Annotated in this window: 41 protein-coding genes; 26 read left to right on the top strand and 15 right to left on the bottom strand. The window is 58.4% G+C overall.

The genetic code is table 11. The features are described 5' to 3' along the window. Positions 1-361: 361 nt before the first annotated feature. Both ACOTYN_RS21150 and ACOTYN_RS21145 read left to right on the top strand, forming a co-directional pair. Positions 362-1,063, top strand: coding sequence for a hypothetical protein (locus ACOTYN_RS21150; protein WP_332958976.1), 702 nt, complete (start codon positions 362-364; stop codon positions 1,061-1,063). Further along, entirely contained in the window at positions 1,060-1,494 is a 435-nt protein-coding gene (locus ACOTYN_RS21145) for a hypothetical protein (RefSeq protein WP_332958974.1), read from the top strand. Before ACOTYN_RS21150 ends, ACOTYN_RS21145 begins: the two co-directional genes overlap by 4 nt. Positions 1,495-1,531: 37 nt before the next feature. Here ACOTYN_RS21145 and ACOTYN_RS21140 read toward each other — a convergent pair whose 3' ends face one another. Beyond that, complete coding sequence (locus ACOTYN_RS21140; RefSeq protein ID WP_248178576.1) at positions 1,532-2,116, bottom strand: class I SAM-dependent methyltransferase; 585 nt, start codon at positions 2,114-2,116, stop codon at positions 1,532-1,534. After that, the gene (locus tag ACOTYN_RS21135; RefSeq protein WP_332958970.1) at positions 2,116-3,129 is read right to left on the bottom strand and encodes an HNH endonuclease; all 1,014 of its coding nucleotides are present in this window, start codon (positions 3,127-3,129) and stop codon (positions 2,116-2,118) included. Before ACOTYN_RS21135 ends, ACOTYN_RS21140 begins: the two co-directional genes overlap by 1 nt. A 638-nt stretch (positions 3,130-3,767) precedes the next feature. Between ACOTYN_RS21135 and ACOTYN_RS21130 the strand changes: the two genes are divergently transcribed. The 4 genes from ACOTYN_RS21130 to ACOTYN_RS21115 all read left to right on the top strand — a co-directional run bounded on the left by ACOTYN_RS21130 (position 3,768) and on the right by ACOTYN_RS21115 (position 6,167). Beyond that, a complete protein-coding gene (locus tag ACOTYN_RS21130) occupies positions 3,768-4,283 on the top strand; it encodes a DUF2778 domain-containing protein (protein ID WP_201404734.1) in 516 nt (171 codons plus the stop codon). Continuing rightward, complete coding sequence (locus ACOTYN_RS21125; RefSeq protein ID WP_332958965.1) at positions 4,264-4,782, top strand: hypothetical protein; 519 nt, start codon at positions 4,264-4,266, stop codon at positions 4,780-4,782. Before ACOTYN_RS21130 ends, ACOTYN_RS21125 begins: the two co-directional genes overlap by 20 nt. A gap of 1 nt (position 4,783) precedes the next feature. Then, positions 4,784-5,269 (top strand): Hcp family type VI secretion system effector, encoded by a 486-nt coding sequence (locus tag ACOTYN_RS21120; RefSeq protein WP_201404732.1) that lies wholly within the window; start codon positions 4,784-4,786, stop codon positions 5,267-5,269. A gap of 442 nt (positions 5,270-5,711) precedes the next feature. Next, positions 5,712-6,167: a SymE family type I addiction module toxin gene (locus ACOTYN_RS21115; RefSeq protein WP_198886550.1), complete on the top strand. Its 456-nt coding sequence runs from the start codon at positions 5,712-5,714 to the stop codon at positions 6,165-6,167. 43 nt (positions 6,168-6,210) lie between these two features. Here the strand turns inward: ACOTYN_RS21115 and trpS are convergent, their stop codons facing one another. Further along, positions 6,211-7,212 (bottom strand): tryptophan--tRNA ligase, encoded by a 1,002-nt coding sequence (gene trpS / locus ACOTYN_RS21110; protein ID WP_332958962.1) that lies wholly within the window; start codon positions 7,210-7,212, stop codon positions 6,211-6,213. A gap of 199 nt (positions 7,213-7,411) precedes the next feature. On the opposite strand from trpS, the gene fosA reads away from it, so the two are divergent. Continuing rightward, a complete protein-coding gene (gene fosA, locus ACOTYN_RS21105; protein ID WP_047343940.1) occupies positions 7,412-7,837 on the top strand; it encodes a FosA/FosA2 family fosfomycin resistance glutathione transferase in 426 nt (141 codons plus the stop codon). On the opposite strand, the gene ACOTYN_RS21100 is transcribed toward fosA, so the two are convergent. Next, the gene (locus ACOTYN_RS21100) at positions 7,823-8,830 is read right to left on the bottom strand and encodes a LacI family DNA-binding transcriptional regulator (protein ID WP_045134373.1); all 1,008 of its coding nucleotides are present in this window, start codon (positions 8,828-8,830) and stop codon (positions 7,823-7,825) included. The genes fosA and ACOTYN_RS21100 overlap by 15 nt on opposite strands. A gap of 185 nt (positions 8,831-9,015) precedes the next feature. On the opposite strand from ACOTYN_RS21100, the gene ACOTYN_RS21095 reads away from it, so the two are divergent. Next, entirely contained in the window at positions 9,016-10,104 is a 1,089-nt protein-coding gene (locus ACOTYN_RS21095; RefSeq protein WP_332958959.1) for a cellulase family glycosylhydrolase, read from the top strand. A 50-nt stretch (positions 10,105-10,154) separates the two neighbouring features. Then, positions 10,155-11,576 carry an MFS transporter gene (locus ACOTYN_RS21090; protein ID WP_332958957.1) on the top strand — a complete coding sequence of 474 codons (1,422 nt, stop codon included), beginning with the start codon at positions 10,155-10,157 and terminating at the stop codon, positions 11,574-11,576. Here the strand turns inward: ACOTYN_RS21090 and ACOTYN_RS21085 are convergent. The 4 genes from ACOTYN_RS21085 to ACOTYN_RS21070 are packed head-to-tail and all read right to left on the bottom strand — an operon-like array spanning position 11,539 to position 16,285. Beyond that, the gene (locus ACOTYN_RS21085; protein ID WP_332958955.1) at positions 11,539-12,360 is read right to left on the bottom strand and encodes an alpha/beta hydrolase; all 822 of its coding nucleotides are present in this window, start codon (positions 12,358-12,360) and stop codon (positions 11,539-11,541) included. The genes ACOTYN_RS21090 and ACOTYN_RS21085 overlap by 38 nt on opposite strands. A 30-nt stretch (positions 12,361-12,390) precedes the next feature. Continuing rightward, the gene (locus tag ACOTYN_RS21080; protein WP_023331926.1) at positions 12,391-14,010 is read right to left on the bottom strand and encodes an MFS transporter; all 1,620 of its coding nucleotides are present in this window, start codon (positions 14,008-14,010) and stop codon (positions 12,391-12,393) included. Beyond that, a complete protein-coding gene (locus ACOTYN_RS21075) occupies positions 14,007-14,414 on the bottom strand; it encodes a DoxX family protein (RefSeq protein ID WP_332958953.1) in 408 nt (135 codons plus the stop codon). The genes ACOTYN_RS21080 and ACOTYN_RS21075 overlap by 4 nt, the downstream gene beginning before the upstream one ends. Next, positions 14,414-16,285 carry an amidohydrolase gene (locus tag ACOTYN_RS21070; protein ID WP_332958951.1) on the bottom strand — a complete coding sequence of 624 codons (1,872 nt, stop codon included), beginning with the start codon at positions 16,283-16,285 and terminating at the stop codon, positions 14,414-14,416. The genes ACOTYN_RS21075 and ACOTYN_RS21070 overlap by 1 nt, the downstream gene beginning before the upstream one ends. A 216-nt stretch (positions 16,286-16,501) precedes the next feature. Here ACOTYN_RS21070 and ACOTYN_RS21065 point away from each other — a divergent pair, with 216 nt between their 5' ends. The 5 genes from ACOTYN_RS21065 (at position 16,502) to ACOTYN_RS21045 (ending at position 23,721) form a co-directional block, all read left to right on the top strand. Next, positions 16,502-17,188, top strand: a complete 687-nt coding sequence (locus ACOTYN_RS21065; protein WP_023331928.1) for a hydrolase — start codon at positions 16,502-16,504, stop codon at positions 17,186-17,188. A 61-nt stretch (positions 17,189-17,249) separates the two neighbouring features. Next, the gene (locus ACOTYN_RS21060) at positions 17,250-17,465 is read left to right on the top strand and encodes a DUF1427 family protein (RefSeq protein ID WP_014882382.1); all 216 of its coding nucleotides are present in this window, start codon (positions 17,250-17,252) and stop codon (positions 17,463-17,465) included. Beyond that, positions 17,462-17,722, top strand: coding sequence for a XapX domain-containing protein (locus tag ACOTYN_RS21055; protein WP_014882383.1), 261 nt, complete (start codon positions 17,462-17,464; stop codon positions 17,720-17,722). Before ACOTYN_RS21060 ends, ACOTYN_RS21055 begins: the two co-directional genes overlap by 4 nt. Positions 17,723-17,745: 23 nt before the next feature. Next, positions 17,746-18,126: a response regulator transcription factor gene (locus tag ACOTYN_RS21050; RefSeq protein ID WP_014882384.1), complete on the top strand. Its 381-nt coding sequence runs from the start codon at positions 17,746-17,748 to the stop codon at positions 18,124-18,126. A gap of 9 nt (positions 18,127-18,135) precedes the next feature. Then, entirely contained in the window at positions 18,136-23,721 is a 5,586-nt protein-coding gene (locus ACOTYN_RS21045) for a trifunctional serine/threonine-protein kinase/ATP-binding protein/sensor histidine kinase (protein ID WP_332958949.1), read from the top strand. On the opposite strand, the gene ACOTYN_RS21040 is transcribed toward ACOTYN_RS21045, so the two are convergent. Next, on the bottom strand, positions 23,722-24,339 hold the full coding sequence (locus tag ACOTYN_RS21040; protein WP_023338979.1) for a response regulator transcription factor: 618 nt from the start codon (positions 24,337-24,339) through the stop codon (positions 23,722-23,724). Between the two features lie 275 nt (positions 24,340-24,614). Here ACOTYN_RS21040 and ACOTYN_RS21035 point away from each other — a divergent pair, with 275 nt between their 5' ends. Then, entirely contained in the window at positions 24,615-25,217 is a 603-nt protein-coding gene (locus ACOTYN_RS21035; protein WP_014882387.1) for an ATP-dependent Clp protease proteolytic subunit, read from the top strand. A 134-nt stretch (positions 25,218-25,351) separates the two neighbouring features. After that, positions 25,352-26,473 carry a cupin domain-containing protein gene (locus ACOTYN_RS21030; RefSeq protein WP_014882388.1) on the top strand — a complete coding sequence of 374 codons (1,122 nt, stop codon included), beginning with the start codon at positions 25,352-25,354 and terminating at the stop codon, positions 26,471-26,473. Positions 26,474-26,534: 61 nt separating this feature from the next. Here the strand turns inward: ACOTYN_RS21030 and ACOTYN_RS21025 are convergent, their stop codons facing one another. Beyond that, positions 26,535-27,953, bottom strand: coding sequence for a PLP-dependent aminotransferase family protein (locus tag ACOTYN_RS21025; protein WP_014882389.1), 1,419 nt, complete (start codon positions 27,951-27,953; stop codon positions 26,535-26,537). Positions 27,954-28,129: 176 nt separating this feature from the next. Between ACOTYN_RS21025 and ACOTYN_RS21020 the strand changes: the two genes are divergently transcribed. Then, a complete protein-coding gene (locus ACOTYN_RS21020; protein WP_049010213.1) occupies positions 28,130-28,291 on the top strand; it encodes a DUF1127 domain-containing protein in 162 nt (53 codons plus the stop codon). Positions 28,292-28,331: 40 nt separating this feature from the next. On the opposite strand, the gene ACOTYN_RS21015 is transcribed toward ACOTYN_RS21020, so the two are convergent. Further along, entirely contained in the window at positions 28,332-29,720 is a 1,389-nt protein-coding gene (locus ACOTYN_RS21015) for a PLP-dependent aminotransferase family protein (protein ID WP_023331931.1), read from the bottom strand. Positions 29,721-29,823: 103 nt separating this feature from the next. Between ACOTYN_RS21015 and ACOTYN_RS21010 the strand changes: the two genes are divergently transcribed. Continuing rightward, positions 29,824-30,303, top strand: a complete 480-nt coding sequence (locus tag ACOTYN_RS21010) for a carboxymuconolactone decarboxylase family protein (protein WP_014882392.1) — start codon at positions 29,824-29,826, stop codon at positions 30,301-30,303. On the opposite strand, the gene ACOTYN_RS21005 is transcribed toward ACOTYN_RS21010, so the two are convergent. Further along, a complete protein-coding gene (locus ACOTYN_RS21005; RefSeq protein WP_332958946.1) occupies positions 30,290-31,192 on the bottom strand; it encodes a LysR family transcriptional regulator in 903 nt (300 codons plus the stop codon). The two genes, ACOTYN_RS21010 and ACOTYN_RS21005, sit on opposite strands and share 14 nt — an antisense overlap. A 100-nt stretch (positions 31,193-31,292) precedes the next feature. Here ACOTYN_RS21005 and ACOTYN_RS21000 point away from each other — a divergent pair, with 100 nt between their 5' ends. From ACOTYN_RS21000 to ACOTYN_RS20970, 7 genes are all read left to right on the top strand, one after another. Then, positions 31,293-32,708, top strand: a complete 1,416-nt coding sequence (locus ACOTYN_RS21000) for an aldehyde dehydrogenase family protein (protein ID WP_332958944.1) — start codon at positions 31,293-31,295, stop codon at positions 32,706-32,708. A gap of 153 nt (positions 32,709-32,861) precedes the next feature. Beyond that, positions 32,862-33,185 (top strand): antibiotic biosynthesis monooxygenase family protein, encoded by a 324-nt coding sequence (locus ACOTYN_RS20995; RefSeq protein ID WP_014882395.1) that lies wholly within the window; start codon positions 32,862-32,864, stop codon positions 33,183-33,185. Continuing rightward, entirely contained in the window at positions 33,178-33,573 is a 396-nt protein-coding gene (locus tag ACOTYN_RS20990) for an amino acid-binding protein (RefSeq protein ID WP_332958942.1), read from the top strand. Before ACOTYN_RS20995 ends, ACOTYN_RS20990 begins: the two co-directional genes overlap by 8 nt. Then, the gene (locus ACOTYN_RS20985) at positions 33,548-34,243 is read left to right on the top strand and encodes a winged helix-turn-helix domain-containing protein (protein ID WP_332958939.1); all 696 of its coding nucleotides are present in this window, start codon (positions 33,548-33,550) and stop codon (positions 34,241-34,243) included. Before ACOTYN_RS20990 ends, ACOTYN_RS20985 begins: the two co-directional genes overlap by 26 nt. 546 nt (positions 34,244-34,789) lie before the next feature. Further along, positions 34,790-35,260, top strand: a complete 471-nt coding sequence (locus tag ACOTYN_RS20980; RefSeq protein ID WP_014882398.1) for a MarR family winged helix-turn-helix transcriptional regulator — start codon at positions 34,790-34,792, stop codon at positions 35,258-35,260. Then, positions 35,257-36,324, top strand: a complete 1,068-nt coding sequence (locus tag ACOTYN_RS20975) for an HlyD family secretion protein (protein WP_087529102.1) — start codon at positions 35,257-35,259, stop codon at positions 36,322-36,324. The genes ACOTYN_RS20980 and ACOTYN_RS20975 overlap by 4 nt, the downstream gene beginning before the upstream one ends. Then, positions 36,314-37,390 carry a DUF2955 domain-containing protein gene (locus ACOTYN_RS20970; protein WP_014882400.1) on the top strand — a complete coding sequence of 359 codons (1,077 nt, stop codon included), beginning with the start codon at positions 36,314-36,316 and terminating at the stop codon, positions 37,388-37,390. The genes ACOTYN_RS20975 and ACOTYN_RS20970 overlap by 11 nt, the downstream gene beginning before the upstream one ends. On the opposite strand, the gene ACOTYN_RS20965 is transcribed toward ACOTYN_RS20970, so the two are convergent. Genes ACOTYN_RS20965 through ACOTYN_RS20955 form a run of 3 tightly spaced genes read right to left on the bottom strand, consistent with a single transcriptional unit; the run spans position 37,387 to position 40,106 of the window. After that, on the bottom strand, positions 37,387-38,658 hold the full coding sequence (locus tag ACOTYN_RS20965) for a DUF445 domain-containing protein (RefSeq protein ID WP_032637585.1): 1,272 nt from the start codon (positions 38,656-38,658) through the stop codon (positions 37,387-37,389). The two genes, ACOTYN_RS20970 and ACOTYN_RS20965, sit on opposite strands and share 4 nt — an antisense overlap. Positions 38,659-38,661: 3 nt before the next feature. Then, a complete protein-coding gene (locus ACOTYN_RS20960; protein ID WP_047343951.1) occupies positions 38,662-39,315 on the bottom strand; it encodes a LysE family translocator in 654 nt (217 codons plus the stop codon). A 38-nt stretch (positions 39,316-39,353) separates the two neighbouring features. After that, on the bottom strand, positions 39,354-40,106 hold the full coding sequence (locus ACOTYN_RS20955) for an AraC family transcriptional regulator (RefSeq protein WP_332958936.1): 753 nt from the start codon (positions 40,104-40,106) through the stop codon (positions 39,354-39,356). 151 nt (positions 40,107-40,257) lie between these two features. Between ACOTYN_RS20955 and ACOTYN_RS20950 the strand changes: the two genes are divergently transcribed. Then, complete coding sequence (locus ACOTYN_RS20950; protein ID WP_047361590.1) at positions 40,258-41,628, top strand: NAD-dependent succinate-semialdehyde dehydrogenase; 1,371 nt, start codon at positions 40,258-40,260, stop codon at positions 41,626-41,628. The last annotated feature ends 73 nt before the right edge of the window (positions 41,629-41,701 follow it).

Raw genomic sequence — 41,701 nt, 5'->3', positions numbered from 1 at the left:
GGCTTATGAAGACATTACTAACATCGGGGTGTACTAATCAACGGGGAGCAGGTCAGAGTTTTCGCGTCGCATACAGTACCTACAGAAGGCACATGAACACACTAGTGAAAAAGCTGCTTAAGAACCTTACGGAGCTGTGCATGCCAAAACTCGTCTCCTCAGTGAATTATCCCTGCATACTTCCCTGAAAATGTGCTTTAAGGATCTGCAACTCCAGTGAGCCGTTACTCCCCCCCAATGCATAGTTTTCTTCATCAAACCTGCATGCAACTCTGGCTCTAAAAATCCTTAAATAGTTGTCTGGACTGCCAAAAAAATCGTCTATAACATAGCCAGTTAGACTACATATGGAGATGTAAGCATGAGCACCAGAAGAGAGATAAAGGATGGGGCACTCTTTGACGTTCTTGACAGAGGGATAGTCTACACTGAGGCGTTGGGCTGGCTTGATATGGGGCATGCCCGCGGCAACGACGTGGCGGCGCTCAAACGTCAATTCGTTGAGGGAGAGCGTAGCGGTAAGCCATCTTATTTTGTCATGTATCGGCAAGATATGGGCCTCTTAAAATTCAAATCACGGCTTGGCGTCGGGAAGTTCTCTCACTGGGAAATTAAGCGTGGCCGGAGTACCGAAGACATTAACAGAATCATGCTGGCGATGATGATGAACACCGCATCCAGATTCGAAGGTCTGCAAAGCCTGCGATCGTTCTCCTGGTATACGGACAGCGGCTTTAGCGGTGAGGATTTGGTGTCTGACCTGTTCGGGTTATATTGCGCAATTATTCCTGGCCGGTACGGCTATCGTCTCAAGCCTGTGAGCTATGAATCAGCCGTTCGTCGGTGGGATTACTATGGCGCTATCGGTTCCCATAAAAACCATGGCTTTCGTCCGATTCTCTTTCCTGATCCTGAGGATCAGTGTGTGCGGCATCAGCCTTATACGGTCAATCTTCCGCATTTTATGACCTGGCTTCGGCCGTGGGAAGATTTCACATCCGGAGTGGTTAAGGTCATTACAAACGATGGGACATCGCTCTCATTCATGGGGGCTAAACGATGAAAATCCTTTTAAAAGTCCTGAAGTGGTGTGCACTCTCGGTTGCCACCGTCTTTATCCTAAGATGGCTGTTTGTCTGGTTCGTGGCATCGGGCTCGGATGAAACGACGGTTTACACCGAAAATGACTTTTTCAACTACCACACGCTGACTGACAATGATATTGAAAACGCCCCGCGTATCACGGACGACTACTATTTCGAGGCGCATCCCGGCGATGGTTATGCCCCTTCAAATAGCATCTTCTTTAAAGGGACTACCGATGCGGCACCCTTGCGCGCGTATCTCGAAACGCTGGGATACACCAAGGAAAAGCGCCGCCTGGGAGATAAGGAAATCTTGTCAAAACCCGATCAGGTAAAAGGGGATATTTTCTATCTGTACTTTAATGCCGCCACGGGTGAAGTTGAGCTGACCAAGGTGATAAATGACTGAGCTAACCTACTCCCTGTTGATTAGCTCAACGAATTGATTAAGCAGCGTTTTTTCTTAATATCCCATTCAGCCATGTCTCATCCCTGTCTGGGCGGTTATCCTGAGTCGCCCACAGCGAAGCTATCTCAATTCCCGGAACCGCGCTCAGCAACTCCCGCAACCCCTCTTCATCCTGGTCCGTAAACCGTCTTTCACCCTGCACACGCTCACCATTCCCATACTTAAAGGACACATACCAGACGCCGCCAGGTTTAAGCGCATCCGCAAGCTTCTGCATTACAGCAGGTAACCCAGAAGAGGGGACATGCAGCAAAGATGCACAACACCAGATCCCATCGTACTGCGCTTTATCGTCTATCTCTGAAAACGTCATTAACCGCACGGGTAACCCGGAATGTTGCCTTGCCAGCCCCACCATCGCGGAAGATGCATCAAAAGCAACCACCTGATAACCCATGTCATGAAAGGCTTTTGCGTCTCGTCCTGAACCGCAGCCCGCATCCAGAACTCGGGCACCGTGAGGCAGATGTTGGGTAAAGGCCTCGTAAAGCGGGGTCATATCGACATTGACCGTGCCATCGAAGAAATCCTGTGCGTGATTCTGATAGTAGTGAAGTGTCATTAAAACGTTGCCTCGCCTTCCGCGTTGGGTTTCCAGGTATGGATAAGTTTGTCCAGCGCGGCCTGCCAGTTACGCTGAAGAAAGCTTTTCCGTGCTTCAGGACGTTGCCCTGTCTGTAGAACAATCGTCTCATGTAACGGCAGTTTGCTCTGAATAAAATACTCATTGCGAGTGTGTAACCGCTGCAGGAGCCTGAGGTCGGGAATGCGTGCAGATTTGCCTTCAACGCCACGGTTACAACACCGGCAGGCCAGCACTAAGTTCCATACGCCGTTAATATTGATCACTTCTTTGCGGGCAGCCCAGGGAATAAAGTGGTCGACGTCCGCCAGTTCTGCGTCTCCCGTTACCAGACTGATGGGTTTAAAGCAGTAAAAACATCGTCCTTTCTGGTAACCATTCAGGCTGTCGCGGCAGCTGGTGATGTCTACGCGACGCGCGTTTACCCTCGTGAACAGCAGCTGATTATCTTCGTCGAACTCCACGCCCACAAGGTTACGTGAAATCCCCATCGACCATGCCTGTTCCACCAGGTTCCAGCGGGCATTGGTTTCAAAGGCGAGGTTTTTATACTGCAGGCGTTCACCCAGTAAAAAGAAGTTATCCGTCAGGCGGATCCCGTTGTGGGTTTTACGTTCATCAAGGAAAAAACGTTTATCGATCTCGCCCTGGTTCACGTAGTGAAAGGCATCGATCACGTTGTTAAAGCCAAGGCGCACCGTCGCTTCAATGAGTTGGGCATGCGAGATTTCACCTCGGTTGAACTTCAGGCAGGTTTCCAGAAATTGACTGCTGCGTGAGGTGATCTGTTTTGGCGCATGCCTCAGGTGATCGCAAAGATAGCGGCTGAACGGCACGGCAAGCTGGTCTAGCGTTATCAAATCGCTACCCGTCTTATCCGCTTCATACAAGGCAGACGCCAGTGCAAATTTGTAAGATGCGACGTTCCTTCCAAAGAGGATCACACCACGCCAGTAGTTCTCAAGCGTCGGATCGGCCTGATAAAATTCCATCGATGAAGTCCTGTTACGGTTGGCTGGGCAGGGCGTTACTAAAGCCTGTAACAGGATCACATAACAAAATCAGGGTGATGTAAATCGTTAATCTATAGGTTTGATGAATTTTGAGAGATCTGAGAACAAGGGCTGGATGCGACGGATTTGTCGTCTAAGGCAATTTAGCGAATGAATAGATTTTTGGATGAGGAAAATAAGACTGATTTTCAAGCCAGCGATTTACCAGTATCCCCCAAATCCATTCCCTGAATCCTCCTCGTATTTCTCAATTTTACCTGTCGCAAAACCGCTGCATTTATATTCATCTCTGTATAATAGGCAGCAGTAATTACGCCAGTCGGAAAAACGCCTCTTCATGGGGATGTCCTCATGTGGCTTATGAAGACATTACTAACATCGGGGAGCAGGTCACTCTGCCAGTGGTTCGGTCTCGCCCCTTAGGGAACATGGTCAACTTGATAAACTTCGCTTCCTGACACACCTCTGATGTTACCGCCTAACAGGCCTTACACGTTGTCTTAACACCAACGGGCTATTGTCTGAAAATCAGAGGTCTTTCAGAAGAAAACCTTCTTATGTCCGATTGCGTAGGAGTACGATAATCCAAAAAATCATTATAGATAAAAGGGTTATCTATGGCTCTACATGGAAAGTTCGTAATTAATGATGCGTACTACTCCCCGTTATCGTTTCCTGGTATAGGCACGTTTTTAGCTTTCTCTGGTAATGGTGCTTACCGTAATCGTGGGGCATGTGGAATGATCCCCAAAGAGGGGCCAGTACCAGCGGGTAAATACTGGATTGTTGACCGCCCTCAAGGTGGACTGAAGTCACAGCTAAACGCAGGGGGAAGAGACATTTATAATCACTTCGCCAATGGTGCAACATTTAAACATTCTGAATGGTTCGCATTATGGCGTGATGATTGGGGGATCGACGATTACACATGGATTGAGAGCGTTCAGCGTGGCAATTTCCGTTTGCATCCAGGCGTACTATCAGAAGGTTGTATCACTCTCCCACATGATTCTGATTTTGCCATGTTGCGTAATGCTCTGTTGAGAAGCCAAAGAATAGATGTTCCTTGCATGAGGAAGCTACAGGCATACGGCACGATTGAGGTGATCTCCAATGGCAAAACATGCCCTTAGTTTATTTATCAAGATAGTGCTGTTCGCTGTTGTTATGCTGATCGTTGCTGAAATAGTTCCGTATGAAGGATTAGTTAATTCTATTACGGGGCTTTTTGATTTCCAGAGCGCCGACAAGTTTACCCGCTTCATTTTGGGTGAACCTGATTTAGAAGTTTGGGAATCGTTAGACGCCTATTTTAGCATCTTAATCAATACATTAATCAGTGTACCTGTCATGAGCGCCATTACCACGGCGTACAGTGGCGCGACACATAAAGTTAGTCCAGCAGGCATCCCCAGAGAGTGGTTCAGTTCCACATTGCGACGGTTAGCTAAAATCTTCGGGTTTACCTTCCTGTTTTGGGCGTTGTTTCGCTTGCTGCCTTATCAGTCTTTATTCCCGGATCAAACGTATTCAAATTTCACAATGGCGGCGATTGTGGGCTTTCAGTTGCTCTTAACGATTGTTTGCTACTGGTTCATCACGAAGAAAATCACAACTAAAAGGAGTTTGTAAAATGCCTATTCCGGCTTACATGTGGCTTAAGGACGATGGCGGCGCAGACATTAAAGGAGCTGTAGACGTTCAGGATCGTGAGGGGAGTATAGAGATTGTTGGCTTTAGTCATGGTCTGAACATTCCAGTAGACGGTGCCAACGGGAAGATTACTGGCAAGCGTTCACATTCTCCGATGATGATTGAAAAGGAGTTTGATAGCTCCAGCCCGTATCTATACAAAGCTGTTGCCACCGGTCAAACGTTGAAAAGTGCGGAGATTCGCTGGTATCGCATTAACCATGCAGGACAAGAAGAGTGCTACTTCGTCATGACCATTGAGGGCGTGAAAGTGACGGGCATTAACCCAGGGATGCCAAACGCTAAAATGGCAGGAAACTCGCAGATCAACCACATGGAATCTGTTTCCCTGATGTATGACAAAATCACCTGGCGTTATGTTGATGGTAATGTCCAGTATACGGACGATTGGAACGTAAGAGCGTAACAAATCGAAAGGAGGCATTGAGTGCCTCCTTTTTATTAACGCTTATCCTCTCAAGGGAGCCTGTCCGTAATTCTGTGTAACTGCCATCGTATTAAAGGTTATCGCTCAGTCGGTCACCGAACTTGATAATAAAACAACTCATTGCCAGCCCGCAGATCGGCGAATGGTTGCTCTGAGGTTCATGCGGGCGCTCACCTTATATTCTGATAGTCCTCGCTGCGTAATTTCCCTGACCCAACCCTATTTCCTGAATCCCCCTCGCAAATTCCAAATTTCCCCTACACCAAGCCGCTGTATTTATATTCAGCCTTGTATAATGAGCACCAGAAATTACGCCGAACGGCAAAGGAAGTATCAAAGATAGTTTAACCGAGAATTCGCGATATGAAGGTGCTGCAACACCCCCATACCGCTAACCACAACAACTAGTAAGGAGTTGAAAATGGCTGCGACGAATTTTAAGCCAGAGTTTACTGTTTGCAAAACAGAATCAGACGCTTTCACCGGCATGATTGAAAACCGCGAGCTGGTACGCAAAAACAGCGCCCGTCGACTTCACGGCAACCAGCCCAACGCGGCGCCCGTCCATCCACGCGCGGAGACGCCGCAGGACAGTGCCGCCTGCTGCGAACTGTATGCGCGTATAGACATGAAATACCTTCTTCTGGGCGGTGACTGGCTAACCCGTGCGGGCTTTATCAACGGTATGCCCGTAAAAATCCGCGCCATGAAAGACTGCATTGTGATTACGCCCCAGCATACAAGAGAACTATGGGGATGCCTGGAGGGTATGAGTGTGGTGAATATTAATAAGCAGAAAGTCGCGCAGTGGCTGAAGACCTTTCCGGGAGCATTAAATGACACCGGCGATATTCCGGTGATTAAGCGCAACGCCTGATAAATATCCCGGCCCTGCGCCGGGGTTATTATTTATATCGCCCTCAAAACACCGGCACCCCCAACCCAACCTTCACCTCCCTCAACGTCCCTTGCGTCACCCCCTGCGCCCGTTCGGTCCCGCGCTTCAGCATCGCCATCAGCTCGCCTTTATCCTGCATATACATCGCCCTCCGCTCCCGCATCGGCGCAATCAGCTCCTGCAAACACGCCTCCAGCTCGTTCTTACACGCCCGGTCACCCAGCCCGCCCGCCTGATAGTGCGCCTTAATCGCCGCCACTTTGTCCTTGTCCGGATGAAACGCGTCGAGGTAGGTAAACACCACGTTCCCCTCAATTTGCCCCGGGTCGCTCACCTTCAGGTGGTTCGGGTCGGTGTACATCGCGCTGACCGCACGATGAATGGTCTCTTCGCTGGCCGAAAGGTGCAGCGTGTTGCCCAGCGATTTCGACATCTTGGCGCTGCCGTCGATGCCTGGCAGGCGGCTGGTGTCGCTCAGCATCGCCTTGCAGTGGCGCAGCACCGGGGCGGGCAGCAGGCTGTTCATCTTGTGCACAATCTCGTTGGTCTGCTCAATCATCGGCAGCTGGTCGTCGCCGACGGGCACGCACTCGGCCTTAAACGCCGTGATGTCCGCCGCCTGGCTGATGGGGTAGGCCATAAACCCGACCGGCAGCGAGCGGGCAAAGCCCTTCTGCACAATCTCGTTTTTCACCGTCGGATTACGCTCAACGCGGGCGACGGTGACGATGTTCATATACAGCATCGTCAGCTCGGCGAGGGCGGGCAGGGCGGACTGCAGGCAGATCGTGGTCAGGTTCGGGTCGATGCCCGCGGCGAGGTAGTCGGCCAGCACTTCGGGGATGTTGTCGCGGATTTTTTGCGGGTTGCTGCCGTTGTCGGTCAGCCCCTGGAGGTCGGCAATCAGCACAAACTGGCTGTGCGTCTGCTGGAGCGCCACGCGCTGGCGCAGCGATCCGACAAAGTGGCCGAGGTGCAGCGGGCCGGTTGGGCGGTCGCCGGTGAGGATGGTTGGTGCGTTCATAAAGACTCCTTAATGTGCAGTTGCCGAAAGGGGTCTTAGATGTGAGAAAGCCGCCTTTCGGCGGCTATCTGAAAATGGGGAAAACAACTCCGAGCCGCCTTTAAGAAGGCAGCCACCAGCGGTTTACGGTGAGCACGGCGTGGTTTATGTTCATCTCTTTACCGTATCACGTCCGGCGCGAAAAACAAAAGGGCTCATTATGCTGCAATCACTCAACCATCTGACCCTCGCGGTCAGCGACCTGCAAAAAAGCGTCACCTTCTGGCACGAGCTGCTGGGGCTGACGCTCCACGCCCGCTGGAATACCGGGGCCTATCTCACCTGCGGCGATCTGTGGGTCTGCCTGTCGTACGACGAGGCGCGCCAGTATGTGCCGCCGCAGGAGAGCGACTACACCCACTACGCGTTTACCGTGGCGGAGGCGGATTTTGAACCGTTCTCAAACAAGCTGGAGCAGGCGGGCGTCACCGTCTGGAAGCAGAACAAAAGCGAGGGGGCGTCGTTCTATTTTCTCGACCCGGACGGGCACAAGCTGGAGCTGCACGTGGGCAGCCTCGCCGCGCGGCTGGCGGCGTGTCGCGAGAAGCCCTATGTGGGCATGGTGTTTACCTCAGACGAGGCTTGAGGCGCGCACCTTCAGCCTGCCCGCCAGCGTCACGTGCGTGGCGGCATCTTCCTGATTGCACAGATACTCCACCGCCAGCCGTCCCAGCTCGCTGTAGGGCAGCTGGATACTGGTCAGCGGCGGGGTGAGCTGCTCGGAGATCTTCTGGTCGTCGTAGCCCGCCAGCAGCATGTCCTGCGGGATGCGCACGCCGTTCACCGCCAGCGCCTGATAGCAGCCAATCGCCAGCCAGTCGCTGGCGCAGAAGATGGCGTCCGGGCGCTCGGCCAGTTCCAGCAGGGACGTGGTGGCGGTAAAGGACTCGCTGAACTGCCAGTTGGTCTGGCGCACCAGGCCTTCGTCGCACGCAAGTCCGGCCTGCTGTAATGCCGCCTGGTAGCCCGCGAGACGCTGGCGAGAGGCCTCCATCCAGCTCTCGCCTGTGATGTGGGCGATGCGCGTCGCTCCGCAGGCAATCAGGTGTTTAGTGACCTGAAAAGCGTTGGCGTAGTCGTCCGGAATAAACGACGGCAGCAGCGGCGAGCCGGGGTCGCGCTGGTTGAGCAGCACCAGCGGGATGCGGGTGCAGTCCTGGAAAGCCGTCATGTCCACCAGCGTGGTGACCGGAGATGCGAGAATAATCCCGATGCAGTTGCGCTTCTCCAGTTGGCGGATGATGTTCAGCGCCAGCTCGATGTCGTCGCCGTAGTCGTAGACGGTGAGCAGGGTCTCGTTGCGCCACGCGGCTTCCCGCGCCTGGCTGATGGCGTCAATAAACGGGTCGAAGCTCTGCATGGAGCTGACCAGCAGGGCGATCTCTTCCTGGTTGCGCGGGGCGTGAACGGCGGGGAGGCGGTCGTAGCCGAGCTCGGTGGCGACGTTTATCACCCGCTGGCGGGTGTCGTCGCTGAGCTTGATGTTGCGGGACTGGTTAAGCACCAGCGATACCGTCGCCTGCGACACCCCTGCCGCCCGCGCAATATCGTTCATCGTCACTTTCGGTTTTCGCTTCATCCGTCCTCTCCCTTTCGCGAATTCGCATCATACCCTAACCGCGCGCTTACGCGCCGTCGATCACGTTTCTCATTCATCGAAGCGCGAACTTTGTGAAGGCCGTCGCTTTTCGGCGTGCCGTGATTTGCGCATTTAACCCGCAGCTAATATTTATTAGCTAAATATTATCAGTAAGAGGACGCGTAATGAAAGAGCAGTGGAGCAGGGAGCAGGCACAGGCGTGGTACGAACAAAAGGGCTGGCTGTGCGGGTTTAACTATTTGCCGTCGACGGCGGTGAACTGGACCGATATCTGGCAGGAAGAGACCTTCGATGCCGAGACCATCGACCGCGAACTGGGCTGGGCGGCGGAGGCGGGCTACAACACCCTGCGCATCAACCTGCCGTTTATCGTCTGGGAGCATGACCGCGACGGGCTGATGGCGCGCATCGACCGGTTTTTGACCATAGCCGACGGCCGCGGGTTCAGCACCATGCTGACCCTGATGGACGACTGCGGCTTCTCCGGCGACGAGCCGTACCTCGGCCCGCAAAAGCCGCCCGTACCGGGCAAGCACAACAGCCAGGCGGCGGCGAGCCCGGGGCGGGATAAGGTGTGCGATCCCGACTGCTGGCCGCAGATTGAGCGCTATATCCGCGACGTTGTCCGCCAGTTCCGCGAGGATAAGCGCGTGCTGCTGTGGGATCTCTACAACGAGCCGGGTAACCGCGGCATTTTCGCGACGGGCACGCAGGAGGTGCAGTACGACGCGAAGCTGGAGACCTGCGCCCATGAACTGATGAAGCTGGCGTTCCGGTGGGTGCGTGAGGAGAACCCGACCCAGCCGCTCACCGTCTGCGCCTGGCGTCTGCCGCCGGAAGAGGAGGGCGAGACGTTCTTCCAGCATCCGCTGGACCAAACCGCGCTCGCGCTCTCTGACGTGGTGAGCTTCCACGCCTACACCCACACCGGGCGCATGACGGCGATAATCCAGCAGCTGCAAACGCTCGGTCGTCCGCTGTTCTGCACCGAATGGCTGGCGCGCCACGTGGGCAGCACCATCGAAGAGCAGCTCCCGCTGATGTATGCGGCGAAGGTCGCGCCCTACCAGTGGGGGCTGGTGCGCGGCAAAACCCAGACGTGGCTGCCGTGGCCGGTGGTGATGAAGGAGTCCACGGACTACTGTCGCCTCTGGTTCCACGACGTGTTTGAGGAGAACGGGATCCCGTTCTCACGCCGTGAAATCGCCCTGATGCAGCAGCTGCGTAAGATCGCCCCGAAGGCGCAGGACTAATAATATCGACCCGGCGGTCCACCGCCGGGCAACCAGGCAGGCATATAACAATGGCAATGACAATGAAAATACCGTCTCGCGAGTTGTGGTCTTATTTTGGTTATGGTTTAGGTCAGTGTTTTAGCTTTGGTTTAGTGGGTTCGTTTATTAACTATTTTTACACCGACGTGCTGGGCATTTCGGCGCTGGCGGCGAGCACCATTTTCCTGATTGCCCGCGCGTGGGACGCGGTTCACGATCCGCTATTTGCCAGCATTATGGACACCATTAACAGCCGGTTCGGCAAGTTTCGCCACTTTTTGCTGATCGCCCCTTTGTTGATCACCGGCGTCACGCTGCTGTCGTTCTATAAAATTGAAGCGGACATGACCACCAAAATCCTCTACGCCGGGGTGACCTACATCCTGTGGGGGACGCTGTATGCCATCTCCGATATTCCGTTCTGGTCGATGTCGTCGGTGATGACCAACGACTCCGCCCAGCGCACCCGCGCGGTGACGGCGGCGATGCTCGGGGTGAACGCCGGGATTGCCTGCGCCAATATCTTCTTCCCTAAGCTGGCGGCGTTCTTCGCCCAGTACAGCAACGACAAAGGCTACTTTATGGCGGCGCTGGTGATGATGCTGGTGGGGCTGCCGCTGATGCTTAACGGCTTTATGCAGATCAAAGAGCGCGTGCCGCCGAGCCCGGAAAAGGTGACCATCCGCGATACCTTCCACAACCTGCGTCAGAACAAGCCGCTGTTTATCGTCCTGCTGTCGTTCTTCTTCTGCGTGTTCCATAACGTGGCGGGCGGGCTGTATATCTACTTCTTTATCAACAACCTGGGCGATGGAAGCCTGCAGATGGCGATTGGCGTGATGGGGATTGTCGCGGCAGTGCTGTGCCTGGTCGCCCCGATGCTGACGCGCCGGATGCAGAAGCGGAAGCTGTTTATGATCCTCTGCGGGCTGGACGTGGCGGTGCGCGTGGTGATGTGGTTTGTCGGGTATCAGCAGGTGACGATGCTGTTTATCCTGCTCGGCCTGAGCACCCTGTTTGTGATGATGACCAACATCCTCACCTCGTCGATGATTGCCGACACCATCGAGTACGCGGAGTACCACACCCACAAGCGCTGCGCGGCGATCACCTTCTCCGGGCAGACCTTTACCGGCAAGATGTCGGTGGCGGTGGGCGGCGGGTTGATCGGTGTGTTCCTGACGTTGATTGGCTACGTGCCGCAGGCGCAGATCCAGAGTGAAGGCGTGCTGGAGGGGCTGTTCTTTGGGATTTGCCTGCTTCCGGCGATAGGGTCAGCGATCCGAATGGGCTTTATGTCGCGCTTTACCTTTACCGAGGAGAAGCATGCGGAGATTTGTCGGCTGCTGGCAGAGCGGAACGCATCTGCGAAAGCGCCGGGTGGCGGCTGCGCCTTACCCGGCCTACAGAAAATTACAGCGACTTCACAAACGCCAGCAGATCTTCGTTGAGCTGGTCCTGGTGGGTCAGCGCAAAGCCGTGCGGCGCGTTGTCGTACACCTTCAGCGTGGCGTTTTTGATCATCTCTGCCGCCAGCTTGCCGGTGCTTTCAAACGGCACGATCTGGTCGTTACTGCCGTGAATCACCAGCGTCGGCACGTCGATTTTCGCCATATCCGGGCGGAAGTCGGTTTCGCCGAACGCGGTCACGCAGTCGATGGTGCCTTTCAGCGATGCCAGCAGGGCAATATTCAGCGTCTGGGTCAGGGCACCGGCAGAAACGGTTTGTCCGGCGTTGGTACCGTAGAACGGGGTGGCGAAGTCGCTGATGAACTGGGCGCGATCTTTACGCAGTCCGTCGCGAATGCCCTCGAATACGCTTTGATCCACACCCTGCGGGAAGGAGTCGGATTTACCGAAGATCGGCGTGACCGCGCCCAGCAGCGCCAGACCGGCGACGCGCGCGCTGCCGTAGTTATTGATGTAACGGGTCACGTCGCCGCCGCCCATGGAGAAGCCCACCAGCGTCACGTCGCGCAGATCCAGGGTGGTGATCAGGTCATTGATGTCGGACGCAAAGGTGTCGTAGTCGTAACCGTTCCACGGCTGATCCGAGCGGCCAAACCCGCGACGGTCAAAGGCGATGGCACGGAAGCCGCGCTCGGCCAGGTAGTTCAGCTGGCTGTCCCACATGTCGCCGTCCAGCGGCCAGCCGTGGCTGAAGAGAACCGGTTTACCCGCGCCACAGTCTTTGTAGTAAATCTGCGTGCCGTCTTTTGCCTTAAACGTTGCCATAGTGTGTTCCTGTACAGGTGATGGTTATGGTTATACCGGCGCGACCAGGTAGCGAATAGCCGGTGAGGTTGTGCCCTGATGAAAAGCCAGAACGCGGCTCTGCAGCAGGAGGTCATTCATGGTGTGGCGCTCCTGCTGCCGCAGATGCTCAATCCACGAGCCCATCAGGAAGGTCTCGATAAACAGACCGGGGCGCTCGATATCTTCATATACCGCCCAGCTCATCGCCCCGGCGCGGCGGCGCACCCGGCGCAGCTCGTGGACCGCCTCCAGGAAGGCTTTGGCGTGTTGCGGGTCGATGAGGTACTCGTGCGAGACCAGCACCGGGCCGCGTTCGTTTGGCAGGTCAATCTCCACGCCGTCCAGCGGCTGACCGCTCAGGTCGAGGTTCAGGTCCGGATCTTTCTCCAGCTTCCAGCGGAACACCGTCGCGCTCGCCAGCACCATCCCCAGCGTGGCGACAACCAGCGAGGTTGGGGTACCGAACCGGGAGGCGATCTGCCCCCAGAGGGCGCTGCCTGCGGTCATCGAGCCGAAGAACACCGTCAGATACACCGCCAGCGCGCGGGCCTTCACCCAGCGGGCGGCGCTGCGCTGCGCGCCGAGATTGAGAGTGGAGAGCACCGCAATCCACGCGAAGCCGGTGAAAAACTCAAACAGGTTAAGCAGCCAGACGTGGCGCACAAACGCCAGCGCCAGCATGGTGAGGGCAAACGTCAGGCTGGCGGCCACCATCAGGCGGTCGGCATTCAGCCGCTGGCGCAGGCGCGGCAGCAGAATCGCGCCGGCAATCGCCCCCAGGCCAATGCACGCCAGCATTACGCCGTAGCCTGCCGGGCCTAAGCCCAGTTCGCGGCGCGCCACCAGCGGCAGTAACGCCCAGCCCGCGCTGCCGAAAACGAAGAAGGCCACGGTGCGCACCAGCACGTTGCGCAGCACCGGCGCGGCGTGCACGTAGCGAATGCCGGATCGCACCGCCGAGAAGAAATGCTCCGGCGGCAGACGCTGCACGGTCGGGGCCTGACGCCAGCGCCACAGTACCCACGCCACGCCGACCACGGAGAGCGCGTTCAGGGCAAACACCATCCACGGCCCGGCGAGCGACAGCAGAAAACCACCCAGCGCGGGGCCAATCGCCCGGCTGATGTTTACCCCGAGCGAGTTCAGCGCCACGGCGGCACCCAGCTCGGGCTTGCTCACCAGGTCCGGCACCACGGCCTGAAACGGCGGCGAGCTCATCGCCGCGCCGACGCTCAGTAGAAACGTCGCCACCAGCAGAACGGCGGGGGTGACGTGTCCGGTGAAAGAGAGCACCGTCAGCCCGGCGGCAGCGATAAACACCCACAGCTGGGAGAAGAGCAGGTATTTACGTCGGTCGACGATATCCGCCATTACCCCGGACGGCAGGGCGAAGAGGAACATCGGCAGGCTGCTGGCGGCCTGCACCAGCGCGATGTCCAGCGGATCGGCGCTCAGGGTCAGCATGCTCCAGTTGATGCCGACGTCGCTCATCCATGAGCCGACGTTAGAGACCACCGTGGCGATCCACAGCATCCTGAACACCGGCTGGCTTAGCGGCTGCCAGGGCGAAACCGTTGATGTGTGCGTCGTCTCGACGTGTGCGTCGCGAACGTCGTTAACCTGGGTCATGCGAACCTCTCCGCTGCCTTACGCTGCAATCGCCACTGGCCCGGGCCGGTGAGGGCAAGGGTGGTAAAGATAATCAGCAACAGCCAGCCAAACTGCCCTTCGGCAATCGACCAGTTCGGGTGCACCGCCAGCATCGCCACCAGCAGCACGGCGATAATCGGCAGGCACGCCAGGCGGGTATACACGCCCGCAATGATAAACAGCGGGCAAATTACCTCGGCGACGATGGCCGGGATCAGGCTGGCAAAGGGCCCGAAGCCGAACGGATCTTCAATGCGCGTCAGCTCTTCACTGAAGTGCAGCACCTTTGGCAGGCCGTGCACGTACAGCAGCAGCAGGCTGCCGGTCAGGCGCAGGAAGAACAGCCCCAGGTCAACCCGGGGCGGAGCAAGCGTGTTTTTCATCAGAATGCAAAGCAGCTGCAGCCCAGCGCCCCCCAGAAAGCGTTATCGTCGGACACCGGCATTTCTGACGTGCGGGCAAAATCATGCTGGTGGCTGTGAACCCCGCACGGGCCGCTGCAGTGGTGAACGGCGCTCATGCCCACGCGTGCGGCCTGCGGCGGCGCGCTGCGGTAGTGGCCCGGTACTTTCACGACCGGGGACCAGTCGGGCAGAACCGGAATGGCGGGCGGCGCGAGCGGGCCAAAGATGCCTGCCGCGTAGACGATATCGCCGTTGACCACCGTCAGGACGGACTCGATGCCCTTGATCTCCTCTTCCGGCACGCGGAAGTAGTCTTTGCTGAGTACGGCCAGGTCGGCGAGCTGGCCGACCTTGATCTGCCCCTTCTGATTCTGCTCGCTGGAGAACCACGCGCTGCCCTGGGTCCAGAGCATCAGGGCGGTATCGCGATCCAGACGGGCGCTGTGGTCGTACATCTGCATCCCGCCGACGGTACGGCCGGAGACCAGCCAGTAGAGCGCGGTCCACGGGTTGTAGCTCGCCACGCGGGTGGCGTCCGTACCTAAGCCCACCGGTACGCCGGTCTCCAGCATTTTCGCCACCGGCGGTGTATGGCGGGTGGCTTCGATGCCGTAACGTTCGGCAAAGTACTCGCCCTGGAAGGCCATACGGTGCTGGACGGCAATGCCGCCCCCGAGCGCTTTGATGCGGGCGATGTTGGCCTGGGTGACGGTTTCCGCGTGGTCAAAGAACCAGTGCAGGCCGTTGAACGGAATGTCGCGGTTCACCTTCTCGAAGACGTCCAGCATGCGGCTGATGGATTCGTTATAGGTGGCGTGCAGGCGGAACGGCCAGCGGTGCTCCACCAGATGGCGCACCACGCGCTCCAGCTCGTCCTCCATGCCCGGCGCGAGATCCGGGCGGGGTTCGAGGAAATCTTCAAAATCGGCGGCGGAGAAGACCAGCATCTCGCCCGCGCCGTTATGGCGGAAGAAGTCGCTGCCCTGGCCCGGCGTGAGCATGTCGGTCCATTTCTCAAAGTCCTCCAGCTCGTGGCCCGGACGCTGGGTAAACAGGTTGTAGGCGATGCGGATGGTCATCTGCTTTTTCTCGTGCAGCTCGGCAATCACCTCGTAATCTTCCGGGTAGTTCTGGAAGCCGCCGCCCGCGTCGATGGCGCTGGTCAGCCCCAGACGGTTCAGCTCGCGCATGAACTGACGGGTGGAGTTAACCTGCTGCTCCAGCGGCAGCTTCGGTCCTTTGGCCAGCGTGGCGTAGAGGATCATGGCGTTCGGGCGCGCAATCAGCATCCCGGTTGGGTTGCCGTTGGCGTCACGCTGGATCTCGCCGCCCGGCGGGTTCGGCGTGTCTTTGGTGTAGCCGACCACCTTCAGCGCGGCGCGGTTGAGCAGGGCGCGGTCATAGAGGTGCAGGATGAAAACCGGGGTGTCCGGGGCGGCGGCGTTGATCTCGTCCAGCGTCGGCATGCGGCGTTCGGCAAACTGGAACTCGGTCCAGCCGCCCACCACGCGTACCCACTGCGGCGACGGCGTGCGCAGAGCCTGCTCTTTCAGCATCCGCAGGGCATCGGCCAGCGACGGCACGCCTTCCCAGCGCAGCTCGAGGTTGTAGTTCAGCCCGCCGCGAATGAGGTGCAGGTGCGAATCGTTCAGCCCGGGGATGGCGGTGTGGCCTTTCAAATCGACCACTTTCGTACCGTCGCAGTGATGTTGCATCACCTCAGCGACGGTACCCACTTCCAGAAATTTTCCATCGCGCACGGCAACGGCTTCCGCGATGGGGTTCTCGCGATCGACGGTATGAAACTGGCCATTAACCAGAATGAGATCGGCTTTACCGAGGGTAACCATAACTGCTCCTGACTGAGAGGGGAATGGTCAGGATTATGGGAACCGGTTTCGGCAAAGATCCAGTTATACAATAGGATAGGTATACCAAAGTATAACTATACCTAAGGTTAACTATACGAAGAGATAATTACGCCCAGGTGCGATAAACCGCAGGATGAGCGTGACTTTATCGCCGTGCGCTCACGGCGATTTCACCCTTAACCACTGGAAAATGCTATGACCTCTTCAAAGCTCGAAGTGTTAACCCCTGCGAACTGCCAGATTATCTTTATCGATCATCAGCCTCAGATGGCGTTTGGCGTGCAGTCTATTGACCGCCAGGTGCTGAAAAATAACACCGTGGCGCTGGCGAAAGCGGCGAAAGTCTTCAATATCCCGACCATCATCACCACCGTAGAGACCGAAAGCTTCTCCGGTAACACCTATCCGGAACTGCTGGACGTGTTCCCGGGCCAGGACATTCTGGAGCGTACCTCCATGAACTCCTGGGACGACCAGAAAGTGCGTGACGCGCTGAAGGCCAACGGCAAGAAGAAAGTCGTGGTAGCAGGTCTGTGGACCGAAGTGTGCAACAACAGCTTTGCCCTGTGCGCGATGCTGGAAGGCGATTATGAAATTTACATGGTGGCGGATGCCTCCGGCGGCACGTCAAAAGAAGCTCATGACTTCGCGATGCAGCGCATGATCCAGGCGGGCGTGATCCCGGTGACCTGGCAGCAGGTCATGCTGGAGTGGCAGCGCGACTGGGCGCGTAAAGAGACCTACACCGCGGTAATGGATATCGTGCGCGAGCACTCCGGCGCGTACGGCATGGGCGTCGATTACGCCTACACCATGGTGCACAAAGCGCCATCTCGCCAGAAGAGCGAGCACCGCACCTTAGCGCCGGTCCCGGCTCGCTAAGCCCTGTCGGCGGGCTGGTCCCTCATCCGGCTCGCCGCTGCTTTTTTCTCTGGAGTTCACAATGAGTACTGGGCTGATATCCCTTGCGGCAGGCGTGTTGATTGGCCTGATGTATGCCGTGCTGAAGGTGCGCTCCCCCGCGCCGCCCGCGCTGGCGTTGATTGGCCTGCTGGGGATGCTGGCGGGTGAACAGGCGACGCGGCATCTGTTATCCCGCGACAGTGCGCCTGCTCAGGTCACCGTTCCGGCAGCACCGCAGACAGGAGCATCGTCATGAAAGCATGGATTATTTCGCTGGTATGTGGCGTGGTAGCTGGGGTAATTTACGCTCTGCTCGACGTCCATTCGCCGGCACCGCCGGTTGTCGCCCTGCTTGGCCTGTTTGGCATGCTGGTGGGGGAGCAGCTCATCCCGGTGGGACGGCGCTTAATGAGTCGCGAACCGCTGACCCTCGCCTGGTTTCGTCACGAATGCGTACCGAAAATCAGCGGCACGGCGCCCCCGGCGCCCGCGAAGGACACGCGCGACGTTTAATGATTTGTGAGAGGAAAGACCGCATGACGCTGCCGTGGCGCATTGCCATCATTGATGACGAACGTTCCGTCCGCAGCGGGTTGAGTAATCTCCTGGAGTCGGAAGGGTATTCGACCGATACGTTTGATTCGGCTGAGGGGTTCCTGAGCCATCCTCTCGCGCTGTCCGGCGCGGCGCTGGTGATCACCGATATCAAGCTGCGAGGCATGAGCGGCCTTGAGCTGTTCGACAAGCTGCGGCTGCTGGCCGTACCGCCACCCCCTGTACTCTTTATCTCCGGTCATGCTGATGAAAATATGCAGCGGTACGCCCTCAGTCTGGGCGCCGCTGCATTTTTGCGTAAGCCGATTAACATCGATATTCTGCTGGATCATATTCAGCGGGAGCTGGCCCGCCGACAATAAGGATCGCGGATGAACGAAAACGAGCAGCCTGCATTCTGGCCCGCCCAGGGAAATCTTCATCAGGGGCGGGTTTTTGTCCTTAAAGAGGATGTGATTTTTACCGTGCTGGCGCAGGAGGGCGGCATCGCCTGGATGAACGCACGTCATCCCCATTCCGGCGGCTCCTTCATCATTGCCACCGCGGTGAGCGACGAAGAGGAAGAGCGGGCCACCCGGCTGCTGAAAAACGAGTTTGCGCTGCGCGACGTGCTCCAGGACAGCTGGGCCATTCGCGCCGTCGCCTCTACCCAGTACCGGGGGCGTTTCGCGCTGGTTTACGCCCCGTTTTCGTTTGAGCTGCTGGCGCGACGCGCGGGCAGGGCGATCTCCGGGATTGCGCGCTTTATCGAGCTGGCGATCCAGATCTGCGCCCCCCTGCGCCAGATGCATCTGCAAAACCTGATCCACGGCGATATCAAACCCGGCAGTATTTTTGTTTATCACGATGCCACCTGCCGTCTGGGCAGCTTTGGTCTCTCCTGCCGTTTTTCCGATGCCTTCTCGCAGACCCGTCTTACCGTTTCAGGCGGTACCCCCGCCTGGATGTCGCCGGAACATACCACTCGCACCCGTCGCCCCGTCGACAGCCGCAGCGATCTCTACAGCCTCGGCATGGTGCTGTATGAACTTCTGACCGGACGCCTGCCGTTTGAACTGGGCGCGGACGATCAGACCAACTGGGCACACTACCATATTGCCTCGGAGCCGCTGGCCCCGGACGTGATACGCCCGGACGTGCCGGGAATGCTCTCGACCATCCTCCTCAAGCTGCTGGAAAAGCATCCTGATAACCGCTATCAGACGGTGGACGGGCTGATTGCCGACCTGCGACGCTGCCAGGCAACGTTGACCGGTGAGGGCGAGATCGCCCCCTTTACTCCCGGTCAGCAGGATCGCACCCCGGCGATCCATCTGGCGGATTCCCTGTTCGCGACGCATCCGCAGGCGAATGACGTCATTGCCGCGTTTGAGCGAGTCGGGCAGAGCCGGGTGCCAGAGCTGGTGACGATCGGCGGACCGTCAGGGATCGGGAAATCCTCGATCATCGCGACGGCGCTTAAAACGCTGCAGCAGCGTACGGTGCTGCTGGCGGTAGGCAAGGTGGACCAGTTTTCGCCGTCACTGCCTTACGGCGTGCTAAGTTCCGCGTTTCGCACCCTGACGTTGCACCTGCTGGGGCTGCCCGCAGACGACGTGGCGAAGTGGAAAATCCGTCTCTCGCGCGCGCTGGAGGGCCACGAGGCGCTCGCTGTCAGTCTTGTGCCTGAACTGGGGCTGCTGCTTGAGAGCAAACCGCGCTTCTCGCCGGATACGTTTTCCATTGATGCCCGGGCGCGCTTCAGCCATATGGTGCTCGCGCTGGTCAAAACCTTTGCCTCTCAGGGCTGCCCGCTGGTGCTGGTGCTTGACGATCTTCAGTGGAGCGACGCCGCCAGCCTGCATACGCTCAAATACCTGCTGGTGAACAGCGGGGCAATCCCGCTGCTGGTGGTTGTTGCTCACCGGGATATCTGTTCGTTATCCGATGCCACCTTACAAGCGCTGCTGACGAGTCTTCCGGAAGCGGCGCTAAACGCGAGCGAAATTGTCCCTCAGGCGCTGTCCGTGAAAGCGGTAGCGCGCTGGCTGGCGACGCTGTTTCGAACCCGCAGCGTGGCGACGTCTGACCTCGCCACGCTGATCCATGAAAAAACCGGGGGCAACCCGCTCTTTGTGCATGAGTTTTTCCGCCGCATTGTCGATGACGGGCTGGTGGTGCATAACAAATATCAGGATAAGTGGCACTACGATCTGCAGGCGATCCGCGCCCGGCATTACACCGAAAACGTCGTCACCCTGGTGCTGGAGCAGCTCGAAGAGTTGCCCGACGAGACGCGTCGCCTGCTGGGGAGTTTTGCCTGCCTCGGCGGCAAGGGCGAGATGGAGATGATATGCCGCGTTGTCGGCATGTCGATGGCGGAAATGCGCTATGCGCTCCATCCGGCGGTCATGGCGCAGCTCATCGTGCTGACGGAAAAAGAGTACGCTTTCACCCACGACAGGGTGCAGGAAGCCGCCTTCGCGCTGCTGGATCCGCATGAGAAAAGCCACCTTCATCTGACCACCGCCAGCCTGCTGGCCGATGCCGCGCGGCAGGCTGCGGGAAACGAACTGCTTTTCCGCGCCGTTCACCATGTTACGGCCGCACTGGACAGTATCCAGCCCGCTCCGAAGCGGCAGATGTTCCGCGAGCTGAGCCTGCTGGCCGCGCGCCGGGCGAAACGCACGGGCGATTATCTTTCGGCACTGAGCTACATCCAGACGGCGAGAGCGCTGGGCAATGCCGGGGTGGTGTCAGACTTTGTGCTGGATATTGAAGAGGCGGGCTGCGAGTTTGCGCTCGGCCATCTGGAGCGGACCCGCGAGCTGTGCGATGCGATCCTGGGCTGCCCCGGCGGGCTGACCGAAAAAGCGCTGGCGGCCAACCTGCTGGTGGAAGTCTATATTCGCCAGTCGGATAGCCGTCTGGCGCTGGAGGCGGCGCTCTGCTGGCTGGGTATTTTTGGTATTCAGATCGGCCGCCATCCGGAAGATGCCGACTGCGATGCTGCCTGGAAAGACTTCTGTAACCGCACGGGCGACGCGCCGCAAAGCCGCTATGCCCAGCTCTCGCGGATGGAAAATCCGGAAACGGAAGCGGTAATGAACCTGCTCTACAGCGCCAGCATTTGCGCCAGCTTCATCTGTCCGCGTCTGCACTTTTTGCTGCTCTGCCGCATGATGCACCTGACCCTCGACCACGGCATCACCGGCGCCTCCACCACGGCGATGGCCTGGTTTGGCGTGTTGATCGGCCACCGCTATGCCGAGTATCGCCTCGGGTTCCAGTACGGCACGCTGGCCCGCGAGCTGGTCAATCGCCACGGCTACGATGCGTATGAAGCGAAAACCCTGCTGCCGCTCGATCAGCTCAGCGTCTGGACTCAGCCGCTGTCGTTCACCATTGAGTGCGCAAAAGCCTGCTTCACCGCGGCGGTAACCCACGGTGATATGACGATGGCCTGCTTCGCGGCCTGCCACCAGGCCATTAACTTCCTCTCTCGGGGCGATCATCTCGACGGGGTGCTGACCAGCATCGATCGCGGCCTGGCCTTTGTGCGGAAAACCCACTTCCAGGACGTTGAGACCATTTTGATGGTTCAGCGCGGCTACGTTGAGTTTTTACGCACGCCGGTGATCGGCACCTGGACCGCCTCGCAGGTGCTGCCGGAGGCGCTGCTGCCTGCTTCGCCAGAGCAGGCTCCGGAACAGACGTCGACCATGCTGTTCTGGTACTGGCTCTATCGCGGTATGGCGCACTTTACCTGCGGCGAATTTGCCGATGCGCAGGCGGATCTTGAGATGGCGGGCTGGTACGCGTGGTCTGCGCCTGGCCATATCCATCTGCTGGATTACCATCTCTACAGCGCCCTGGCGCTTTCCCGCCAGCTAACGCCGGAGACTTTCTCGGCGAATCATCGACGCAGTATTCACGCGCACTACGACAAAATTGCCCTCTGGGCGCGCATTAATCCGGGGACGTTTGCGGATAAAGAAGCGCTGATTTACGCCGAAATCGTGCGTCTGGACGGCATGAACAGCATTGCGCTTGAGCAGTATGAGAAAGCGGTACGGCTGTCACGCGAGGGCGGCTTTAATCCGATTAACGCCCTGGCGCACGAGCTGGCGGGTCGCTTTGCGCTGTCCTGCGGTTACCCGACCGCGTCAGATGCGCATTTTCGCGGCGCCATTGCCGCCTGGGGCCGTGCCGGGGCACAGGCTAAGGTGCGCCAGCTGGAGCAGGATTTCCCACATCTGCTGGCCTCCGGACAGGCCAGCGCCTATGACACGGTGGCGTTTGCCCAGAATGAAGTGATCCGCGATCTGCAGAGCGTGATCAAAGCCTCACGCGCCCTGTCGGAAGAGATCAACCTTGAGCGGCTTATCGAAAACCTGATGACGCTGCTGCTCGAACGTGCCGGGGCGCAGCGCGGCCTGCTGCTTCGCGTGAGCGATAACCTGATTCCGGAGATCGAAGCCAGCGCGTGGACCAGCACCGAGGGCGTGCGGGTGCGGATCCTGAAGGACGTACCGGTAGCGACCGACATGCCGCTGTCGGTCCTGGCGGCGGTGATCCGCACCGGACAGGAGATCCGCACCGGTAAACCGGAGGAGTTCCATCCCTTCAGCCAGGATCCCTACCTGGTGACCTCGGGGGCGGCCGTGATGTGCGTTCCGATGTTCAAACAGGCGCGGCTGGTGGGGGTGCTCTATCTGGAAAACCGCCTGATGCCGGAGGTCTTCACCGCCGAGCACTCTCGCGTGGTGAGCCTGCTGGGGGCGCAGGCTGCGGTCTCTCTGGAGACGGCGCGGCTGTACGCCGAACTGCTGGCGGAGAACATCCAGCGCCGACGCGTGGAAAAAGAGCTGCGCGCCAGCCAGAACTCGCTGATGCTGGGTGAGCAGATCAGCCACACCGGTAGCTGGCGCTGGGAGCTGGAGCAGGATCTGATGTTTATGTCCGAAGAGTACGCCCGTATTCTCGGCCTGCCCGAGCAGCAAAAAATGATCTCCATGGCGGAGTTTTTGACCTTCGTCCATGAGGATGATTACGCCCGCATCAGCGCCATCGTCACCCAGAGCGTGCGCGAGGGGCTCTCTATGCGCGCGGAATTTCGTATTAAGCGTACCGACGGTTCCACGCGCTATATCCTCGGGATTGGCGATCCGGTGGGCGTGGGCAGTGAGGTGAACGAGTATTACGGCATCATTACCGATATCACCAGTCAGCGCGCCGCGGAGGATGCCATGCGGGTGGCGCAGGCGGAACTGGCGCGGGTGTCGCGTGCCACCACGGTCGGTCAGTTAACCTCTTCCATCGCCCACGAGATCAACCAGCCTCTGATGTCGATCGTCTCTAACGCCGGGGCAAGCCTGCGCTGGCTTAACCGTGAACCCGCCCGGCTGGATAAAGTGCGGGAAGGGCTGGAGGAGATCGCCGCGGAAGGCGCCCGGGCGGGGGAGATCATCCGCAGCATTCAGTCCCTGACGCGCAAGCAGGATCCGACCTTCGCGCGTATCGATCTCCACTATCTGATCCACCACATTATTACCCTTTCCCGCAGCGAGCTGGAGCAGAGACACATCAGCGTGGATTATCTGTTAAACGCCGGTGACAGCTTTATCACCGGGGACAGCGTGCAGATCCAGCAGGTGCTGCTGAATCTGGTGATGAACGCCGTTGAGGCCATGGCGGAGGTTAACGATCGCCCCTGCATCATCACCCTCAGCACCGTCAACGCCGACGGGAACGTTATCGTCGAGATCGCCGATACCGGCAGCGGCATTCAGCCCGAGCGGCTGGAGAAGATTTTTGACTCGTTCTATTCCACCAAGGCGCAGGGAATGGGGATGGGGCTGACCATCAGCGCCAGCATCATTGAGCGACACAGAGGAAAACTGAGCGCGCGCCGCCGGGAGCCACACGGCACGGTGTTTGCGTTTGTGTTACCGCTTGCCGGACAGACAGGGGAGTAGTTAATCCGAAGGCTGGCTGTGGGTCAGGCGCTCAACGGCCCTGACCAGCTCCGCCACGGAGCGCACCTGCATTTTTTCCATTACGCGACGGCGATGCACTTTCACCGTGATCTCGCTGACGCCAAGCTCGGCGGCAATTTGCTTGTTCAGCATCCCGCTTATCGCCAGTGTTAACACCTCATGTTCCCGTGGCGTAAGGGACATGTGGCGCTGCTTCAGGGCGTAGTGCTCTTTGTTGCGCACGGCGTTGTTTTCCGCCAGCTGAAGCGCAGACTGAATGGCGTCGATCAGCGCGGTGGATTCAACGGGCTTGGTGAGAAATTCGTACGCGCCGCCTTTAATGGCGCGCACCGACATCGGAATAGTGCCGTGGCCGGTGAGAAAAATAATCGGGATGTCGCGCCCGCTGTCCTTGAGGGCGTCCGCTACGTCAAAACCTGAAATGGCGGGCATTTGCATATCGAGGATCACACACGAGGGCAGATCCTCAAAACGGTGCTGAAGAAACGCCTCTGCTGATGAAAACCCCATGGCGTCTAAATCCGCTGATTCCAGCAGGCCGAGAACGGACTGCCTGACCGCGTCATCGTCGTCAACCACATACACAATGTGTTCCATTCACTGCCCCGGTGCTGAGTAAACTGTCGAGAAAATATACACGTCCCGTCACGTAAGAGACTGTTTCTGCTGGCTTTCATCTTAACACATTAAATATCATTATCATTTAACAATATGATAACCGTATGAAGAGGAAGTATAGCGAACGGTTGTCGACTGGCGTGCCGTTTGCCTGCGCACGTTTCATCATCGTTCTCGCGATCTGTCTCTGAGGACTTTACCCCGTAAAACAGGCTACACTCTGGTTTTGAGCGCGACAAGCTGAGGAAACAACAATGCTCTACACACTGAAAGAAAGCGACAAGGATAAGGCGGAAGGGTCAAACGGCGCGGGCGCTCTGCAGCAAAAACTGCTGGAATCCCGTTCGATTGTGATCTCCGGGGAGATCAACCAGGAGCTGGCGCAGAAGGTGATCACCCAGATGATCCTGCTGCAAAGCGTCAGCAACGATCCGATCAAGCTGTATATCAACAGCCAGGGCGGCCACGTGGAAGCGGGTGACACCATCCACGACTTTATCAAATTCATCCGTCCGGAAGTGCACGTCATCGGTACCGGTTGGGTGGCGAGCGCGGGGATTACCATCTTCCTGGCGGCGAAAAAAGAGCACCGTTATTCCCTGCCTAATACCCGCTTTATGATCCACCAGCCGCTGGGCGGCGTGCGCGGTCAGGCAACGGATATTGAGATCGAAGCGCGCGAGATCATCCGCATGCTGGATCGCGTGAACAAGCTGATCGCTGACGCCACCGGCCAGCCGCTGGAGAAAGTGAAAAAAGACACCGACCGCAACTTCTGGATGTCGCCGGCAGAAGCGCTGGACTACGGCATCGTGGGCAAGCTGATTACCCACTATGACGAACTGAAGCTGGACTAAGTTTTAGCGCCGTATTGCGTCGGGTGACGGCTATGCCTTACCCGACCTACGCGAGCTGGTTTGACCCATGACAAGTTCCCCCTCCACCGTCTCCCCTATAATCGCGCCTGTTTCCCCTCTCACTGGTGCTACCCATGGCGTATCAACTGAACCTGAACTGGCCGGAATTTCTCGAAAAATACTGGCAAAAACAACCCGTAGTGCTGAAAAATGCCTTCCCGAATTTTGTCGATCCGATTACCCCGGACGAGCTGGCAGGTCTGGCGATGGAGCCGGAAGTTGACAGTCGTCTGGTGAGCCACGCTAACGGCAAATGGCAGGCCAGTAATGGTCCGTTTGAACACTTTGACGATCTGGGCGAAACGGGCTGGTCGCTGCTGGCGCAGGCGGTGAACCACTGGCATATGCCCGCGGCGGAACTGGTGCGTCCGTTCCGCGTTCTGCCGGACTGGCGACTGGACGATCTGATGATCTCCTTCTCCGTGCCGGGCGGCGGCGTGGGTCCGCATATCGATCAGTACGATGTGTTTATCATTCAGGGGATGGGCAGCCGCCGCTGGCGCGTGGGGGACAAGCTGCCGATGCGTCAGTTCTGCCCGCATCCGGCACTGCTGCATGTCGATCCGTTTGAGCCGATCATCGACGAAGATCTTGCGCCGGGCGATATCCTCTACATTCCACCAGGATTCCCGCACGACGGCTTTACCCACGAAACGGCGCTTAACTATTCCGTCGGTTTCCGCGGGCCGAACGGTCGCGATCTTATCAGCAGCTTCGCCGATTACGCGCTGGAAAACGATCTGGGCGGCGAGCACTATAGCGATCCGGATCTGACCTGTCGTGAACACCCGGGCCGCGTGGAGCAGTACGAGCTCGATCGCATTCGTCAGATGATGATCGAGATGATCAGCAAGCCGGATGATTTCACAAAATGGTTCGGCAGCTTTGTCTCGACGCCGCGCCACGAGCTGGATATTGCCGCCGCCGAGCCACCGTATGTGCCGGAAGAGGTGCTGGATGCGCTTCAGGGCGGCGAAACGCTGTCTCGCCTGAGCGGCCTGCGCGTGCTGAATATTAACGGCAGCTTCTTCGTTAACAGCGAACAGCTTGAGACGGTGGATGCGAAGGCCGCGGATGCGCTGTGCCGCTACACCGAACTCGGCCAGGCCGAGCTGGGCGATGCGCTGAAAAACCCGGCGTTTGTTGAAGAGCTCACCGGGCTGATTAACCAGGGGTACTGGTACTTCGACGAGTAGTGCGGCACGGTTTTCTCCCTCTCCCCGTGGGAGAGGGTCGGGGTGAGGGCATCAGGCCGCACTAGCCCTCCTCCATCGCAATCACAATCGCTTCACCCATCTTCTTCAATGCCTCGCGATTTTTGTCCGTCGGCGGCAGCGCCACGTTGATGCGCAGGCAGTTGCGGTACTTACCTGAAGCGGAAAACAGCGACCCGGCTGCGGCCTGGATCTTCAGCCGACACAGCTGCTTGCTGACGCACACCATATCCACCTTCTCCGGCAGCTCAACCCACAGCAGGAAGCTGCCCTGCGGGCGGGTCACGCAAATCCCTGCCGGAAAATACTGCCGTACCCAGCAGGTATAGGTTTCCATATTCTGCTGATAAATCTGGCGCATACGGCGGACGTGGCGATGGTAATGGCCGTCGCGAATAAACGCCGCCACCGCCATCTGCGTGCCCGGTACGTTAAACCCGCCCGCGGCGTATTTCATGTGCATCACCCGGTCGTAATAGCGTCCCGGCACAATCCAGCCCACGCGCAGACCCGGTGCCACGGTTTTGGTAAACGAGCTGCAGAGGATCACCCGGCCGTCGATATCCATCGAATGAATGGTTCGCGGACGCGGGTACTCCGCCGCCAGCTCGCCGTAGATATCATCTTCAACAATCACAATGTCGTGCCGCTGGGCGAGGGCTAAGACCTGCTTTTTCCGCGCTTCCGGCATGATAAACCCGAGCGGGTTATTGCAGTTGGGCACCAGGATCACCGCTTTGATCGGCCACTGCTCCAGCGCCAGCTCAAGCGCCTCAATGCTGATCCCGGTTTCCGGGTCGGTGGGAATTTCAATCGCCTTGATGTTAAACCCGCGCAACATCTGCATGGTGCCGTGAAATGACGGCGACTCCACCGCCACGATATCCCCCGGTTGACACACCGAGAGCAGGGCAATCGACAGCGCGCCGTGGCAGCCGTTGGTGATGACAATCTCGTTCGCTGCCACGGTGGAGCCGCCGTCCAGCATCAGGCGGGCGATCTGCTCGCGCAGCTCCAGGCGCCCGTCGAGCACGTCATAGCTCAGCATCTCACCCGGATTATGCTGCGCGATGCGGCTCATCTCGCGCCACAGGGGCTTCAGGCTCGGCTGGTTAATGTCCGGCGAACCGCCGCCAAACGAGATCATCTCTTTGTCAGCGCGGGCGTCCAGCAGCATCATCACCTCATCCCACTGGGTGACGTCCACGGGGCGCTGCACCGGGCGCGTCATCGCCGGGACGGGCGGCTGGGCTTTACGCTGCGAAACAAAATAGCCGGAGCGCGGCTGGGGCGTAATCAGCTGGAGGTTTTCAAGGATTTGATAAGCCTGCTGTATGGTGCTGATGCTCACGCCGTGCTCCTGGCTCAGCGTGCGCACCGACGGCAGACGTTCGCCGCTGCGATACAGCCCTTGTTCAATGCGTTCTGCCAAAAGATTGGCCAGATGTTGATAGCGCGTCATGCTGTATCCTTTGTTTTCACCATACAGATTGTAAAACCAGTACAGATTGCCGTAAAAAATGCCATGCAGATACCGTTTTAGCGGATCTGTATGGTAAACAAAAGGTGTTTTTGCATCTGTATTGCACAGGCGGATTTCCAGGATGATAACCCCACTGGCACAGTGAGGAGAGCATCATGGAATTTTTCGAGAACCGTTCTAAAAGACCGTTTATCGCGTTTGTCTGGATCGTGAAAACGCTGCGTAACTGGTATCGCATCAACCGTACCCGCCGCATCCTGAGCCAGATGAGCGATGAGCAGCTCAAAGATGTGGGTTTATCCCGCAATGACATTTAAACCGTAGGCCGGGTCGGGCGCAGCCGCCACCCGGCGATGTTCAACTCAACAGCGCAAGCGTCTGCCGTTTCGGCCTTTCCAGCAACGCCACCGCCTCCTGGTATGTCCGCACGTTGTTGTAGCCCATCACCAGCCCGTAGCGTTTTCCCGACCCGCGGTACCACTCGGAGAGCGCGTTAACCTGCAGCTGCTGTTCCTGCCAGCAGCGCGCCACTTCCCGGTCACAACTTCCTTTGGTCAGAAACGCCACGATATGCATCCCGCCGTCGTTCTGCTCGGTGAAAAACAGATCGCCATACACCTCGCGCAGGGCGGCGATCATCCAGTCGCGGCGGGTCTGATACAGCGCGCGCATCTTTTTCAGGTGACGGAAAAAATGGCCTTCGTTGAGAAATGCGGTGAGGATCTTTTGCGTCAGCACCGGCTGGCCGCTGGTGGTAATGTCCGCACAGTCGGTAAACGCCCCGACGGTGCTGGCGGGCATCACCACGTATCCCATGCGCAGCGACGGCATGATGGTTTTGCTGAAGGTGCCCATAAAAATTACCCGGTCGTGCTGGTCGAGGCTTTTCAGCGACGGCAACACCTTGCGGGTGTAGTGAAACTCGCCATCGTAATCGTCTTCGATGATCCACGCCTCGTTCTGGCTGGCCCAGTCGAGCAGCTGCTGTTTACGCGGCAGGGAGAGCGTCACCGCCAGCGGGCTCTGGTGCGACGGGGTGACGAGGGCAAAACGGGCGTCGCGATGGTGGCGGAGGAGGTATTCCGTGTCCATGCCGCAGCGATCGACCGGCACCGTGTGCAGACGCGGCACGATCCGCTTCAGGAGCTGCTGGCCCATAAAATAACCCGGATCTTCGAACACCACCTTATCGCTGCGGCTGGCGAGCGTGTCGAGGATCAGGCGCAGGCTGCCGCTGTAGCCGCTGGTGATGAGCACCTGCCCGGCGGTGCAGGACAAGCCACGCGAGATATTGAGATAGCTGGCAATGGCCTGGCGCAGCGGGTACCAGCCCAGAACGGGCGGGTTAAGCATCTCCTCCTGACGCATGGCGCGCGTCGCCTGGCCTGCCAGCAGCAGCCATTTTTTGTACGGAAAGCTGTCGAGGGATGGGATGCCAGGGCGCAGAAACCCTGCCCGCTCGCGCTGGCTGATAAGCGATGCCGGAAGCGTACCGGTAGGCTGTTCCGTTGGGGCAGGACGCTCCGGCAACAGTAAGTCCGGGTTGACCCGCGTGCCGCGCGCGCCCTGGCTAACCAGATACCCTTCGCCCGTCAGAATGGCATACGCCGTTTCGACCGTTTTACGCGCCACCTTCAGCTCTTCGGCCAGCACGCGGATGGCGGGCACTTTGTCGCCCGGCTTGAGCACGCCGCGCGTAATGTTGTCGCGATAGCGGGAGTAGATCTCGTGATAGCCCGGCTTCATGTCCTACCTCATTTCACGCTTTTTGTGTCTTTTTACTATGTCATGAACGGCGTAGATTTGCCTCATCGCATCACCGATGCCGCACAAAAAAAGAGGAAAGACCATGAGCACTCGCGTCAACCACCATAAAGTTACACCTGCCCTCGCTAACGCACTGTCTGCCCTGAGCATGGAGGTGGCGAAAACCTCCATCGACCCGGCGCTGAAGCACCTGATCGACATTCGAGTGTCGCAGCTGAACGGCTGTACCTTCTGTCTGGATATGCATTCGAAAGAGGCCAAAATTGCCGGCGAACGCGAGCTGCGCCTGTACCATCTGGCAGCCTGGCGTGAATCCCCGCTGTTCAGCGCCCGCGAAAAAGCCGCGCTGGCCTTTACCGAAGCGCTGACGCAGATTGGCGTGCATGGCGTGAGCGATGCCCTTTACCGCAGCGTGGCGGAGCACTTCTCAGACGTTGAGATTTCAGAGCTGAACTTCGCCATCGTGGCGATTAACGCCTGGAATCGTCTGGGAATTACCTCCCGCATGGCGCCAGGCTCGCTGGATGCGGCTTACGGGTTGAATAAAGCTAACCTGGAATAATGCCGCGCTCGCGGATCATCGCCACCAGCGCCCGCAACCCTGGCGGGACGTGGCGATGACCAGGATAGTAAAGGCGCAGCCCGGTAAACGGCTGCGTCCAGTCGTTTAGCACGCTCACCAGTTCCCCGCTCTCAAGCTCTTCCTGGATATAGAATTCCGGCAAAAATCCCACGCCTAACCCCGCTTTTACGGCGCGGATCGAGGCGAAAAGATCGGACGTCGCAAAGCGCGGCGGCACGGCAAGCGCGTACGTTTCCCCCCGACGGGCCAGCTCCCAGCGGTAGATCCCGCCGTGAGCCATACGCATGCCGATCCCCTGATGTTGCAGCAGATCGTCCGGCGTTTGCGGAATGCCGTGACGTGCGAAGTAATCTGGCGTGGCGGTGACGAGCTGGCGGATCTCCCCTGTCAGCGGTACGGCGATCATGTCCTGCGGGATGGACTCTTCGAGGCGGATCCCCGCGTCGTAACCCTCGGCGACGATGTCGATCATGCGTGCTTCACTGACGATCTCCACGCGCATTTTCGGGTAGCGGATCATAAAGTCGATCAGCAGTTGGTCGAGAAAAAGCGAGCCGATATGGTTCGGCACGTTCAGACGCAGCGTTCCGGCAGGTTCCCCGGTGTCGCTGTGGATCTCCTCACCCGCGAGGCGGATTTCCTGCAAGGCCGGCCCCACGCGCGCCACGTAGCGCAGCCCGGCGTCCGTAAGCGCCACGCTGCGGGTGGTGCGGTTAAAGAGGCGAGTCTCAAGGCGGCTCTCCAGGCCGGCAATGGCATTGCTTACCGCCGTCGCGGACATTCCGAGCTCCTGCGCCGCGCCGCGAAAACTGCCGCGGCGCACCACGGCCATCACCACTTCCAGCTCTGTCAGACCTGAACGATGCATAGATTATCCTGAAAATCGAAACAACCCTTGCAGCATAGCGTGGATTATCGCAACGGGGAAGCCGTGCCAGACTGTGCTCACACAGCCTGAGGAGGTTTATATGCACCAGATCGAACAGATTTTTATTAACGGCGAGTTTGTTACTCCGCACGGCACCGAATGGTTTGATTTGTATAACCCGGCGACGGCGCAGGTTATTGGTCAGGTTCGTCTGGCGGATGAGGTTGACGCCGGGCGCGCCATCGCGGCGGCAAAGGCAGCGTTTCCTGCGTGGTCGCAGACCACGAAACAGACGCGCATCGCCGCGCTGAAACGTATGCACGCCGCCGTGGTCGCTCGCCACGACGATCTGCTGGAAGCGATCGTTGAAGAGTATGGTGCGCCCGCCTCGCGATCGGCGTGGATGGCCCGCTATCCGGCGGAGGTGATTGCCCAGGCCATTGAGGCGCTGGAGGCGTTTGAGTTCGAGACAACCGCGGGGGCCGCGACGGTACAGATGACGCCCCTTGGCGTGGCCGGGCTGATAACGCCGTGGAACAGCGACGCGGGTTTTATCTGCGGCAAGCTGGCGGTCGCGCTGGCGGCAGGCTGTACGGCAGTGATTAAGCCGAGCGAAATGAGCGCCCTGCAAACCCGGATTGTCACCGAAGCGTTGCGCGATGCTGCTTTGCCGCCGGGCGTGTTTAACATTGTCACCGGACGCGGTGAAACCGTCGGGGACACCATCAGCCGCCATCCGGACGTGGCGAAAATCTCGTTTACCGGCTCGACGAATACCGGCAAGGCCATTCTGCGTAACGCGGCGGAAAGCTTTAAGCGCGTGACGCTGGAGCTGGGCGGTAAATCGCCGACGATCCTGCTGGATGATGTGGACCTGGCGCAGGCGATCCCGCTGGTGATTCAGGCCGGGTTTATGAACAGCGGGCAGGCGTGCGTGGCGGGAACGCGCATTCTGGTGCCGCAGTCGCGTAAAACGGAAATCGAAACCGCGCTGGCGCAGGCCGTGGCGGCGGTGAAATCCGGTGACCCGCGCGACAGTGCCACGGACGTCGGCCCGATGGTCAGCGAGAAGCAGTGGCTGCGGGTGCAGGGGTATATTCGTCAGGGGCTCGACGGGGGGGCACGGCTGCTGGCAGGAGGCGAAGGGCGGCCAGCGGGCACGCAGGACGGCTGGTTTGTACGCCCGACGCTGTTTGCTGACGTGAATAATGGCATGGTGATTGCCCGCGACGAGATTTTTGGCCCGGTGCTGTGCATCATTCCCTATCAGGACGAAGCGGAGGCTATCGCGATTGCCAATGACACCGAGTACGGCCTGAGCGCGATGGTGCTGGGTGAGGATGTGGACCGCGCCCGCCGCGTGGCGCAGCAGATTGTCTCCGGGCGCGTGCTGGTGAATACGCTTGCCCATGAGCCGAAAGCGCCGTTTGGCGGGTTTAAGCACTCCGGCGTGGGGCGCGAGATGGGTGAGTGGGGGATTCGGGCGTTTATGGAGCCGAGGTCGATCCTGGGCTAAAACCTGCCCGGTGGCGCTGCGCTTACCGGGCCTACAGGCGCTCGTAGGCCGGATAAGCGCAGCGCCATCCGGCAAAAACACTTCGTCAGTCGCCGAAGTATGAAGTTAATTTTCTCTGCATTCTCTCCTCACTATCACAACGGAGAGACACTTATGATCGCAGTCCTTTTCGAAGCCAAAGCGGAGCCTCATCATCAGGCCCGCTACCTGCAACTCGCCGCCGAACTCAAACCTTTGCTGGCCGACATTGATGGTTTTATTGATATCGAACGCTTTCAGAGTTTGACCACCGACGGCAAAATCCTCTCCCTTTCCTGGTGGCGGGATGAAGAGGCCATCCGCAGCTGGAAGCAAAACGTCTTTCACCAGGCGGCGCAGGCCGAAGGGCGGGGATCCATTTTTGCGTACTATCGCATTCGCGTGGCACAGGTCGTGCGGGAATACAGTTCCGAAAACGGAGGGCAGGCGAATGTATGACGTTCACGTGATTTTCAGCGACATGCCCGGCGAGCTGGCGCGCTTTGGGCAACTGTTAGGCCGTCACGGCGTGGGGCTGGAGGGGGGCGGCGTATTTGGTACCGATGCCCATTTCCTGGTGGAGGACGGAGAAAAAGCCTGCCGCGTGCTGATGGAGGCCGGATTTACCGTTCAGGCGGTGCGCAAGCCGGTTATCAGAAAACTCAGGCAGGAGCGGCCAGGCGAGTTAGGTGACATCGCGGCGGTGCTGGCGGCACGCGGTGTGTCTATTCTTACCCAGTACAGCGACCATGCGAATCACCTTATTCTGCTGACGGATGATGATAAGCTGGCCGCAGAGATCACCGAACCCTGGGCCCCCCATGTTAAAAACGAATCAGCCTCCTGAGAACAGCGCGGCACTGGAACAGGCCATTGCGGCGGTGGCGGCGGCAATGGCCGATCCCTCGCGCGTGAAGATGCTCTGCGCGCTGATGGACGGTCGGGCGTGGACCGCTACCGAACTCAGCACTGCGGCAGATGTTGCGCCGTCGACCGCCAGCGGGCATCTCGCCCGGCTGGTGGAGGGAAAGTTGATTACGTGTTTATCGCAAGGGCGGCACCGCTATTATCGCCTTGCCGGGCACGACGTCGCGGCGCTGGTCGAGCAGATGATGGGGCTCTCCTGGAGCCGCATTACGCCGCCGGAAACGTCTGCGCCAAAAGCCCTGCGTGAAGCCCGCACCTGCTATAACCATCTTGCCGGAACGGTGGCGGTTCAGATCTATGATTTTATGCAGGCGGAAGGCTGGCTGGAGGCTGACGGCTCCGCGCTCACCCTGTATGGCCGTGAGCAGTTTCTGAAACTCGGCATTCCATTAAATGCTCATCCCCGTCGTAAGTCCTGCTGCGCCTGCCTCGACTGGAGCGAGCGACGGTTTCATCTTGGGGGAGATGCGGGCACGGCGCTGCTCACTTATCTGGAGAGTAAAGGCTGGATCCAGCGGGTGAGGGGGTACAGGGAGGTGGTGGTGACGGCGTCGGGGAAAAGTGCCGTCAGGAAGCATTTTAGCCGCTAAACGCCGCTGCGTGAGGGGGGCTCAACGTCGCATATGCACGGACGGCCCCCTCTCCCTTGAGGGAGAGGGCTGGGGTGAGGGGGAACATACGGCTGTAGGGGGCATTCCGTTCACTTCACGTTCATTGCTACTCTTTGACGACAGGACCGGTGAACGTGCCAGGGTGGCTCAGTCGCCACCACCCTGGCGACCCGGGCTCCCGGCGGTAAATCGCCGCGTCGCGGTGCCCTCAGCTTATTCCTTCAGGCTATCGGGTCGGGCATGAGCCTGCATCCCTGCAGGCCACGCCCTCTCGGCGCATCCCTGCGCCTCGCCCCGGCCTTACGGAAACGCTTCGGCGATTTACAGCCGGACCAGGCCATTGCTGTAAGATATTCATAATCCTGATGCCATATAAATCGCTTCAGGTTAAAAAATACTGGGGATCCCTCTCCCACAGGGAGAGGGAGAGCCTCGTTTTCGCAATTCCTGCGCTTTCGTCCCTCGTTTCTTGATACTTACCCTGATAACTATTATCTTGACTGCGTGTGACGAGAGGGACTCCCTATGAGTGAAGAAGAACTGTTTAGCCGCAGGCCAATGGGTATGCGGATGGCGATGATCGTGCGTCAGTGGCGTGCGGTGATCGACGATGCCATTCTCGATACCGGGTTAACCCAGTCGAGCTGGACGGTGATGATGCAGCTTTTTCAACTTGGGGATAACGTCTCAATGAGTGAGCTGGCGGAGGTGCAGGGCATTGAACTGCCGCCGCTGATGCGCACGCTCACACAGCTGGAAAAACAGGGTTACCTGCTGCGCACCACATCGCCTTATGACAAGCGCATCCGGCTTCTGACGCTGACGCCTGAGGGAAAAGCCATTTTAAAAAGGCTTACTCAGGTGATTGAGACCTATCAGGCGCGGGTATCGCAAAATATCGCGCCGGAACATATCGAGATCTTCAGCGCCACCCTGAATCAAATCGCCTGTAATTTGCGGACAATCCGCGAAGAAGACAACAAGACCGAAAAATAATGACCCCTGAACAAAAGTTTGCCCGCTGGGTAAGGGTGAGTATTGCCTCTTTCCTGCTGATGTTTATCTATTTTGTCGTCGCGGATATCTGGATCCCGCTGACGCCGGACTCCACCGTGATGCGCGTGGTGACGCCGGTTTCTCCGCGTGTCTCCGGCTATGTGGCGGCCGTGCATGTGCACAACAACAGCCAGGTGAAGCGGGGCGATCTGCTGTTTGAACTCGACGACACGCCGTTTCGCAATAAAGTGGAAGCGGCGCAAATCGCGCTGGAGCAGGCTCGTCTTTCCAACCAGCAGCTGGACGCACAGATCGCCGCCGCGCAGGCCAGCCTGAAAACCGCCGTGCTGACCGCGCGTAACGATAAAGTGACCTTCGAACGTTATCAGAAGCTGAGCACGTTACAGAACGTCTCGCAGGCGGATCTGGATAAAGTCCGGACCACCTGGCAGAGCAGCGAGCAGTCCGTCAGCACGATTCAGGCTAATATCCAGAACCTGCGTATTCAGCGCGGCGAGCGGGATGAACACCGCAACGTCACGCTGCAAAAATACCGCAACGCGCTGGATGAGGCGGAGCTGAATCTCGGCTGGACGAAGGTGTATGCTCAGGCAGACGGCACGGTCAGTAACCTGCAGTTAAGCCCCGGTTTTTATGCCTCCTCAGGCGCAGCGGCGCTGGCGCTGGTGAACAACCAGACCGACATCGTGGCCGATTTCCGCGAGAAAAGCCTGCGCCATACCCATCAGGGCACCGATGCCGCGGTGGTGTTTGACGCCTTTCCGGGACGCGTCTTCCGCGCCCACGTGACCAGCAGCGACGCGGGGATCCTCGCGGGTCAGGAGGCGGTGAACGGCCAGCTCTCCGAGCCGGAAACCTCGAACCGCTGGGTGCGTGACGCCCAACGCATGCGCATTCACGTCATGCTGGACGAGGCGCTGCCGAAGCCACTGCCGACCGGCGCGCGGGCGACTGTCCAGCTCTATAACAGTGAAGGGCCGTTTGCGCGCTTCTTCTCCGGGATGCAGATCCATCTGGTGAGCCTGCTGCATTATGTCTATTAATACGCTGGCGCGGGTGTTTACCCCGCACGGTAACATCGTCTACACGGCAAACGACTTTCGCCAGACTTTGCGCATCGTCTTTGCAGGGATGATTGCGCTGAGCATTTCCAGTTTCTACAACACCAGCTACGGCGTGTTTTTTGTGGTCTACCCGATCATGCTGCTCTCGCTGGTGCCGGTCTTCAACCGCCATGTGGCGAAGCAGTTTATCTTCAGTGCATCGCTGAACTGCGTTGAAATGGTGATTATCATCGGCTATCTGTCGCAATGGCCGGTCATCATGACGCTGGTGGTGTTTGCCCTGTACGTCATGCGTTTTCGCTTTATGAGCAAAGGGCCGCTGTTCCTGTTCGGGTCGATGGGCGTGGTGTGCCAGAGCGTGATGCTCAATTTTATGAGCTACCCCACCACCAACTGGCACACGCTGCTGTTTTCCAACATCGAAGCGAGCGTGATGGCGGTGTGCCTGAGCGCGCTGATGAACTATCTCCTGCCGGACGTGGAACCCCGCAAGCCGCCGCCATTGATTGAGAAAGACGATGCCCGCGTGCGCCATGAGTCGCTGCTCTCCGGCACCGTCGCGACGCTGATTTTCGTCGTTTTTCAAATCAGTGACTTAAGCGATTCCCTCTCGGCGCTGATGGCCGGGATTTTGATCCTGTTCCCGATGCACTATCGTGGCGCGGTGATGAGCTCCATCTGGCGCGTGGTCGGCGTAGTATTGGGCTGTCTTTATATCCTGGTTGTCCAGCTCATACTCTACGACCACAGTAGCCATATGCTGCTCATGATGCCGCTGATTGGCCTTGGGCTGGCGTTTGGCGCACGTCTGCATGTGATGGAGAAAGTAGGCGCAGGCGTAGGATTTTCCAGTATTACCACCATTGGCATTATGTTCGGGCAGAACATGCACCCTGACAGCGACCTGGTGTTCAGCGATCTTTATCGCATCACCTCCGTCACGTTTTCGCTGGTGGCGACGCTGACGATGGTCTTTCTGGTGCATTTGATCCTGAATCGCTTCGAGGCGACGCGCTATATCATCGCGCCGCCTAAAGCGGATTAATGTCCCAGCACGGCAGGCAGCTGCGAGAGTAAAAACAGGATCAGGCCAATCGTCCCGCCCACCAGCGTACCGTTGACGCGGATAAACTGCAGATCTTTGCCGATATTCAGCTCGATCTGGCGGGACATGTCTTTAGCATCCCAGCTTTTCACCGTGTCGCTGATGTGACGGGTCAGGAACGCGGCGAAATCCGGCGCGACGCGATGCGCGGCCTGCTCCAGATGCTCGTTCAGCGACGCCCGCAGGCTGGCATCGTTTGTCAGCGTTTCGCCAAACCACAGCCCGGCGTTGGCGATGCGCTGCTTCACGCGCGAGTCTTCACTTTGCATATCCGCCTTAAGCCACTGGCGCAGATCGGCCCACATTTCCCCCAGATAGCGGTTAAACGCCTCGTCATTTTTCAGGTAATGCTTGATGTTGTCGGCTTTCGCCGCCATTTCCGGATCGTTTTTCAGGTTGTCGATAAGCTTCAGCGTGGCCCGGTCGAACGCCTGACGGATCTGGTGCGTGCGGTCGTGGCTGATATCGTCCAGCAACGTGTTCACCGCATTCGATACCATCTCTGCACTCTGATCGCCCAGCCACTCGGTGGGCAATACCATCGCTTTGCGGGGATGCTCGGTCTTCAGCCAGTGGACGATCTGGTCAGAGATAAATTCCCGCGTGCTGTCGCGCTGAATCAAGGTAATCAGGCGGTTGATGATGGCATCGAGCAGCACCTGGTGGCGGTTGTTTTTGGTCATGCTCTCCAGCATCACGGCGCTGGTTTCGGTGAAATCGACCTTATCGATGGCCTTATGCACCGCGCGTTTGAGCATCCGCTGAATGCGCCCGTCGTCGGTCAACTCAAGGAACCCGCTCATCACCTGCATCAGATGCAGCCCAACGCGCTGGGCGTTGTCAGGCTTGCTGAACCAGGCACCGATCATGTGCGCGGGTTCATAGCGGCGGATTAACGCCACCAGGGACTGGGTATCCAGAAACTTCTCCTGCACAAACTGGCCAAGATTGTCGCCGATACGGTCTTTATTGCGCGGGATAATCGCCGTATGGCGCGCGATAAACGGAATGGGGACCCGGCGAAACAGCGCAACGACGGCGAACCAGTCCGCCAGTGCGCCGACCATCGCCGCCTCGGCAATCGCCTTTACCCCGCGCACCCAGAAAGTCTGCGGCAGGAACAGGGTGAAGATAAACGCCGCGGCGGCAATCAGCAGCAGCGACAGCGCGAGAAGCTTAGCGCGTTTGAGTTCAGCTATTTTTTCCATGGGTTAAGGATAGAGGGAGACGGGAAGAAAATGCAAAAATCGCCACAGCACCCACCCGCCAAACCCCATCAGCACCACGCCCGCCGTGCGTTCAATCCACCAGAGCGCACGGCTGAGCTTCTGTTGCACCGCTCGCAACCCTATAAGCGATACCAGCGCCAGATCCCACACCAGCACCACCATCACCATCCAGACGCCGCAGGTTGCCTGCTGAAGCAGCGTGACGTCTGGCCCCAGTAACGCCGTCATCAGCGCCAGATAGAACAGCGCGTTCTTCGGATTAAGCAGTGCCGAGCCGAGCCCCAGCAGGATTTGCTTACGCAATGCGGGAAGCCGCTGATGAGTTTCATTCAGCGCCAGCGTCTGCGGGCGGCTGCGCACCAGGTGCGAGCCAATCCACAGCAGGTACAGCGCCCCGGACAGTTCGATTAGCGTAAACAGCCACGTAAACTGGCGCAGGGCGCTCCAGCCGACAATCACCAGAACAATATAGAGCGCATTACCCGCGGCGATGCCGAGGCACAGCCCGGCGCTGCCGCGCAGTCGGTAGCGCGCCGCGTAGCCCACAAGCAAGAAGAAATCCGGACCCGGGCTTAACAGCGCAACAAAATGCGCCAGCGCCAGGGCGAGAAAAGCGGAAGGGAAGAACAGTTCCATAGTGACCTCATAGCCGTAACTGAGATCACCTTACGGTGTTACGTATCCTGATTATTGTCTGATATTGATCGTCCTGTGGCGTACTGGCGCGGCGTAGCGGCGCTATAGCGAACGAAGGTCTTATGGAAATGGCTCTGATCGGCAAACCCACTCTGGTAGCTCACGTCGGCAATATCATCCCCGGCGCGCAGCCGTGCTTTGGCGTATTCCACGCGGGAGATATTAAGGAAGCTGCCCGGCGTCAGCCCGGTGTCCTGCCGGAAGGTACGAATCAGCGTCTCCTTGCGTAGCGAGAAGCGTTGAGCCAGTTCATCAAGCGAAGGCGGTGCAGCCAGATCGGCAAGAAGTGCCTGCTGAATATGCTGGCTGGTTGAACGCAGCGCACCAGGGTTATCCGCACGGTGGGGAAGGGCAGAAAGCAGCCTGTCCACGGATGCAGGCGACATTGTCTCAACGATATCAAGGAAGTGCTTAAAGAACGTAGCGTTACGGATCACCTGGAGCGCCAGAGGACGATCGGTGTCGATATAGAGCATATGGTAGCTGCGCGCTTGCCCGGCGATGGGGTTGCAGCTGTGCGGCGCATAAGCCGGGATGACAATCAGATCCCCGGGATGAAGGATGTACTCCCTGTCATGGCACACGCAGCAGGTCTGGCCTTCCACAATCGCGCCAAGAGAGAGTTGAGGATGACAATGACGTTTGTAGGCCTGCGTGCACTGCCATGTGCTGCGCAGCTCAAGGCCTGAGGCGCGGTGAAAAGTCTGGAGGATGTGTCGGGTATCGGTCATGGGAACTCCTTCTGGACGTTTTTTATACCACGTCAGGGAACCGTCTGGCAGCGCTTCATTAGGAACCGTCCGGATATACCCAACTTTACGTCCATAGCCAGTCATGTTGACTACCCTTAATACCCTAAGCGGTAAAACATGGAGATTCGATATGGCTTATCAGACAGTAAATCCTGCCACTAACCAGCTCATCAAAGAATACCCCTCACATACCGACGCGGATATTGAAGCGGCCCTGAAGGCGGCTGATGCGCTTTACCATTCTGACTGGGCGAAAGGCGACATCAACCAGCGTCTCCCGGTGTTGCATAAGCTTGCCGACCTGATCGACGAGCGCGTGGACGATCTGGCGAAAATTGCCAGTCAGGAGATGGGTAAGCTCATCGAGCAGAGCCGCGGCGAGGTGAAGCTGTGTGCACAAATCGCCCGCTACTACGCCGACAACGCGAAGCAGTTCCTGGCGCCGGTGAAGTATCCCTCTGAACTTGGGGAAGCGTGGGTGGAGCATCACCCCATCGGTGTACTGATGGCCGTTGAGCCGTGGAACTTCCCGTACTACCAGCTGATGCGCGTTCTGGCGCCGAACCTGGCGGCGGGGAACCCGGTCATCGCCAAACACGCCAGCATTGTACCGCACTGCGCTGAGACCTTTGCCCATCTGGTACGCGAGGCGGGTGCGCCGGAAGGGGCGTGGACCAACCTGTTTATCTCGTCCAATCAGGTGGCGAACATCATCGCTGACGATCGCGTCCAGGGTGCCGCGCTGACCGGTTCCGAAAAAGCCGGTAGCGTCGTGGCCGCACAGGCGGCGAAGCACATCAAGAAATCCACGCTGGAATTGGGCGGTAACGACGTCTTCGTGGTGCTGGATGACGCCGACCTCGAAAAAGCGGTGAAGACGGGGGTCAGTGCGCGCCTCAACAACGCCGGGCAGGTCTGTACCGCGGCGAAGCGCTTTATCCTGCATGAAAAGATTGCTGATGCCTTCCTGACTAAATTCACCGAGGCGTTTAAGCAGGTGAAAATAGGCGATCCGCTGGACGAAAGCACCACGCTGGGACCGCTGTCGTCTAAAGATGCGCTGGAAACGCTGACCAAGCAGGTTAACGAGGCGGTGAAAAACGGTGCCACGCTGCACTATGGCGGTAAACCTGTTCAGCGTGACGGCAGCTTCTTCGAGCCGACGATTCTGACGAATATCTCTCGCGACAACCCGGCGTATTTCGAGGAGTTCTTCGGTCCGGTGGCCCAGATGTATGTGGTGAAAAACGACGACGAGGCCGTCGCCCTGGCGAACGATTCACACTATGGCCTGGGTGGGGCGGTATTCAGTCAGGATATCGAGCGCGCGAAGAAAATGGCGTCGCGGATTGAGACCGGGATGGTGTACATCAACTGGCTCACCGATACCGCGCCAGAGCTGCCGTTCGGCGGCGTGAAGCGCTCCGGTTATGGACGCGAGCTGTCGGATCTGGGGATCAAAGAGTTTGTGAACCAGAAGCTGGTGGTGGTGCGTAAATAACGTCATCGCCTTTCTTGCCGGGTGGCGCTGCGGTATGAACCGGAAACATGGGTAACACTTTAGACCGGATACA

This window comes from Enterobacter cloacae complex sp. IR5458 (assembly GCF_049238025.1).
In the GTDB taxonomy this organism is placed as follows: Bacteria; Pseudomonadota; Gammaproteobacteria; order Enterobacterales; family Enterobacteriaceae; genus Enterobacter; species Enterobacter kobei.
Note: the sequence above shows the minus strand (reverse complement) of the source record. Positions and strands in the feature narration are given on the sequence as shown.

Coding starts and splice junctions, on each gene's coding strand:
- ACOTYN_RS21150 (WP_332958976.1), top strand. CDS start 362: ATGAGCACCAGAAGAGAGATAAAGGATGGGGCACTCTTTGACGTTCTT.
- ACOTYN_RS21145 (WP_332958974.1), top strand. CDS start 1,060: ATGAAAATCCTTTTAAAAGTCCTGAAGTGGTGTGCACTCTCGGTTGCC.
- ACOTYN_RS21140 (WP_248178576.1), bottom strand. CDS start 2,116: ATGACACTTCACTACTATCAGAATCACGCACAGGATTTCTTCGATGGC.
- ACOTYN_RS21135 (WP_332958970.1), bottom strand. CDS start 3,129: ATGGAATTTTATCAGGCCGATCCGACGCTTGAGAACTACTGGCGTGGT.
- ACOTYN_RS21130 (WP_201404734.1), top strand. CDS start 3,768: ATGGCTCTACATGGAAAGTTCGTAATTAATGATGCGTACTACTCCCCG.
- ACOTYN_RS21125 (WP_332958965.1), top strand. CDS start 4,264: ATGGCAAAACATGCCCTTAGTTTATTTATCAAGATAGTGCTGTTCGCT.
- ACOTYN_RS21120 (WP_201404732.1), top strand. CDS start 4,784: ATGCCTATTCCGGCTTACATGTGGCTTAAGGACGATGGCGGCGCAGAC.
- ACOTYN_RS21115 (WP_198886550.1), top strand. CDS start 5,712: ATGGCTGCGACGAATTTTAAGCCAGAGTTTACTGTTTGCAAAACAGAA.
- trpS (WP_332958962.1), bottom strand. CDS start 7,212: ATGAACGCACCAACCATCCTCACCGGCGACCGCCCAACCGGCCCGCTG.
- fosA (WP_047343940.1), top strand. CDS start 7,412: ATGCTGCAATCACTCAACCATCTGACCCTCGCGGTCAGCGACCTGCAA.
- ACOTYN_RS21100 (WP_045134373.1), bottom strand. CDS start 8,830: ATGAAGCGAAAACCGAAAGTGACGATGAACGATATTGCGCGGGCGGCA.
- ACOTYN_RS21095 (WP_332958959.1), top strand. CDS start 9,016: ATGAAAGAGCAGTGGAGCAGGGAGCAGGCACAGGCGTGGTACGAACAA.
- ACOTYN_RS21090 (WP_332958957.1), top strand. CDS start 10,155: ATGGCAATGACAATGAAAATACCGTCTCGCGAGTTGTGGTCTTATTTT.
- ACOTYN_RS21085 (WP_332958955.1), bottom strand. CDS start 12,360: ATGGCAACGTTTAAGGCAAAAGACGGCACGCAGATTTACTACAAAGAC.
- ACOTYN_RS21080 (WP_023331926.1), bottom strand. CDS start 14,010: ATGACCCAGGTTAACGACGTTCGCGACGCACACGTCGAGACGACGCAC.
- ACOTYN_RS21075 (WP_332958953.1), bottom strand. CDS start 14,414: ATGAAAAACACGCTTGCTCCGCCCCGGGTTGACCTGGGGCTGTTCTTC.
- ACOTYN_RS21070 (WP_332958951.1), bottom strand. CDS start 16,285: ATGGTTACCCTCGGTAAAGCCGATCTCATTCTGGTTAATGGCCAGTTT.
- ACOTYN_RS21065 (WP_023331928.1), top strand. CDS start 16,502: ATGACCTCTTCAAAGCTCGAAGTGTTAACCCCTGCGAACTGCCAGATT.
- ACOTYN_RS21060 (WP_014882382.1), top strand. CDS start 17,250: ATGAGTACTGGGCTGATATCCCTTGCGGCAGGCGTGTTGATTGGCCTG.
- ACOTYN_RS21055 (WP_014882383.1), top strand. CDS start 17,462: ATGAAAGCATGGATTATTTCGCTGGTATGTGGCGTGGTAGCTGGGGTA.
- ACOTYN_RS21050 (WP_014882384.1), top strand. CDS start 17,746: ATGACGCTGCCGTGGCGCATTGCCATCATTGATGACGAACGTTCCGTC.
- ACOTYN_RS21045 (WP_332958949.1), top strand. CDS start 18,136: ATGAACGAAAACGAGCAGCCTGCATTCTGGCCCGCCCAGGGAAATCTT.
- ACOTYN_RS21040 (WP_023338979.1), bottom strand. CDS start 24,339: ATGGAACACATTGTGTATGTGGTTGACGACGATGACGCGGTCAGGCAG.
- ACOTYN_RS21035 (WP_014882387.1), top strand. CDS start 24,615: ATGCTCTACACACTGAAAGAAAGCGACAAGGATAAGGCGGAAGGGTCA.
- ACOTYN_RS21030 (WP_014882388.1), top strand. CDS start 25,352: ATGGCGTATCAACTGAACCTGAACTGGCCGGAATTTCTCGAAAAATAC.
- ACOTYN_RS21025 (WP_014882389.1), bottom strand. CDS start 27,953: ATGACGCGCTATCAACATCTGGCCAATCTTTTGGCAGAACGCATTGAA.
- ACOTYN_RS21020 (WP_049010213.1), top strand. CDS start 28,130: ATGGAATTTTTCGAGAACCGTTCTAAAAGACCGTTTATCGCGTTTGTC.
- ACOTYN_RS21015 (WP_023331931.1), bottom strand. CDS start 29,720: ATGAAGCCGGGCTATCACGAGATCTACTCCCGCTATCGCGACAACATT.
- ACOTYN_RS21010 (WP_014882392.1), top strand. CDS start 29,824: ATGAGCACTCGCGTCAACCACCATAAAGTTACACCTGCCCTCGCTAAC.
- ACOTYN_RS21005 (WP_332958946.1), bottom strand. CDS start 31,192: ATGCATCGTTCAGGTCTGACAGAGCTGGAAGTGGTGATGGCCGTGGTG.
- ACOTYN_RS21000 (WP_332958944.1), top strand. CDS start 31,293: ATGCACCAGATCGAACAGATTTTTATTAACGGCGAGTTTGTTACTCCG.
- ACOTYN_RS20995 (WP_014882395.1), top strand. CDS start 32,862: ATGATCGCAGTCCTTTTCGAAGCCAAAGCGGAGCCTCATCATCAGGCC.
- ACOTYN_RS20990 (WP_332958942.1), top strand. CDS start 33,178: ATGTATGACGTTCACGTGATTTTCAGCGACATGCCCGGCGAGCTGGCG.
- ACOTYN_RS20985 (WP_332958939.1), top strand. CDS start 33,548: ATGTTAAAAACGAATCAGCCTCCTGAGAACAGCGCGGCACTGGAACAG.
- ACOTYN_RS20980 (WP_014882398.1), top strand. CDS start 34,790: ATGAGTGAAGAAGAACTGTTTAGCCGCAGGCCAATGGGTATGCGGATG.
- ACOTYN_RS20970 (WP_014882400.1), top strand. CDS start 36,314: ATGTCTATTAATACGCTGGCGCGGGTGTTTACCCCGCACGGTAACATC.
- ACOTYN_RS20965 (WP_032637585.1), bottom strand. CDS start 38,658: ATGGAAAAAATAGCTGAACTCAAACGCGCTAAGCTTCTCGCGCTGTCG.
- ACOTYN_RS20960 (WP_047343951.1), bottom strand. CDS start 39,315: ATGGAACTGTTCTTCCCTTCCGCTTTTCTCGCCCTGGCGCTGGCGCAT.
- ACOTYN_RS20955 (WP_332958936.1), bottom strand. CDS start 40,106: ATGACCGATACCCGACACATCCTCCAGACTTTTCACCGCGCCTCAGGC.
- ACOTYN_RS20950 (WP_047361590.1), top strand. CDS start 40,258: ATGGCTTATCAGACAGTAAATCCTGCCACTAACCAGCTCATCAAAGAA.